Below are 56123 nucleotides of genomic sequence, written 5' to 3' on the forward strand. Positions count from 1 at the left end.
GGCCAGATGCTTACGCTCGGTGTGAGCGTAGGAGGCCGTCAGTTCAAGAACCGGTTCCTCGGTATCATTCTCAACGATGTAGAACACGCCCCGTTGCGCGTTTACCAGTGAGGCGWTTTCCGACAAGATGAGATTGGACACGGTGGCAAGATCACGCTCGCCTTGCAGCATGCGGGTGAACTTCGCGAGGTTCGTCTTCAGCCAATCCTGCTCGGCATTTTTCTGCGTCGTGTCACGCAGGTTGCGGATCATTTCGTTGATGTTGTCCTTCAGGGCCGCAAGTTCGCCGAGCGCCTCGGCGGTGATCGAGCGGGTAAGGTCACCGCGCGTCACCGCAGTTGCCACTTCGGCGATCGCGCGAACCTGGTTAGTGAGGTTGGCCGCAAGCTGGTTTACGTTGTCTGTAAGGTCGCGCCRAAGGCCGGATACACCTTCGACTCGCGCTTGCCCGCCGAGTTGCCCTTCGGTACCGACCTCCTTGGCGACGCGCGTGACTTCGGACGCGAAGGAGTTGAGCTGGTCCACCATCGTGTTGATGGTGTTCTTCAACTCCAGCATCTCGCCCTTCACGTCGACGGTAATCTTTTTGGACAGGTTGCCGTTAGCGACCGCGGTGGTCACGTCAGCGATGTTTCGGACCTGACCGGTGAGGTTGGCTGCCATCATGTTGACGTTGTCAGTGAGGTCCTTCCACGTTCCGCCGACGCCCTGCACCTGAGCCTGACCGCCGAGGCGCCCTTCCGTTCCGACTTCTCGCGCAACGCGCGTCACCTCCGACGCGAATGAGTTGAGCTGATCCACCATGGTGTTGATGGTGTTCTTCAATTCGAGCATTTCACCGCGAACGTCGACGGTGATTTTTTTGGAGAGATTTCCGTTTGCCACTGCGGTTGTGACGTCTGCGATGTTTCGTACCTGGCCAGTCAGGTTGGCGGCCATCATGTTGACGTTGTCGGTCAGGTCCTTCCAGGTACCCGCGACGCCCTTCACCTGTGCCTGGCCTCCGAGCTTTCCTTCCGATCCTACCTCGCGGGCGACGCGCGTGACTTCGGAGGCGAAGGAGTTGAGCTGGTCGACCATCGTGTTGATGGTGGATTTCAGTTCCAGCATCTCGCCTTCCACGACGACGGTGATTTTTTTCGAGAGGTCGCCGGTTGCGACCGCGGTGACGACTTCGGCGATACCGCGGACCTGGCCGGTGAGATTGGCGGCCATCAGGTTGACGTTATCCGTCAAGTCCTTCCATGTGCCGCCGACACCCTTCACCTGAGCCTGCCCGCCTAGCTTGCCCTCGGACCCGACTTCGCGCGCCACGCGCGTCACTTCGGATGCAAACGAGTTGAGCTGGTCCACCATGGTGTTGATGGTGTTCTTCAACTCCAGAAGCTCACCACGGACGTCGACCGTGATCTTCTTGGATAGATCGCCGGTGGCGACCGCGGTCGTGACCTCGGCGATATTTCGAACTTGCCCGGTGAGATTGGCGGCCATCATGTTGACGTTGTCGGTGAGGCCCTTCCAAACCCCGCCGACGCCTTCCACCCGAGCCTGACCGCCCAGCTTGCCCTCTGTTCCTACTTCGCGCGCGACACGGGTCACCTCGGAGGCGAAGGAGTTCAGCTGGTCCACCATGGTGTTGATGGTGGATTTGAGCTCGAGCATCTCGCCTTTGACATCGACGGTGATCTTCTTGGACAGATCGCCGGTTGCGACCGCCGTGGTCACTTCCGCAATGTTGCGGACCTGGCCGGTCAGGTTCGCCGCCATCGAGTTCACGTTGTCGGTCAAATCCTTCCAGGTTCCACCGACGCCCTTCACCTGGGCCTGGCCGCCCAGCTTGCCTTCTGATCCCACTTCCTTGGCGACGCGCGTCACTTCCGACGCGAACGAATTGAGCTGGTCCACCATCGTGTTGATAGTGTTCTTCAACTCCAGCATCTCGCCTTTGACGTCTACGGTGATCTTCTTCGACAGGTCGCCCGTGGCGACGGCGGTGGTTACATCTGCGATATTGCGGACTTGCCCCGTAAGGTTTGCCGCCATCATGTTCACGTTGTCGGTGAGATCACGCCAAAGGCCGGCGGCCCCCGGCACGAGGGCCTGTCCGCCGAGTTTGCCCTCGATGCCCACTTCGCGGGCCACATTGGTGACCTGATCCGCAAAGGTCGCCAGAGTGTCGATCATGCTGTTGATCGTTTCCGCCAATGAGGCGATCTCTCCCTTGGCCTCGACCGTCAGCTTGTGGGTGAGATTTCCGACGGCCACCGCCGTGACGACATCCGCGATGCCGCGCACCTGGCCCGTGAGGTTCGCGGCCATCATGTTCACGTTGTCGGTCAGGTCCTTCCAGACCCCTGCGACGCCTTTCACCTGAGCCTGGCCGCCGAGCTTTCCTTCAGAACCCACCTCCTTTGCGACGCGCGTCACCTCCGATGCGAAGGAGTTGAGCTGGTCTACCATCGTGTTGATCGTATTTTTCAGCTCCAGCATTTCGCCTTTGACATCGACGGTGATTTTCTTCGATAGATCACCCGTCGCTACGGCCGTGGTCACATCGGCGATGTTTCGGACCTGGCCGGTAAGATTGGCGGCCATCATGTTGACGTTGTCGGTGAGATCTTTCCAGGTGCCGGCGACGCCCTGAACCTGCGCCTGGCCGCCTAGCTTTCCTTCCGTTCCCACCTCGCGCGCCACGCGCGTCACCTCCGACGCGAACGAATTGAGCTGGCCCACCATGGTGTTGACCACCTTGCCGATGCGCAGGAATTCGCCCCGTAGTGGACGTCCCTGGATTTCGAGCTGCATCGGCTGGCTGAGATCGCCCTTGGCGACTGCCCCGATCACCCGGGCCACCTCCGTGGTCGGCTGGACGAGGTCCCCGATCATGGAGTTCACGGAATCGATGCAATCGCTCCAGCAGCCGCGGGCCGCGGGCAACTTGCCGCGCTCGCCGATCTGGCCCTCCTTGCCGACGACCTTCGACATCCGGGAGAGTTCGCGGGTGAGACCGTCGTTCAGCTCGACGACGTCATTGAAGGCCTCTGCCAGCTCCCCGTCGACTCCGGTCAGATCCAGCGGAAGGCGTACGGAAAAATCGCCTTTCCGCAAAGATCGCAACGCCTTGAGGATAGCTTTATGGTCAAGCTGCGACGGCGCAATCTGTGTCTGTGGCAAGGGGACCTCGTATGGAACGCTTCGTGAAAAATTTTAAAGCTCAGCTTTCGGACTGCCGCTTTTGTAGAAAGTCTATACCTGCATCATGACGTAGCGGGAAGTCGGCTCGGACACTACAATTCACCAACGTGTAGAAAGTGTTGCGGAGTGCAAGTCTCGAAACTTCGCATTCTCCTGTGTCCTTCGAGCGGAAGCCGAAAGCGTCGATGAGCCACCCGCGACTCCCTGGCGCCTGAAGCGGTGTTCAGTGCAACTGCATAACGTTGATTATCGTTCCGCCATTGCGATTGCGCCTTACGCCCTAGCGTGGCTCGACAGAGAAGGTTCCCGGTGGTGCTGCAGACAAGGTGTTGCGCGTCTCGCCTCAAGGAGGCATATGACCAAGCGCATATGGGCGTTATATAATCGACGTGACCCACGTCATGGCTTCGGGCCCTCATCAAGGCGAAATGATGCCGATAGACGCCAAGAAACTTCACCGCGACGCCATCGTTATCGATGCGGTTTGTCCGCTTCTCGCGACACCGAGCTACCTCGATCTCTATCGTCGTGGGGGGCTGACGATGGTGGCTCCCACGGTCGGTGGATTTTCTGGCGGCGCAGGGCAGACGCTTCGTTCCATCGGACGCTGGTTGAAGCTCGTACGCGAAAACGACGATCTCTTGCTGGTGAAGCGCGCCGCCGATGTAACGCGCGCGAAGGCCGAGGGCAAACTCGGGATATTGCTTCATTTTCAGGGCACAGAACCGGTCGAGAACGACCTCGATCTCGTCGACGCGTACAAGGAACTCGGTGTCGGTATCATCCAGCTCAGCTACAATGTGAAAAACCGCTTTGGCGATGGCTGCGAGGAACGGACCGACGCGGGGATGAGCCGCCTCGGCCTCAAGTTGATAGAACGACTCAACAAGGCGCGTGTCATCGTCGATTGCTCGCACACAGGTTACCGGACCACCATGGATGCCATCGAGGCATCATCGGAGCCCGTCGTCTTTTCCCACGCCAATCCCCGCGCCGTCTATGCGTCTCCTCGCAACATCGCCGATGAGCAGATCAAAGCAGTGGCGGCAACAGGCGGCCTGACGGGCATCGTGGGCTATCCGGCTTTCGTCTCGGCTGCGGCACGGCCAAGCCTGGACCAGTTCATCGGTCATGTTGACTACGTCGTACAGCTTGTCGGCATAGACCACGTGGCGTTGGGTATCGACTACTTCGAGGGCATGCATCCCCTGATGCCGCTGGAGAAAGCCAAGCGGCAATACGATGAGTTCATCGCCTCGGGCATCTGGAGCGCTGCGAGCTATCCGCCGCCACCCTATCATTACCCTGAAGGGATCGAGACGCCCGAAGGATTCCCGAACCTGACGGCTGGTCTGTTGCGCCGGGGCTATGGTGAAGCCGATACTCGCAAAATTCTCGGCGGGAACTGGCTGCGTGTTTACGAAGCCGTCTGGGGCGGTTAGTCGGTCCCCGCATCTCGATCCAATTTAGGCCTCGGCGAGGGGCGCGGCGACGCCTTCGAGGTTACGAATGAGATCCTGACCGTTCTCCGCAGGCGCGAGAGTGACGCGTGAACATACCCAAAGAATTACCGCATCTTTGTCGCCTACTGAGAGGCAGGCATGGCCCATGGTGCTGTCGAAATAACAACTATCGCCCTTTTGCAGACGAAGGGGCTCGTAGATATCGGTATGCAAATCGACCGTGCCCGAGAGAACGTAAATGAACTCTTCGCCCTCGTGGCTGATGTAGTGCGGGAATTCCTGGATCGAATGGGCGGAGAGCGTCGCGAGAAGGGGGATGAACTGCTTGCTCGACAGATCGGCGCAGAGCATTTCGTAATCGTATTGAGATGACTTCAGCTTCGCGCCCTGACCCGCCCGGGTCACGCTTCGCCGGCCGAGCATCATGCGGTTCGGCTTCGGGCTGAACAACTCAGCCACATCCACCTTCAAACCGTCGGCCAATCTGAGAACGTTCTCGTAAGTCGGCGAAATCTGATTCTGTTCGACTTTTGAAATCGTGGAGGCGGCAAGTTCGGACCGTTTGGCCAATTGCTGCAAGGTTAGGCCGCGATCGAGGCGCAACTGCTTGATGCGGCTGCCGAAGCCCGTATCCCGACGCAATCGCTTCGGCTCGGCACTTGCCGGCTTGGTCAAAATTTTCATCAAGCTGCTCAATTTTTCATATACGACAATTTATTGACCAAAGTGTAGTTACTGGCCATAGTCTGGTCAACAACAGCTCGCTGTCCCTTGCCCAGGGCGCGATTGTAACAGGGGAACAGGCAAATGAGAAAGTCCACCATGCAAGCTCCGGCGCTTTTGGCCGCGTTTCTGATCGGCGCTTCCGGTGCGAGCGCGCCGGCCTTCGCAGGGAAGGCCGATGATACGCTGAACGCTGCCTTCAGCGCCGAGATCACGACGCTGGATCCGTACAAGGAATCGGGCCGCGAAGGTCTGGTGATGGCGCGTCTGATCTACGACGCGCTCCTATACAAGGATATGAAGACCGGTGAGTTCAAGCCGGAGCTCGCGGAATCCTATAAGGTGGTCGACGACAAGACGATCGACTTCAAGCTTCGCCAGAACGTCAAGTTCCACAACGGTCAGAAGATGACGGCCGATGACGTTGTCTACACGCTCAATCTTGTCTCCTCTAAAGAATACAACGCCCGCTACCAGATCGCCGTGGAATGGATTGACCGCGCCGAGAAACTGGGCGAGTTCGACGTCCGCCTTCACATGAAAAAGCCCAACCCACTGGCTCTTGAGATGTTGGCAGGCAACCTGCCGATCTATCCCAAAGCCTATTACGAATCGGTCGGCTCACAGGGCATGAGCGTGAAGCCGGTCGGCGCAGGCCCCTACAAACTGGTCGAGCTGACGCCCGGGACACGTTATGTTCTTGAGCGCTTCGACGATTATTATGCTGGAAGCCCGAAGGGCGCGGCGAAAATCAAGCGCATGGTGGCGCGGGTCCTGCCGGAGGCCAACACGCAATATGCGGAACTCGTCAATGGCCAGCTCGACTGGATCTGGCGCGTGCCCCCTGACGATGCACGCAATCTCGCCCGTCAGGCGAAAGTGGCGATCAGCAACGCGCAGATCATGCGGTTCGCATATATCTCCATCAATCCGAACTACCAGGACGGCAAATCCCCGCTTGCTGATGTGCGGGTCCGTCAGGCTATCAACATGGCGGTCGATAAGGGCGGCATCGTCAAGGCACTGATCGGCGGGGCGTCACAGCCCATCGCGTCGGCGTGTAATCCGATCCAGTTCGGTTGCGAGACGGATGTGAAGGCCTATCCCTTCGATACCGCCAAGGCGAAGGCTCTGCTTGCAGAGGCCGGATATCCTGACGGCATCAAGCTCGATCTCGTCTTTACGTCGCTTCCGCGCATCCAGGCTGAGGCGATTGCCAACAATCTTGGTAAAGCGGGAATCCAGGTCACCCTTAACGAACAGCAATATGCGCCGGGGATCAGCGCTTGGCGCGAAGGACGTGCGCCGTTGCTTCTGACCAATTGGGGCTCCTATGGCGTGGGCGACGTGGGATTGAGCGTTGGCCAGTTCTTCAGCGGCACGGGGGACGATCTCGCAAAGGACAAGGATGTCATCCCGTTTCTTCAGTCGGCCAACGCGTCGATGGATCGCGACAAGCGCAAAGGGGATTACGCCAAGGCTCTCAAGATCATTGCCGACAAGGCTTATTGGGTGCCGTTGTGGACCTATAATGTGATCACCGCGCACAGCAAAGACCTCGACGTCACCCAGAATGCCGACGAGTTCGTCGAATTCTACCGCGCTAACTGGAAGTGAACCCAGCGATGGACCGGCAAGGGGAATTCTGATCCGATGTTGCGCTTCATTCTGCGCCGCTCCGGCTCCGCACTCGTCCTCATGGTCGTCGTGTCCTTCGTAGCGTTCATGCTCATCTTCGCGGCCGGGGATCCGGCCGTGAAGTTGGCGGGCGAAGCGGGGACGGTTGCCGATGCTGCGCGCATCCGCGCGCTCTATGGCTTCGACAAGCCCATTCCCGTTCAGTTCTTCCACTGGATTTCTGCAGCTACACGCGGCAATTTCGGGCACAGCTTCTATTTCGATCAGCCCGTGGCGTCGATCCTGTTGGATCGGCTCGGCACCACGATGCTTCTTGGGCTCACGTCCTTCATATTTGCATTGGCGCTCGCCCTGCCGCTCGGGATCGCCGCGGCACGTTGGCAGAATACCTGGATCGACCGTACAGCGCTCGTCATCGCGGTGGTGGGTCAGGCCATGCCGACATTCTGGTTCGCCCTGCTGCTCGTCATCCTCTTCAGCGTTACTTTTCCGATCCTGCCCACGTCGGGTTCCGAAACCTGGCAGCATTTCATCATGCCTTCGGTCGTTCTGGGATATTTCGCGGCACCCGCCATAATGCGGCTTGCCCGTTCAGGCATGGTCACCGCGCTGGAGACCGACTACATTCGAACGGCGCGCGCGATGGGAATTGCGCCGCGAACAGTCCTTCTCAAGTATGCACTGCGCAATGCGCTCATCCCGGTCGTCAGCGTCTCAGCCGCTCAGCTGGGCTACATGCTCGCCGGATCCGTAGTCGTCGAGAGCGTTTTCGCCATCAACGGTGCAGGGCGACTGGCCTGGGAATCGATCCTTCGGAGCGACCTTCCGACGGTCCAGGCGCTCGTCCTGTGCTTTTCTCTCATCTATGTCATTTTAACCTTCGCTGCGGACGTCCTGAATGCTTGGCTCGATCCGCGTATGAGGCTTGCTGATGCGCGCACTGACTGACGCCGGAAGCACCACGCATCCTCCGCGCCAATGGCCGCGTTGGATGCGTCATTCAGGGCTGACGGCCGGGATGGTCATTCTTGCCACCATCGTGCTCATGGGTCTTCTGGCGCCCCTTTTGGCACCGCACGATCCGTATGAGCAGGATCTTCTTGCCCGTATCGTGCCGCCCGTTTGGTACGAAGGCGGTTCGTGGGAACATCCCCTGGGAACTGATCATCTGGGTCGCGACTACCTTTCGCGTTTGCTCTACGGAGCGCGGGTGTCGGTTTTCATCGGCATCACCGTTGCGTTCGTATCCGGCATCATTGGCACGGTTCTTGGCGTGACGGCCGGATATTTCGGCGGCAAGACCGACGTTGTGATTTCCTTTATCATCACCGCAAGGCTCGCTCTGCCGGTCATTCTGGTGGCCCTTGCCATCGTGGCTCTCTTCGGATCGTCCCTGACCGTGGTGGTCAGTGTCCTCGGATTGTTGCTGTGGGACCGATTCGCGCTTGTGATGCGGGCCACCACTCAACAGATACGCGATGCCGACTTCGTTATGGCGGCGAAAGTTCAAGGTGCATCGACGCTTCAAATCATCATGCAGGAAATCCTGCCGAACGTCGCCACCAACCTCACTGTCGTCGCGACGCTAGAAATAGCGCAGGCGATCGTGCTCGAAGCGGCGCTGTCGTTTCTCGGGCTTGGGGTGCCCCCGCCGCTGCCATCTTGGGGACTGATGCTGGCGGAAGGCAAGTCGTTCATCCTATTCGACCCTTGGCTCATCACCATTCCGGGCGTGCTGCTCTTTGCGCTCGTTCTGGCAATCAACCTCGTCGGCGACGGATTGCGTGACGTCACGGCCCCGGATTCGCGGAACTGAGATGGGTGAGGGACACGACGTGCTTCTCGATGTTCAAAGGCTCAGTGTCGACATCCCGACCGCGCAAGGAGTATTGCACGCCGTGCAGGGCATCAGCTTCTCGGTCGATAAGGGCGAGACGTTGTGCATCGTCGGTGAGTCCGGTTGCGGAAAGTCGCTGACCGCGCTGGCATTGATGGATCTTCTGCCGCGTCGCGCGATGCGCTCTGCGGGCAGGCTGGCCTTTGCTGGAACCGATCTTCAGGGGCTTTCGCAGTCTGCCATGAATAAGCTCCGCGGTGAGCACATGGCGATGATCTTCCAGGAACCGATGACCTCCCTGAACCCCGTTTTCACGATCGGTGACCAGATGACCGATGTGTTGCGTCAGCATCGGCGGGTCTCGCTGCGAGAAGCACGTGAACGTGCGATTTATCTCTTGACGCGGGTCGGCATCGGAAATGCAGCCCAGCGACTCTCGCAATATCCCCATCAATTATCGGGAGGCCTGAGGCAGCGCGTCATGATTGCCATGGCGCTGATGTGCGACCCCAGGTTGATCATCGCAGATGAGCCCACGACTGCACTGGACGTAACGGTCCAGGCCGAGCTCCTTCGCCTGCTGATGTCTCTGCAGGATGAGTTCGGCATGGGCCTGGTGCTCATCACCCACGACCTGGGCATCGTTTCCCGGATGGCCGACAAAGTGGCGGTCATGTATGCGGGTCAGATTGTCGAATCCGGGCCGGTCGTTTCGATATTCAGATCGCCTCTTCACCCGTACACGCAGGGCCTCATGGCGTGTCTTCCAACGCCTGAGCGAAAGCGCATGCAACATCTGCGTGCTATCCCCGGCACGGTACCCTCGCTGGTCGGGGATCTGTCAGGATGCCGCTTCCGCGGTCGCTGTCCCTATGCACAATCCATTTGCGAGGATGACGTCGCGTTGCGGCCCCACGCCGATGGTCACGCCTATCGATGCGTGTTGCCGCCGGAGGTGTCTCTCGCGAACGCCGCTGTGGCGCTGGAGACGATTCCATGAACGGTGACGATGCGAAGCCCGTCGTTCTGGAACTGCGTGACGTTTCGCGCCTTTTCCGGTTGTCTCGCGGACCGTTCCGCCGCGAGACGTTGACCGCGGTCGATCACGTTTCGCTTCGTGTCCGCCAGGGCGACGTGCTCGGGATCGTCGGCGAGTCGGGCTCTGGAAAGACCACCTTGTCCAAGATGATGCTGGGCCTTCTGGCACCCTCGTCCGGTGAGGTTTTGCTCGATGGAAAGCCGCTCTCTGACTTTCCGCGCCGGGCGCTCGCGCGGCGCGTGCAATTCGTCTTTCAGGATCCCTATTCGTCCCTCAATCCTCGTCGATCGATCGGCTCGATCATCGCCCAACCGCTCCATATCCATGGAATTGGTACGCGAGCGGAGCGGGAAAAGCGCGCGCGCGAGTTGCTTGACGTCGTCGGACTGCCAGCGCGTGTTTTCGACAATGCGCCAGGACAATTGTCCGGTGGACAGCGACAACGAGTCGTCATTGCCCGGGCGCTTGCGCTCAGACCCAAGATCCTGGTCTGCGATGAGCCGACATCTGCTCTGGACGTTTCGGTGCAGGCACAGATACTCAATCTCCTGCTCGACCTCCGCACGGAATTCGATCTCACCTATGTAATGGTGAGTCACAACCTCAACGTGATCGAGCACATGACAACCGAAGTTGCTGTCATGTATCTCGGCCGCATCGTAGAACTCGCGGAAGCCGGCAACATCTTTCGGGATGCGAGCCACCCTTACACCAAAATCCTGTTGCGGTCGGCCATGACCATCGCCCCCGGAGCGGGCATTCCCGATGTGTACTTCGACCGGAGCGATCCTGCGTACCGACGTCCCATCGCCCTTCCCTGACTCGATTATTTGAGGTTATTGCGTCTTGATTACCGTGAACGCCGCCGAAACCCGCGCCGCCCTCGACCTTTCTTCCACTGTCGAGGCCCTGCGCGTCATGTTTCTCAACGGTTGCGAAGCGCCTCTGCGCCATCATCATGCGATAGGGGGGAAGGGGGGTACGGAAGGGACGATGCTGTTGATGCCAGCTTGGGTGCCGGATCGCTACCTCGGCGTGAAGCTCGTCAACGTCTTTCCGGGCAACGGTGCGCTCAACCTGCCGGCTGTGCAGGGCGTGTATATCCTCTTCTCTGGCAAGACCGGTGAGGTCCTCGCCATGGTCGACGGCAATGAACTCACCGCCCGTCGCACAGTTGCGGCGTCTGCGCTGGCGTCCTCGTATCTGTCTCGCCCGGATGCCCACACCCTTCTGGTCGTGGGCACCGGCCGACTTGCGCGGTTGATGGCCGAGGCGCACGCGGTTGTTCGGCCAATCGAACGAGTGATGGTCTGGGGACGGGAATCGGCTAAAGCCGCCGCTGTCGTCGCCGAATTCGGCGACTGCGGGTTTGACGTGTCGGTGCCCAACGACCTTCGTAGTGCGGTGGAGAACGCGGACATCGTCAGTTGCGTGACGCTCAGCCGGGAACCTTTGATACAGGGCGCCTGGCTTCGGCCCGGTACGCATCTCGATCTCGTCGGTGGGTTTACGCCTCAAATGCGAGAAGCGGACGACGAGGCCGTGAAGCGCGCCAGCATATTCATCGATACGCCTGGCGCGACCTCGGAAGCAGGGGACCTCGTCATACCGATTGCGAGCGGCGTCCTGCGTGAGGCCGATATCAGGGCCGATTTCGCAGCGCTCGTGAGAGGCGCCCATCCTGGACGCACATCGACGGACGAGATCACGTTCTTCAAATCCGTTGGCGCCTCCCAGGAGGATCTCGCCGCGGCGATCCTCGTCTATGAACGTTCGCAGGCTTCCGTCGCAGGCGCCTAGTCAGTTTCGCAAAGCCTTATTTGCCCGGAGTCAACAGAATGTCCTCACTTCACCAGAAGGCCATCATCATCGACGGCCTCGTCATCTCCAATTTTACGCGACAGGTTCTTGAGGACATGCATGCAGGCGGAATCACGGCGGCCAATTGCACCTGCAGCATCTGGGAAGGCTTCGAGCCGACAATGCGCAACGTGGCGAGGTGGCTGCGTTCGTTCGAGGATAACGCAGACATCATCCTTCAGGTGCATGACACATCCGATATCCTTCGAGCAAAAGCCGAGGGCAAAGTCGGCATTATTCTCGGTTGGCAGAACACCAGTGGTTACGGCGACGTTCTCGACTACGTTCCTCTCTTCGCCAAACTCGGCGTTCGGGTTGTCCAGCTCACCTACAACACCGCGAACTCGGTTGGCTCCGGCTGCTATGAATCCTCCGATCGTGGTCTGACCGATTATGGTCGCGATTTGATCGCGGCGATGAATGTCGCTGGCGTTCTTGTGGATCTCAGCCATGTGGCTCGCAATACAGCGCGTGATGCGATCGCCGCCTCGACGAAACCGGTGGCCTACACCCATTGCGCACCCGCTGGTCTGAAGACCCATCCGCGCAACAAGTCCGATGAGGAGCTGAGACTGATTGCCGATAAAGGCGGGTTCGTCGGCGTCACGATGTTCCCCGCGTTCCTCGCACGCGGCAAGGGAGCGACAGTCGACGATTATATCGAGGCGGTCGAATACACCATCAATCTCATCGGTGAGGAACAGGTTGGCTTGGGAACCGACCTGACCCAGGAGCAGCCCCCCGAATTCTTCACCTGGATCAATCGCGACAAGGGCGACGGGCGCAAGCTGGTGGATTTCGGCGAAGCGCTTGAACTCGGCGGCTTCCGCCGATCGTGCGAATTTCCGAACATCACGGCGGCTATGGAGCGGCGAGGTTGGAAATCCGACAGGATCGAGCGGGTTCTCGGACGCAACTGGTTGCGTCTTCTCCGCGATGTCTGGGGCGCGTAAAGCACGTCAGGCATGATGGACGCGAAGCAGCGACTGGCCTGGCCGATGCGGCCAGCCGCTGGGTCTTGGGTCGATCAAACCCGGCGGAGATAGTCCAGTGTGGTGTCGAGTGACTCGACATCGCCGAACTTGGCATTGATGTCGAACAGGTTCCATTCGACGACGCCGGGGACACGATCGCCCACAGCTTCCCGAACGACGATCGTCCGGAATCCCTCCGCACTTGCGTCCTCTGCCGTGTGACGCACGCATCCCGCCATGGTCACTCCAGTGAGGATGACCGTGTCGACCCCATGCGCGCGAAGGAAGCTGCCGAGATGCGTTCCATGGAAGGCGCTGGCTTGCTTCTTGATGATCACCTGCTCGTTGGCGAGAGGCGCGACACGGTCATCGATCGCCACCGCCTCGGTCCCGAGCTTGAGGGCTTCGGCGGGAATCTTGTGGTGCCATAAGCCCATATCGCTGTTCGGACCCTCGGTGACGGCGAATGCCGTGCTGGTGTAAACGATGGGGATCCCCTTCGCGCGCCCGACTTCATTGAGGTTCTGCACCGCCGGGATGATGGTTTCCATGCCGTCGCAGGTGAAGGTATACCCTTCGCGCGTCCAGGCATTTGCGAGATCGATGTGTATCAGCGCAGGCTTCTTGCCGAACCCAATCCGGCGCATGAACCCCCGATTGGCGTAAATTTCGGAATCGGCAGCGAAGATCACCTCCAGTGCGGCTTTCAGTTCGGGCTTCATCGGAAATTCTCCATCGCTTGAGGTTGGTCTAGGGGAAAGGCTGCCGTCGCTCTGGTCAGCAGTAACAAAGCCCGGGCACCAGCCAGTTGCATCGCGTGACTGACGACGGCCCCCAGCAGGCGTGACGGGTATCGCCGCAACGGTCGACGATGACGATATCGCCGGGCCGAATCAAGCGCACGACGGGATTCAGAAGGGTGGAATCGATGTGGGGGATCCGGATTGTCACGGCCGTTCCCGCCACGCGTTTCTCGGGCAGCACGGCGTGGATGGCAGGATCGACAAAACCGGCATGGAGAATATGCCCGGCGTCGCCGTTTCAACCTGTTCGAGGAGCCCCAAAACGTCGGACGGATTTGATGCGGGAGGGGATTGAGCGTAAACATGGGGCGTTCGGAGCGGACGCGGCGGCGAGGTTGCCGGCAACCATAGCGGAGGTCTGTAATGAAATAAATTTCTTATTGGAAAAGCGGCCCGCTGCCGCGATAACATCTTCGCAGATCTCACTTCGGAAGGTCACCGTGGCTCAACCTTATCAGAAGCATGTCGTCGTCATCGGAGCCGGAATTATCGGCGTGAATTGCGCGCTTGCGCTTCAGGCGCGGGGGTTCGACGTCACGATTGTCGATGAGCGTCCCCCAGGAACGGCCACGTCGTTCGGCAATGCTGGATGTTTTGCGATTTCGGCCGTCGCGCCGATTTCGATGCCGGGTCTCATTTGGTCGGTGCCGAGCATGCTGATGGACCCGCTTGGCCCGTTGTCGATCCGGTGGAAGAGCCTTCCTGGGCTGGCGCCATGGCTTTGGCGATTCTGGCGTGCCGGAACGACCAAGCGCGTGGAAGGAATCGCCCGCGATCTCGCGGCGCTGCTCGCGACAGCCTCTCGAGATTATGAGCCTGTCCTCAAGGCTGCCGGTCTCGACCATCTCGTTCGCCGAAATGGTGCGCTTTATGTCTATAAGACCGAAAAGGGTTTCGCCGAGGCGGCCGCGGAGTGGGACTTGAAGTTTCGCAACGGGGTCGTCGCAGAGCGTGTCGACGGTGACGCGATCAGGGCTCTCGAACCCGCATTGGCGCCTGATTTCTCCAACGGATATTTCGTGCCGGGATATTCCCACACGGTCGATCCAGGCCAGCTTGTCTGTGGCCTTGCCGATCACTACCAGAGTCTCGGCGGCAAGATCCGTCGCGCCCGCGTTGTTGGCGTTTTATTCTCCGACTCGGGACCCCGTGCGCTTCACCTGGACGACGGCAGCGAGCTTGCCTTCGATCTGGTGGTGGTCGCCGCCGGGGCATGGTCGAAGCCGATTTGTCGAATGCTCGGTCATGACGTGCCGCTCGACACGGAGCGAGGTTACAACACCACGCTACCGACACCCGGCGTGGATCTGACCCGTCCAGTCTGCATTGCAGAGCGCAGTTTCTTCATGACGCCCATGGCGATGGGCCTTCGCATCGGTGGCGCCGTCGAACTCGCTGGGCTCGACGCCCCGCCAAATTTTGCCAGAGCGAAGGCGCTTCTCGCCAATGGCGCACAGGCTTTGCCCGGCCTCAAGACGGATGGCGGGCGCGAATGGATGGGCTTCCGACCCTCGATGCCGGATTCGAAACCCGTTATTGGGCGGTCGCCCCGCCATGCGAATGCGCTTTTCGCCTTCGGCCATGGCCATCTCGGTCTGACAGAAGGGGCCACCACTGGACGCCTCATCGGTGAACTGGCTTCCGATGAGCGCACGTCCATCGACCTTGCGCCGTTCCGCATCGATCGGTTTTAGCGGCCGAAAAAAGAACAGCGTGTCGTCGAGGTGGGCTCCCCGCGGCCGGCGGCATCATGCAGACCGCCGTTGAGCCGATGAACGGGGAACAGGCCTCGGAAATCCATCGGACGCATACCGGACAATAACGGCTGGGGCTGGTTTGGCAAATCGCACTAATGTTGCGGGTGGATTCGAGGTCCGGCTGCCGAAATTCCGGGTTGGAGAATTGTCTTGTCTCTGTCACGATCAAAAAAATGCGACGCCCTCGAAGGCGTCGTTGTGGGAGGCACCGCACAGTCAGCCTGGCATCCAGTGCTCGCAGCGGAAAAAACGGGAATTCACAATGGGACGGCGCGTACTGGTCGCAGAGTTCATGCACGAGACCAACACATTCAGCGTTCAGTTGACGGATGAAGATGCGTTTCACAACTCCAGTTTCTACCTCGGCCAGGAGATCCGGCCTGCCTTCGAAGGCACAAGGACCTCGTTAGGGGCCGCGTTCGAAGCGGCAGCAAAATTTGACTGGGATGTGGTGCACCCACTCGCGACATCGGCGAACCCTTCTGGCCGCGTGACGGATGCATGTTTCGAGACGATGTCGAGCCGAATTCTCGACATGTGCGACGGGGTCGACGGAATCCTGCTACACCTTCACGGATCGATGTCTACGCAGAGCCATGACGACGGCGAAGGCGAGTTGCTGTTGCGCATTCGCAATCGCGTTGGACCGCATGTGCCTGTGGTCGCCGTCCTCGATCTGCACGCCACCGTCACGCAGGCAATGGCTGATAACGCCAACGCGCTGATTTCATACCGAACCTATCCGCATATCGACCAGTACGAGCGCACATGGCAGGCGGCCGAGCTTCTTGAGAAGGCAATGGCCGGCGAAATAACGCCGCGGGTCGCCCTCGCGCGCCGCCCCATTCTGTATGCGCTCGATGGAGGCCGGACCACGTCGCCGCCTTTCATGGAATTGCTGCGTCGCGGCGATCGAATCGAGAGCGCAGGGCAAGCACTCGTGGTCAGCGTCCAGGCGGGGTTTTCCTCCGCGGACGTTCATGACATCGGTCCCTCGGTGGCGGTGACCGGAAATGATCACGCATCCGCGCAGGCGATCGCCGAGGAGCTCATGGATTATGCGTGGGAGCAGAGGACATTTTCGTCAATCCACTTTACTCCGCTGGAAGAGGCCATTGCGAAGGCTCAAAAGGGAACCGGGCAGGAAAAGCCTCTCGTCATCGCCGATTACTCGGATAATCCCGGCTCAGGCGCCTATGGAGACGCCACCCGTCTGCTGAAAGCGGTCCTTGATGCAAACCTGCAGAACGTGGGTTTTTACGCAATTCGCGACCCGGAGGCAGTTCTCGAAGCGCAGGCGGCCGGCGTGGGAAAAAACGTGACGTTGAGGCTTGGCGGAAAGGTCGATCCCACGATGGGAGGCGGCCCTCTCGAGATCACGGCACATGTGGCGGCGATCACGGATGGAAGCTTCATCGCGTACGGGCCGATGGGCGGAGGGGCGCGGCGCAATTACGGCTTGAGTGCTTTGCTGCGCGTCGGTGGTGTTGAAATTATCGTCATCACACACAACGGACAGGCGACGGATCTCGGACAGTTCACGTCGCTTGGCGTGGATCCGACACGAAAGTCAACCATCGTGGTGAAATCAATGCAGCATTTTCGCGCAGCGTTCGAGCCGATTGCGCGCGAAGTGCTGGAGGTCGATACGGGCGCGCTGTCGACACGCAATTTCAAGGAACGCCCCTATAAGAAAATCCGGCGGCCCATTTGGCCCCTCGATCCTCTTTAAAAACCAATTCAAGGCAGGAGCCGGCATGACCGAGCGTTTTGAAGAATTACGGCCGCAAACCGGAAAGTCGACGGCTTCGGCCGATCTCGTTCTCCGGAACGGCACCATCTGGTGCGGCCGAGAAGACGGTATCGTACAGGCTGTCGCCGTCTGGCAGGGGCGGGTTCTGGCAACAGGGAGCGATGCGGAGATCGGGACCCTGATCGGACCCGCCACGCGCGTGATCGATCTTCAAGGAAAATTCGCGACGCCAGGCCTCAACGATGCGCATCTGCATCTGGTTTCGCTTGGAATGACGATGAGCTGGGTCGATGCCAGCCCGAAGGCGGCGCCAACCCTTGGGGCGTTGACCCAGGCAATCGCCGCACGCGCCAAGCAGCTTCGTCCGGGGGAGTGGGTTCTGGCACGAGGTTACGACCAGACAAAGCTCGACGTGAAACGACACCCGCAACGCTGCGAGCTCGATGAGGTATCGCCGGACAATCCCGTGATGGTCGTGCGAGCCTGCGGCCACATCTCGGTCTGCAATTCTCTCGCCCTCAGGCTTGCGGGGATCGATGAGAATTCGCCGACGCCGGCAGGCGGATTGATCGAGCAGCAGGACGGCAAGCTCACCGGCCTGCTGGCCGAGAACGCTCGGGCGCCCGTCTGGGCAGTGATTCCGCCTCCGACCGAGGAGGACCTGATCGATGGGATCGAGAGGGGCGGGCGACATCTCCTCTCTTATGGGATCACGAGCTGCATGGACGCGGCGGTTGGACAGCGCGGCGGGTTTGGCGAGATCGCAGCCTATCACCGCGCCAAGCGCGAAGGGCGGCTTCCCGTGCGCACCTGGCTTGTGCTCTTGGGCGATCCCGATCGCAGCATTGTTCCGCAATGCTATGATGCCGGTCTGATCTCGGGAACGGGTGACGACATGTTGATGGTCGGCGCCGTAAAGTTCTTTCTGGATGGATCGGCCGGTGGACGCACCGCGTGGATGTCCCATCCCTATCTCGGCGAAGATCGTACCACCGGCGTGCAGATGATGCCGGATGACGAAATCGAATCGCTGGTTATGGACGCGCATGCCAAAGGCTACCAGCTTGCCTGCCATGCGATTGGCGACGCAGCCATCGAGCAACTTGTGACAGCGTATGAGAAGGCTCTCGCGGCTCATCCCGATCCCGATCGTCGTCACCGTGTCGAGCATTCAGGCTTCTCAACACCGGCGCAGCACGAGCGGATGATGAAGGCCGGCATCTATCCGTGCCCGCAGCAGGTGTTCATCTACGATTTCGGTGACGCCTACGTCTCGGTGCTTGGCGAAGAACGAGGGCTCAGCAGCTACCCGCTCAAGACCTGGATCGATCTTGGGCTCAAGCCTGCGACCGGCAGCGACGCGCCTGTCTGTCAACCCAATCCTTTCCCCAATCTCTACTCCATGATCACGCGCAAGACCTGGAAGGGTACGGTGATGGACGAGCGCGAACGGGTCTCGATCGAAGAGGCGCTTCAGGCCTACACGGAATTCGGAGCGTTCTCGCAAAAGATGGAAAACGTCAAAGGGCGCCTTATCCCCGGGCAGCTTGCGGATATCGCGGTCTTCTCACGCAACCTCCTGGAAGCGACGCCGGAAGACATCCTTGACAATACGCAATGCGATCTTACCATTCGCGGCGGTGAGATCGTTCACGATCGTCTTGGCGTTACATAAAAACCATCAGGGGAAACGCTCGGACACCTGACTAAGCTCGACCGAAATGGCCAATTCTCACGGTGGCTTCAAGCCAAATCGTGAAAGCAAAAATCTTGGGAGGAACAATCGTGTTAAAAAAATTTGCTATCGCCTCGGCGCTTGTGCTGACGATGAGTGGCTTTGCTGAAGCGCAGACGCCGCGCAAGGGCGGGACGATCCGGCTCACCGCGCCGTATGGTTCGAGCTTCGCCAATCTCGACATCCATACCTCGAACCGCGCGCAAGACGAGATCTACGCCAAGGCCATTCACCGCACGCTCTACAATTGGGACTCGGCCAACAACAAGCCCGTGCTTGAACTGGCAACGGCAGTCACCGCGTCGGCGGATGGGCTGGTCTATACCTACAAGCTGCGCGACGACGCGATCTTCCACCACGGCCGCAAGATGACCGCCGATGACATCATCTGGACGTTCAATCGCCTCATGGATGRCTCGAAAGCCTATCCCGGCGCGCGCTACGTGCGCATCATCAAGGGTGCGATCGATGTCGAGAAGGGCAACGCAAAGACCATTGCGGGCCTGAAAAAAATCGACGATTCGACTCTGGAAATCACTTTGACCAGCAAGGTCGATCCCGGCTTCTATTTTCACGCTGCCATGACGTCGATCTATCCGGCCGACGAAGCCGTGAAGGAATCCTTCAACACCAAACCCATCGGTCTCGGCCCGTACAAGTTCCTGGAATATGTGCCGGGTTCGCGCCTGGTGGCCGAACGCTGGGACAAGTTCTACAAGCCCGGCAAGCCATATGCGGACAAGGTTTCGATCTCCATCATGGGTGAGGCTGCCGCACGCGACGTGGCATTCCGCAACAAGGAAATCGACGCATCGATCCTGGGCCCGGCGCAGTACGTCGCTTATCAGGCCGACCCCGAGCTCTCCAAGGGACTGCTCGAAGTCGCCGAGGTCTATACCCGCAATATGGGCATGAACCGGAACTTCAAACCGTTTGCCGACAAGCGTGTTCGCCAGGCGATCAACCACGCCATCGACTCGGATTTGATCATCAAGCGCTTGGTCAAGGGCAAGGCCTATCGGGCCACAAGCTGGCTCCCGCTGTCTTCGCCGGCCTACGACCAGAACTTGAAGCCTTACGCCTACGATCCCGAGAAGGCCAAAAAGTTGCTGGCTGAAGCCGGCTATCCAGAGGGTTTCGAGTTCGAGTGGACCGCAACCTCCAACGAAAGCTGGGGCATCCCGATCGTCGAGGCTGTCATTCCGATGCTCGAGAAAGTCGGCATCAAGGTGAAGATCAAGCCGGTCGAGGGCACTGTGTTGTCCGAGGTGGTGAGCAAAGGCGACTATCAGGCCTACATCTGGTCCAATACATCGGGGCCCGATCCGCTCGAGGCTCTGAAATGCTTCCACTCGGCGACGCCGCAATCCGCCTGCAACTACACCGCATTCAAGAACCCGGACCTCGACAAGATCCTGGATGAGGCTGCAGTGAGCGAGGCCGAGAAGCGGATCGAGTTGCTGAAGAAAGCAAACGCGATGGTCCAGGACGAAGCGCCGGTATGGTTCTTCAACTACAACAAGGCCGTCATGGCCTATCAGCCCTGGATCAAGGGTCTTCAGCCGAACGCAACCGAACTCGCAATTCAGTATCCTGAGGATATCTGGGTCGAAGCGTCTTCGCCTGCGGCCAAGTAACCGGAGACTGAGCGACAGCTCACGCTGAGCAGGTAGATCCTGACATCCGGAACGCTATTCCGGATGTCAGGATCGGGAGTGATGAATGCTGTCTTTTATCGTGCGGCGTTTGCTGCAGACCATACCGATCATCCTTGCGGTTGCGCTGTTGATCTTCGTGATGTTCAGCGTCATTCCCGGCACCTTCGCATCGAGTATGGGCGATGATGGCCGAGGCATGCTTGACGCCCAGGTGATGGAGCGCATGAACAAGGAATTCGGCCTTGCCGACCCTGTCTATGTGCGCTTCGGAAAGTATGTCTGGCAGCTCGCCCATTTTGATCTCGGGATGTCTTTCCGGACTCGGCAGCCCGTGTCGAGCGTGCTGGCCGACCGCATGTGGCCGACGCTACAGCTATCGTTCGCCGCCATGCTGTTCTCGATCGTCATCGGTGTTCCGCTGGGGTTTATCGCCGCGCTGAAGCCTGGATCCATTATCGATACGGCGTCCATGGTCGGCGCCGTCTCCGGCCTGTCGTTGCCTAAATTCTGGCTTGGGCTCCTGCTGATGTACTTGTTTGCGCTGAAACTCGGATGGCTCCCGAGTTTTGGATACGGCAGTGGGGGACTGCGCAATTTGACGCTTCCCGCAATTGCGCTGGGGGTTGCGCCCCTTGCACTCCTTGCGCGCACCACAAGGGCTGCTGTCTTAGAGATCATGAACGCAGATTTCGTCCGGACTGCCCGCTCGAAGGGGATGAGCGAAACACGGGTCGTGCAATGGCATCTTGCGCGCAATGCGCTAGTGATCGTATTGACCACGATCGGGCTGCAATTCGGCACGGTCATCGGGCAGGCCGTGGTCGTCGAAAAGCTGTTCGCGTGGCCCGGTTTGGGATCTCTCCTCGTCGATAGCGTGACGCTCCGCGATATTCCTGTCGTCCAGGGCGCGATCCTGCTGATCGTGCTGTTCTTCCTTCTCGTCAATATGCTCGTCGATGTCCTTTGCGCCATCATCGATCCGCGTATCAAGTACACCTGAGGGGCACAATGAAGATCAGGGCCAATCTGCTGATCGGCGGCGTGCTGTTCGCAACCGTTGTGATCGCCGGTCTGCTGGCACCCCTGTTGGCGCATACCGACCCGGTGATGGATGCAAACCTCATGTATGCGGAGGAGCCGCCGGGCGGCGAATTCTGGTTCGGCACCGACGCGCAAGGACGCGACATCTACAGCCGTGTGCTCTATGGAGCGCGCATCTCGTTGACGGTCGGCATTGTGTCGCAACTGATCAATACCGTGATCGGCGTGTGCCTCGGGCTGTCGGCAGGGTATTGGGGTGGATGGTGGGATGATTTCGTCAACGGCCTCACGAACCTCATGCTGGCAATTCCGTCACTGATTTTCGCGCTCGCGATCATGGCTATCCTTACGCCGGGTTTGACGAGCCTGCTCATCGCGCTCGGGCTCACAAATTGGTCATTCACCTGCCGCCTTGCGCGGGCTTCGGCCTTGTCGCTCAAGAGTCAGGGCTATGTGCAGGCCGCCAAGGTTCTGGGTTACGGCGATATCCGGATCATGTTGACACAACTCCTGCCTAACATGCTCGGGCCGATCATCGTCATCGGGACCTTGGGAATGGGCGGCGCTGTCCTTGCAGAAGCTTCGTTGTCCTTTCTGGGGCTCGGTATCCGGCCGCCATTTCCGAGCTGGGGCAGCATGCTGTCGGATGCGCGAGACCAGATCACCACAGCGCCCTGGATATCGATCTTCCCCGGTCTCGCGATCTTCATGACCGTACTGGGATTGAACCTTCTCGGCGACGGCTTGCGTGACATCCTCGACCCGCAATCGCGGAGCCGCCGCGCATGAGCAGCAGGCCGCTTCTGGAGGTCGAGAACCTTCGCATCGATCTTTCGATCGGCGACGCGAAATTCGCCGCCGTGGAAGACGTCTCCTTCACCATCGGACGTGGCGAGACCATGGGGTTGGTCGGCGAATCCGGCTGCGGCAAAAGCATCACGGCGCTCGCACTGATCGGCCTCTTGCGTCACCCACTCAGCGTGGGTGGCGGTGTCATCCGATTTGACGGGCAGGAGATCCAATCCCTCTCGCCCGCGAAGATGCGCGAATTGCGCGGCGATCGCATTTCGATGATCTTTCAGGAGCCGATGACGGCGCTCAACCCCTTATCCCCTGTGGGACGACAGATCGCCGAGATGTTCGTTCTCCACAAGGGCGCGACCTGGAAGGAAGCCGAACGGCAAGCTGTCGACGCGCTCGCAAGCGTCCGGGTCCCGGCGCCCGACCGTCGCGTCAAGGATTATCCCCATCAACTCTCGGGCGGCATGCGCCAGCGTGTGATGATCGCCATTGCGTTGGCATGCAGTCCCGACCTGCTTCTTGCCGACGAACCGACAACTGCGCTCGATGTGACCGTTCAGGCGGAGATCCTGGATTTGATCCGCGATCTGTGTGCGGAACGCGGTACCGCGGTGCTGATGATCAGCCACGATCTCGGCTTGATCGCCAACATGTGCCGAAGGGTCGGAGTGATGTATGCCGGGCGCATCGTGGAAGAACGTGCGGCTGGGGACGTGTTCCGTGCTCCGAGCCATCCGTATACGAGCGGCCTCGTTGCCTCGCTGCCATTGCTCGGTGCGCGGGCGCGTCATGGCCGTCACCGCTTGATGGAGATCGCGGGTGTCGTTCCCCCAGTGGCGGCGTTCCCCGCTGGATGTCGCTTCAACCCTCGCTGCCGGAAAGCGACGGATATTTGCGTGGTCGAGAACCCCCCGGTGACCCTGTTGGCGCATGACGGATCGGTGAGGTGTCATCATCATGAGTGAGATGCACCAAACGATCATGCGGGTTGAGGATCTGGCCGTGCATTTTCCGATGGGCGGTGGGCTCCTGGGCGGACCGCGGCGATGGCTTCACGCGGTCGACGGCGTCGATCTGGAGCTGAAACGCGGGGAATGCCTCGGTCTCGTCGGGGAATCAGGGTGCGGAAAATCGACGCTCGCCCTGTCGCTTCTGGGGCTGCAGGTGCCGACGCGTGGCCGCATCGTGCTCGATGGGCAGGACGTCACTGGCAGCGCCGGGCGCGACCGCAAGGACCGTGCGCGTTTCGCCCAGATGGTATTTCAGGATCCGTATTCCTCGCTGAATCCGCGACAAACCGTTCGCAAGACTCTGGAAGCGCCGCTTCGCCTGCACGGCATTTCCAGTCAGAGCGAGGTGGACGACCGTATCGAGGATGTGCTGAGGCATGTCGGTCTGCGGCCAGATCAGGCAGAGCGCTATCCGCATGAATTCTCGGGCGGGCAGCGGCAACGCATCGGCATTGCGCGCGCTCTCATCTTGCGGCCAAAGATCATCGTACTCGACGAACCCGTCTCGGCTCTTGACGTCTCGATCCGTGCGCAGATCATCAATCTTCTCCTCGAACTCAAGGAGACCCTCGGCCTTTCCTACGTGATGATCAGTCACGATCTAGGGGTGGTGGAACACATGAGTGATCGCGTGGCCGTGATGTATCTCGGCCGCATTGTCGAGACCGGCGGTTGGGAAACGATTTTCACCAATCCACAACACCCCTATACGCGTGCGCTGATCGCCGCGATTCCCGACCCGTTTTCGCGCAACAAAGGCACGAAGATTACCGGTGAGATCCCGAACCCGCTTAATCCTCCCGTCGGATGCGGCTTCCATCCGCGCTGTCCGGAGGCACGCGATATCTGCCGCGTTCCGCCCGTGCCACTGCTCGATGCGGTGGCTGCGGACCATCTCGTTCGCTGCCGCCGCGTCGGTGAATTCGCCTGAAGTGGCCAACGGCATCCGGACCAGAACAGAAAGCTTTCACGATGACGGTGTTTCCAAATAAGGTTGAAGGGCCACTGGAGACAGTGCGTTTCACCGGGCTTGGAAGAGGCCCGAAGCTCATCGTGATGGGAGGGGTTCATGGGAACGAGACTTGCGGCCCGAACGCCATTCTTCGTGCGATTGAGGATTGCCGCTCAGGTCGCATGAGCATTCGTCGCGGTCAGGTGACGTTCGTTCCCGTCGCGAACCTGAAAGCCTATCAGCAGGGCACGCGCGAAGGAGATCGCAATCTCAACCGCGATTTGCGCGAGAAAACGATTCCGGGTGACTATGAGGATAAGATCGGCAATCTGGTTTGTGCCCTCCTGCGCGAGCACGATGTCCTGCTCGATATCCATTCCTTCAGTGGGGAAGGTGTGCCCTTCATCTTCGCTGGACCGCTCGACAATGTGGCCGACGTAGAGCCGTTTCGCTTCGCGACGGCCGAGGGTGACTTTGCCGCAAGGCTTGGCACGGAGATTGTCATCCACGGGTGGCTCGATGTGTATGGACGCTTTCTGGCGGAACGGGAAAGGCTTGGTTTCTCCAATCGGGCGCTTTCGGAAGGGGTCGGTACGACGGAATATATGCGGTTCTCGGGCGGATATGGCGTAACGCTCGAATGTGGCCCGCATGACGATCCAAAGTCGGCCGAGGTTGGGTATTCTGCCATTGGCAATGCTGCCGCCCATCTCGGGCTGACCGATGCGCCAATCCCGCCCGTCGTGCTGAAGACTGCGATCCGGATCGTCGACATGTACGTCTGCGAGAGGGAAGGGGACCGGATCGAAGTCAAATGGAAGACCGGCGATTCCATCAGCGCTGGGCAGATACTGGGCCGTCGCGCGGACGGAACGGCCATTGAGGCGGCGAGCAACGGCTTCATCGTATTTCCGAACCCAAGGGCCAAGCCAGGCGATGGATTATGTTACTTTGGGGTCGCCAGCCCCCGGGTGTTTTGACGAGGGTGGATCGGAGATCGAAGACGCCACGCCCTTGGGACTTTCGGGCTGCGCGGCTCTGCTGGCGCCACTTTGGGATTGATGAGGACCTCCCGACGTCGTACGGCTATCGCCATCAGCGGCCTCTTTAGCCGCCCGCAACCCGACGACAAAGGAACGACGTGAAGAGCCTCAAGAAGGATTTCAACGAGAGATTAACGACAGCCGCAGATGCCAAGAAGGCCCTGTTGGAGAAGTTCAAATCGCGCCCGACCCTGGATGATCCGGCGGTAGCCGACCGAAGAGCTGCGCGCGAAGCCCTGAGTAAGGCTCGTGAGGAGCGCTTGGCCGAGCGAGCCGTTAGCCGTGCGGCCGACACCAAGGCAAGGATCGAGGCTGAAGAGCGCGCCCGCCGCGAGGCGTCCGCTGCGCAAGAGACCGAACTCGCTGAGCGGGAAGCCCGCGAAGCGGCGTTGGAGATTGAGCGCAAGGCCGCCCGGGACGCCCGCTACGCCGCGCGCAAGGCCCGCAAGTAAGAGACAGGGTTCGGACGTGAGGGTGGGAAAAACCCGCGAATGCGTTGGCGGACGCCCGCTTCGGCGGCTTTCTGATGTCTCGAAATCTATCGACGTAACATCTGCTGAACGTGCAGGGCGGTGCTGGGAACTTCAGTGATTGCTTCTACATTCACTCTAGCAGCAAGGAGAGCGCTCGTGGTGAAGGTTCGATACGAGATCGTCGAGCATGACGGTGGATGGGCTTACAAGATGCAGGGCGTCTTTTCAGAGCCGTTTGGGAGCCACGCCGAAGCGTTGAACGCGGCCGAGCGTGCAGCCAGCGAACAGCAGGTTCCTGGCGAGACCTCTCCAATCGAGTACGAGGACGCAAAAGGGAAGTGGCACGAGGAGGTCGCCCGGGGCAGCGATCGTCCCACGACCGAAGTTGAGGACGGTGGGGCTTCATAACCTTCACAAGGAAGTTGCCCCTGCCGTGTTCGGCAGGGGATCTGCATTGGGCGTTGTCGATCAAGCAGCCTTGGTATTGACCCGTGACTGAGCCAATTTGCTCAGCAATACGTCGGTTTCCTTCTCCTCTTGCAGATTTTGATCGAGGAGCTTGGCCGCGTCCGCCATACCAAGTTCAGCAGCCCAGGTCTTGAGCGAGCCGTACCGCGTAATCTCATAGTGTTCCACAGCCTGAGCCGCAGCAACGATTCCGGCGTCGAGGGCCGGGCTGTCGGCAAAGTCTTCCATTATTTCCTTGCCTTCCTCGATGATGCCGTTGATGGCCTCGCAAGCGACACCCCTGGCGGGCTTTCCCAGCATTTTGAAGATCTGTTCAAGCCGATCGATCTGGCCCTCAGTCTGCTCGCGATGCGTTTCGAATGCAGCCTGAAGCTCGGCAGTTCCGGCATTCTTCGCCATCTTCGGGAGAGCTTTGAGAATCTGCTTTTCGGCGTAGTAGATGTCCTTGAGAGTGTGGAGAAAGAGATCGTCCAAGGTTTTTTCTTTGCCAGCCATTCAACATTCCTCCAAATTGCGGTTGCGCCGATTCAACTTCCCTCAAACGCGGCAGTTCCGCGCAACCGCACCTCAGAGGGATGATTCGCCTGACGCTATCGCAGAAGGCCCGCGCTCTTGAGGGCGCGGTTGATGATCGAACCGATGTCCGTACGATGAGCCCGCCCATCTTCGCGGCTCGCAGTCCTGTCCTGGCGACGAGGCGCACGTTCGTTGGCGCCAACCTGCGCCACACCACGTGGGATGATCTCTACCTTGCCATTCACTGTCGCGTCTGACGAGGCGTGACCGTGAGAGGGCCTGAACGCTGCCGGAGCCTCAGCGATTCCCCAAAAATCCGCGATACGATGACTGGACGAGAGTCCGGCCTCGAGAAGATAGGGCGCGGTCGCGCCAAAATGCTCGTCCCCGGGACCGGTTGCCAATGGTGTACCGTGCCCCATCTCCAACACGACAAACTCTTCGACCGCTGGCGTGCCGTCCTTGCCATTCCACACTCGCCGAATGTGGTTGGCGTGTTTTTCCTCCAGGTCGGGTCTCCGGCTGGTCTCATGAAGGGTCGACCATTGCTTGACAGTCTCAGTGGCGTTCCGGGGATGCACGGTCTGATCCGCACTGCCATGCCAGATTGAGACTTTGGGCCAAGGCCCCGCATGTGCGGAAGCGGCCTTCACATGGTTGCCCCAGTCAATCGCCTCCATGGTGCGGCCTTCCGCCATCACTCGAAAAGCGCCAGGAATATCGCTTGCGCTCTGAAAGGGCAGGCCCGCGATGATGGCGCCTCCCGCAAAAGCTTCCGGATAGGTTGCCAGCATCGCCGAAGTCATCGCGCCCCCGGCCGAAAGTCCAGTGACGAAGATTCGGGCTTCATCGATGCCCCAATCCGTGACCGTACGGTCGATCATCTGGCGAATGGAGTGAACCTCCCCAGAGCCCCGCGTCGTGTCGGTCGGAACAAACCAGTTGAAGCACAGATTGGGGTTGTTGGAACGCCGCTGCTCGGGCAAGAGCAGGCAAAATCCAAAGCGGTCCGCGAGCTCGATCCATCCTGCCCCATCGGCATAGGCAGCTGCCCGTTGGGTACAGCCGTGCAGCACCACCACCAAAGCAGGGTTTTCCGAGATTTCATGCGGGGTGTAGCGAAACGCTCGCAAGTTACCGGGATTTGCCCCGCTATCGGAGAATTCTTCCAGCCGCCCCTTGCCCCTAATCTGCGGTAATGCGGTCGAATCGAGACCTTCGGGCAGTTTATGATGCCAATTGGCCTGTTGCCGGAAAAGCCGTGAAACTGTTGTGCCTAATCGGGCCATTCTATCCATCCTCAATTAGGCATAACACGGGTCGGATGGAAGAGTTGCTGCACTGCACAATTTTTTCGGAGAGGAAGGTCCTTACGCATCAAACGCTTCGGGAACGGGACCCTCCGATGCCGTCTTCACCGGCTAACCCCATCAGTTCGGCCAAACGGTTCCGCGCCCGGTTGACGCGGCTTTTGACGGTACCGACTGCACAGCCGAGCGCTTCAGCCGCCTCGTCGTAGGACATGCCCTCCGCGCCGACCAAGATGATGACATCCCGCTGATCCGGGGAAAGGCGGGCCAACGCCGCTTGAAGGTCCTGATGCACGAGTTTGTCATGCTGGTCGGGAATGGACACCATGGTCGCCGCGTGGGCTCCGTCGGCGTCTTCGACCTCTCGACCCTTCTTACGGTGGGTGGAAAAGAAATTATTGCGCAGAATGGTGAACAGCCACGCCCGCAGGTTGGTCCCTTCTTGAAAACTGTCGCGCTTGCTGAGGGCCTTGAGCACGGTATCCTGCACCAGGTCCTCGGCGCGATCGACGTTCTTGGTCAGCGAGATGGCAAATCCCCGCAGATTGGGAATGCTGCTCATAATTCCATTGATGAAATCCTGGTCGACCGGTTCCTGATGCGCGCGGATGACCTGGGAGACCCTCGCAAGCAATTGTGTCAGGTCCCGTGGAATTTTCTGCAGGGCAGGATCCCCATAGAGCGCCCGAAGCTGCTCTCCTAAATGGGTCTGGATCGCATTATCAAGATTGGCGGGCATCGTGGTACTGTCTTGGATATCGGGTTTGCGGGTCATATCCCGAACATGGGGCGAGCTTGGCAGATAACAACCTCTCGTGCCTCCGGATCAGACTGACACTTCGTCTCTATCGCTTCTGGATGCTGCCGACGACTTCGGGCTCGCTGATGGGAGAAGCCGAGTCCAAAAACTCGACGACGACACCCGGCTGGACGAGCTTGACCAATTCCCGCACGTCCCAGTTCGTCAGCCGGATGCAGCCGTGGCTGTTCGTCTTGTCGATCTTATTGGGCGCTGGAGTGCCGTGGATACCGTAGGTCGGTTTGTCGAGACCAATCCAGGCGCTGCCGACAGGATTGTTGGGGCCGGGGGCAAGTCGCAAGGCCTGCGTGTTGTTGCCCTGCTGAAAATTGACCTTTGGGCGATACCAATATTCCGGGTCTGTCGCGATGGTCTTGATGGCGTGGGTGCCGGTCGGCGACGGCAGGTCGTTGCTTCCGATCGTTGCAGGATACGATACGATGAGCGTACCGCCTGAATCGTATCCCAACAACCGCTTCTTATCCTTGTCCGCGACAAGCCGGGCGATTTTGGCTGTTGCCGGCGCCGCGACATTCGTGACGACAATGGTGGTTCCCGCTTGGGCAAAGTCCACGCCACCGTTCAGTTGCCGAAGAAGATTTTCGTCCATGTGAAACTTTTCAGCGAGCAGCTCCACCGGGTCCCGATAGGCAAGGCGGTCGAGCTTCGCCATTTCGGCGTAGTCTTTCGGCATGTCCGGTACGAAGGGCCCGGCAACATCTTTCTCGTCGATGACGTATTCGATGAGCGGCGGCGCGGAATGCGTCAATTCCAGACTATTCCAAATCTCCTTATCGACGATCCCGTCAACAGGCAGCCCTAACATTGCTTCCACGGCTGCGACGGCCTTTGCAACGTTGTCTCCGTGATAGCCGTCGATCACACCGGGTGAGGCATGGGCACGATCGAGCAGGACCTGCAGCTTCAGGATCATTGGGCTCTGCTCGCCCGGCGCGACCGTCGGCTGAAAGACGTCCCATGCATTCGACCGCGCGATCAGTTCCGACGCGGCGAGCTTTGGCTTGGGTGGCGTCTGCTGTTCGATAAGCGCTCCGATGGGATCCGGCTTCGGCCCGATCGCAGCAGCGGATGTTACCAAAGCATCCGGCGTGGCAACGGCGGGTTGCGTTTGCGCATGGCCCCCACCCGAAGCGAACAGCAACGCTGCAACAGAAAGGCACGGGATCAGTCGTGGTTGCATCGGGAGCGCTCATCTGTGCAGAAGGAAAAATCAACCCTAACGGGGCGCGTTTAAGACGCCCTTAACGTTGAAGCATCAATCGCTCGCCGGGCCGCGGAAATTGGCAGCGGCGCGCGAAGTTGCCCGGACCCGCCGTGAGTCACTATTAACCTTGAATGGCGATGCGAAGCGCCGATTGCCGACACCCTTCGCCACAATCACAAAAATTCCGCAATGATGCCGCTGTTTGCGACGTTTGGAGAACTGGATGCAGCGATCGCCATGGCGCAAAGCGCTCTCAATTTTAGCTTGTATCGTTGCATATGCTGCTGTTTTTGAGAAAAGCGAAGCTCAGGCCTTCGATCTCTTTGGGCTGTTTGGTTCGAAGGAAGCGCCTCCCGCTCCTTCCCTCCAAGCGCTCCCTTATGATTTGACGTTCACGTTCGACGGCGCCAAAAAAGATGTTGAACAGACACTTCGCGACACATCCACGTTGTATCGCTTGCGCGCCGACGCTCCCTCCGACGGGGATTCGCTCGCCCGGCGGGCACAAGCTGATTTTGGTCCGTTGCTCGACGCCCTCTGGGGTCTTGGATATTATAACGCGACACTTTCGTTCGACGTCGCGGGCGTCTCGTTAAAGCTGGGCGAGGATCCGTCCAGGGCCGGGGCGGCTGCCGAGACCTACCGCGCGCGTGCAGCGGTTCCGATCAAAGTGCGCGTGGAACCGGGCCCCTTATTCGCTCTCCGCAAGGTGGAGGTCGACAACGCGAAGACGCAGCGCTCCTTCTCTGAGTTCGAACTCCCCTCCAAGGTTATCGGTCTGTCACCTGGCGATCCAGCGCGGGCTGCGGATTTGCGGGCGGCGCAAGCTCGCATGGTCGATCACTTTCGCGCCCAATCGCGGCCTTTGGCAAAGGCGGTTTCGATCGACCCGGTCGTGTTTCATCCCGCCCGCCTGATGGACGTGGCCTTCGCACTCGACCCGGGTCCCATCGCCCCCATCGGCACGATCTCGATCAGCGGCGCAGAGAATGTGGACCCGGCGGTCATCCGTTCTTTCGTGTATGTCGAGCCCGGCGACGCCTATTCGCCCAAGGCGATGGCGGATATGCGCAAGTCCATCAGCCGCATCCAGGCATTGGGTTCGGTGCGGATCCGTGAATCCGAAACGCTTGATGCCGAAGGGCGATTGCCGGTCTTTGTGGAGGTGACGGAAAGAAAGCCGCGTGTCATCGGCTTTTCGGCTCGCTACTCCACCATCGATGGTCCTGCGCTTCATGGTTACTGGGAACATCGCAACCTGTTCGGCGGCGCCGAGCGCCTGCGGGTCGAGTCCGACATTTTTCTGGCCCCGCGTAATGACGGAACGCGCATCAAGTCGGTCGAGGATCTGGAGCCGTCGGATATAGGCGGCCGCTTCCGCGTGAGCTTTCTCAAACCCGCGCTTTATGGAACGCGGAACGACCTGCTGATCGACGGCCTCCTCGAACGGGACCGCACCGGAGGTGATCGCTTCGGCGGTTACACCAGCCGCCTTGCCGACCTCACAGGCGCTATCCGGCATCGATTCAGCGACACGTTCTCCGTGCAGGCCGGATTGCAGGTGCAGAAAGGTCAGACAAGTGACGTGCTCGGGCCGATTGACTATCTCGTCGTAGGCACGCCGCTTTCGCTCACCTACGACTCGACCGACAGACCGCTTGATCCGACGCAAGGTGTGCGCGTAATCGCCTCCATCGTTCCCTACCCGAGTTTTCTCGGTTCAACGGTCGGCATGACGGTCACGAGGGCGTCTGCGTCCGCGTATTACGCCCTGGATGAAGATGCCCGCTACATCCTCGCCGGCCGCGTCGGTTTCGGTTCGATTATTGGCGCACCCCTCGACGAAATCCCTGCGAATTTCCGCTTTTTTGCCGGCGGAGGTGGATCGGTGCGCGGTTATCGTTACCAAAGCATCGGGCCGGAGGGCCCATTCGGATACGTGGTTGGCGGGCGCAGTCTGCTCGAAGGGTCACTTGAGGCACGCATCAAGGTCACCGACACGATCGGGATCGTTCCATTCGTGGATGCAGGGGGTGCTTTTGAATCCAGCTTTCCGGACTTCGACGACAAAGTTCGCTTCTCGGCCGGCTTGGGCCTGCGCTATTACACGGCAATCGGCCCCATTCGGCTCGACGTGGCGGCGCCATTGGACCGTCGGCCGGGCGACAAACCCGTTTCCATCTATGTCAGCATAGGGCAGGCCTTTTGATGACGATGATGCGCCGTTTTCTCATCCCGGCGATCCTCTTGATCGCTGCCGCGATCTTTTTGCCGTTGACGCTCGGTACGAAGAGCGCCGAGGCCGATAAGGGATTTCTTTCGGATCTTATTTCGCGGGCGCTCTCAACCCCGTCGACGCAGGTCTCAATCGGCGACGTCGAAGGTGCGCTCTCGTCCGACGCGACCATCCGCAACATTACGATTTCCGACAAGGATGGCGTCTGGTTTCGCCTGGACCGGGTTCGCCTTGTCTGGCGACGCCTTGCGCTGTTGTCGCGACGCCTTGAGATCGACAAGCTGGAGATCGGCAAACTCGAAGTGCTGCGGCGGCCCATACCGACAGCGGCGACCGTTGCCGGGGCAGACCAGCCGTTGCTTCCGGAACTGCCGGTCAAAGTGCAAATAGCAGATTTCCTGCTTCGGGAATTGTCTCTCGGCGCGCCGGTAATCGGCGTCGCGGCGCGATTGACCGCATCGGGCGCCGCATCGCTGGGCGATCCGAAAGAGGGATTGAACCTGCGCTTTGACGCACGCCGGCTCGATGCTCCGGGCACGCTTGTCGCCCGGTTGAACTACGTCGCCGAGAAACTTGATCTGAATTTGGCCTTGGACGAGCCGGCTGGGGGAATCCTGGCGCGATCCGCGAACATACCTGGCCTGCCGCCGGTTAAGCTCAACGTCGCGGGTACGGGTACACTCGACGCATTCGGAGCGAGGCTGACCTTCACCGCCGGCGATACAATCGGCGCGGCGGGCCAGGCCAGTTTGCAGCGCCAAGGGGGCGTGCGCCGGCTCGTGCTCGATCTTAATGCGCAGCTCGAGGGACTCTTGCCGGCGCTCGCAGCACCCGTCTTTGCGGGAACGACGGAGCTCGATAGCGAGACGATCTTTGCGGATGACGGAACCATCATCATCCCTCAATTATCCGTGGTGTCGCGAACGGCCCGGCTCGACRCATCCGGCCGCATGGAGGCGAACCGGGCCGTCGATTTCAAGCTCTCTGCACGTGCGGTTCCCACCGATCAGCAAAAAACGATCGCGGGTGGCGCGGAAATCAAGACCCTTGCATTTACGGGAACAGTGAAAGGGCAGCTTTCGGCCCCCGAAATCGCGGGACAACTCTCAGCGGAAGACGTCAATCTCCCGGCGGGCCGTCTCGGAAATCTCGAGGCGTCATTCACCGCAATGCCGAGTGGCGCACTCTCTGACAACGCGACGCGGATCGCCATCATGGCAGACGCGAAGGCAACGGGCGTCGCGCTTGCGGATCAAGCGCTCGCCCGTGCTGTCGGCGATCGGATGTCACTCGTCATTCGCGCGACCGCCTCTCCGGATGGCTTGACAGAAGTGGAGACGGCGCATCTCTCGAGCCCATCTTTGGATGCCCGTTATACAGGTYAGCTAGGGGCTGAAACCTCCACGGGATTGCTCGTCGCGAAAGCGCCCGACCTGTCTCGCTTCGGTGACGTCGCGTCTCTCCGGTTGAGGGGAACTCTGGATCTCGAGGCCCGCCTTCGCGGCCTCATGTCAAACGCCGCGGTGACGGCCAGCATCGACGCGAAGGCAATGCAGTTTGGGACGGGCATCGCCACTCTCGATGGACTGATTGGCGACCGGTTTGCGATGAATGGCACTGTCCGCACGTTTCCCAAAGGCGGATTTGGTTTCGAGACCTTTCGGGTTCTCGGGGAGCACGTCACGATCCGCATAGACGGTAATGCCGGCCCCGAGAGTGTCGCGGTGGATGCGAGAATCGAGATCCCAGATCTGCGTCGCGCCGACAGGCGATTGACGGGGCAGGGGAGAGTTGAATCCCGCCTCTCCGGAACGCTCGATCAACCCAATGCGACGTTCCATGCCGAGGTAAAGGGCGCAACGGCGCTGAACCGCCCTATTCCAGAACTTTTGCTGGACGCAACAGCGACCGATATTCTCGGGGCAGCGGAAATTGCGGCGAAGATTGCCGGCATGGTGGACGGGAAGGCCGCCGCGGGAACGCTGCGCTTGCTCAAGCGCCAGCAAGGAGGTTGGGTTCTTGATCCCCTGGATTTCGTCGTCGGATCCGCCAAGATCCGTGGGAATCTAACTCTCGACTCGGCCGATCTTGCTACTGGTCACGTGAGCCTCGAWGCCCGAAATCTCGGCGATCTCGCGCCGATCGTCCTCATGTCACTTTCCGGCGACGTGAAAGCGGATGTCATTTTCGACGCGACAACCGGCCAGCAGAATGTGCGGCTTGACGCGCAGGGCGAGAGATTGAAGGTGGGAGACGCGACCGTGGAGAGGTTGAGCGCCCGGGTATCGATCGCGGACCTTTACGCCAAGCCTGTGATTAATGCAGCTATTGCGGCGGATCGGGCCGTGCTAGCCGGCGAGACGTTCTCACAAATCCGGCTTGATTCCGCGGGATCTCCGAGCGCCAGCGAAATCTCCCTGAGTGCAAAGGCCCGCGAATTCGATCTCGCTGCGCGCGGACGTCTGGTGCCGGAAACTCCCGTGCGGTTCGACTTGACGGCGTTCACCGCAACACGTGACCGGCACGGGATTTCCCTTGCACGACCGGCATCGATCGCATTCGGGGAGGGAGGCGTGGCGCTCCGTGGCCTCGAGGTGTCCGTCGGTGGCGGGACCATCAGTGCGGAGGGCCGGGTGGGTTCCACATTGGATTTGCGGGTTGCCGCGAAGGCCGTGCCGTTGTCCGCCGCCGATATCTTAAGGCCTGGCACCGGTTTGTCCGGCACACTGGAAGGGACTGCACAGATCAGCGGGCCGGCCGCGGCTCCGACAGGCGATTGGCGTGTTCGCGTGTCGCGACTGGTCGCCGCGCAGGCGCGCGCCTTCGGCGCGCCGCCTATCGACATTACGGCGCAAGGACGCCTTGCCGATGGAAACACCACCGTGAATGGCGTTGTCGATGCGGGGCGTGCCGGGACGTTTCGCATCGACGGCCGGGTCCCGCTTGACGCCGCGCGAGACCTCGACCTGTCGGCTCGAGGCCGTCTCGATCTTTCGGTCGCCAACAGCTTTCTGTCGGCAGAGGGTCGTCAGATGACGGGAGTCGCCGCAATCGACATGCGGGTAACGGGGCGGCCCGCCGAGCCGACCGTAAACGGGACGCTGACTCTTAGCGGCGGGAGCTTCCGTGATGCGCTGCAAGGCGTGCGTCTCGACAACATTCAGGCGCGTATCGCTGCTCGCGGAACCGACGTGATGATCGAACGCTTTTCGGCTGTGACGCGAAACAACGGGACTCTATCGGCGAACGGCCGCGTGCGGCTCGATGCGTCCGCGGGCTTCCCCGGAGATATCCGCATCACTGGGCAGCGAGCGGAATTGGTTTCCAACGATCTCGTGACGGCTGTTGCCGATCTTGCGGTCGCGATCTCCGGGCCGTTGGCTCAGAACCCCCGCATCGGCGGTCAGGTTCGGTTCGTTACCATGGACGTGACGGTGCCGGAGCGACTGCCCGCCACTGTGCGTCCCATCCCCGGAACCCGGCATGTCAAACCGCCGCCGATCGTTGCCAAGCGTCTCGCTATGGAAGTGCTCGCGCGGGAACGCGCCGGCCGGGCGCCTGCCTTCAACGCCGTGCTCGATCTCGTGCTGAGCGCCCCCAGCCGGGTCTATGTCCGCGGTCGTGGCATCGATGCCGAAGTGGGCGGCGATCTGCGGTTGACCGGGACATTGCAGGCCCCGGTCGCAATGGGAGCGTTCGAGATGCGGCGAGGCCGACTCTCCGTTATTGGAACGCGGCTCGATTTTACCCGGGGCCGCCTGACCTTCACGGGCGACCTGACGCCCGATCTCGACTTCGTGGCTGAAACGAATGCCGGAGAGGTGACGGCGCGCGTCTCTGTCATGGGTTCGGCCCGCGAACCGCAATTTGTGTTCTCGTCTGATCCTGACCTGCCACAAGATGAAGTGCTGTCGCGGATATTGTTCTCCAAGGCATCCGGCGGCCTCTCGGTCACGCAGGCTCTCACGTTGGCACAGGCAGCGGCGCAATTCTCCGGCGGCGGCGGCGATGACGTGTTCGAGAATCTTCGAAAATCGCTAGGCCTGCAGGGGCTGGATATCTCGGTCGGCGCAAGCGGTGGTCCGTCCGTGGGCGTTTCGCGGGCGATCAGCGACCGCGTCAGCATCGGCGTGAAAGCCGGAGCGTCGACCGAAGAGACCGGAGTATCGGTTGATATCGACGTCACCCGGAGGATCAGGGTTCAGGGAGAAGTCGGGGCCGATGGCAATACGTCTCTGGGGGTTGGGGCGGAGTGGGAATACTAGTGTCCTGGCGCGCCCCAGAGATCGGGAAGCCGGCCGTAGAAATTATGGTCAGGCCAGTCATTTTGCCGCAACCTTAACCGCACTTGCGCGTTGCCAGATGGGCCAGTCAAAGAGGGGATCCCATCGTGAGCATCATCTGGACTATCATTATCGGGTTTGTCGCGGGCATTATCGCGAAGCTGATCATGCCCGGCTCGAACGAGCCATCGGGCTTCATCCTAACCACAATTCTCGGCATCGTCGGTGCCTTCGTGGCGACCTATCTCGGGCAAGCTTTGGGGTGGTATCGGGCAGACGAAGGCGCTGGCTTGATCGGTGCGATCGTGGGCGCAATCGTTGTCCTGTTCATCTGGGGCGTCATCGCAGGTCGTCGCTCGTCCTCGACCTACTGAGAATGGCGATGGGGCCGCGGAATATGCGGCCCCATCACTTTTTAGGGTCTCTCAGCGATCTGTCCCATCGACGTCTTGGTGCCGAGGAGCGCGGCCTTGACCGGGCAGGTCCCCACATAGCCGCGCCACGCTAGGTACGAACCGCCGGCAAGGGCCAAAACATTCAACAAGGGGTTGGGACGGGGTTTTACGCCGGCCGCCGCCAAGCCGAGTCCGGCGATGATATACGCAGCCCGCTCCGCCACGGTGAGCTCCGCGCCTTGTTCGTCCGATATTCCGCTCGTCACATCAGTCTCCATGTCGTGTCGCAAGCGAACGCCATCGAATGACGGGTTGTTCCCACACCCAGTAGAGAGCTGCTAGTGCCTGTTGGCTTCGGATGGCTGGCGCGCGATCAGCGTCAGCCGCAGATCGCCCGATGCGGCGAAATTCAGCTCCGCCGATAGGGTCTTGGGCTCGTCGACGAAATGGAGAAAAGCCAGCAGCCGGAGCCGCGTGACGGAGGGCAACGACGCAATGGAATTCAGCATCTTGTCGCTCGCCGACAGCGCCATCTCCTCCTGAAGGAAAGTTTTGAGGGGCAGAATCTGATCACGCCGCGACATGGGGCACCCGATCATAGGTGAGAGCTTCACCATCGTGACAAAGGTTGGGGCCGCGCAAGCCAGCGATTTCCCGCACTTTGTCGAGACTTTCGCGCGATACGTCGATGAGTGCGGCCATGCAAGGCTCGTTCTCGATAAGAGTGGGAAGCCCAAGGGGCCGGACCTTGAAGCCGACCTGATGCCAACGCGGCAGCCACCACATTTCCACCACGGCCGTGACGGCGGTGATGCCTTCCTCCAGGCAATATTCCTGCATGGCGGCAAGTAAGCGGCAGTCTGTGCGCCCTGTCCGGCGTTCCTTGACGACGAAGTAACGGGTGCATTCGAGAATCGATGCCGCTCTCGGGACTCCCCGTCCGGCGAGGCTTGAAAAAGTCTCACTCATCATGTGGGGCAGTAGTGTCGGATATAATCTCTGGCCGCCGACGCACCGTCCGCCATCCAGCGCGAGGAGATAGACAGCGTTGTGATTATCGTATTGGTCGACCTCAATTCCGTCAGGTCGTCGAAGTTCTTGCCATCCCCGCTCGCCGACGAAGACCTGGTGACGGAGGCGGTGATATTCCAATAATTGATTTTTGTAGTGTGACCGATTGTGTGCCGTTACGACATGAACACGCGTCATGTGATTGATCCTCTTGTTCTTAAGAACAAGAGATATTCGGGCGATGCTTCGCCGAAAGATATTGTAAGAACCTACAGGGTCAGATGGCGATCAACCGGTATTGGAGTGCCCGCGCGACCGCCTGTGTTTTATTCGCAGCCTCAAGCTTTTGGCACGCGCTGACGATGTRTGCCGTCACGGTTCTCTCAGTGATTCCGAGGATTTCGCCAGTATCGGCGGCCGATTTGCCCGCGGCGGCCCACACCAGCATCTCACGTTCGCGACCCGTCAAGCGCATCACTTTTTGCTCTGGGACTGGTTTAAGATGAGCACGGATGCGTTCGAAGGCGTACATGCTCATGAGGTGGAGTGCTGGCTTGGTTCGCGTCGATAGATCGAGGTCGGTCCCGCTCATGGAGATGCAAGCCTCATAGCCTTTGATACCGTGAATGGGCAGGCAGAACCCTTGCCTCATACCAAAGTCGGCAGCCCTGTGCATGACCTCCAGCGCACGGGGCTCGCCGTCGGGGTCGAAGGGGGCCTCCGACCACTCGAAGGGCTGGACGCTGTTGCGGCAATGGCGGATCACGGGGTCATGCCGTACGTAATGGCGGCCAGTGTAAATTTCGAACCAGCCAGGCGGCCATTTCTTCAACAGGACGACCCGCTCCACGGTTTCTCCCGGGGCGGGGAGGCCCGTCACGATAAAGCTATCGAAGCCGAAGCGCGACAGCGAGGCCTCCATGGCATCGAGAATGGCTCCTGGCGTTGCCAGGCCATCCAATTCCTCGACGAAGCGAAATGCCTCATCGGCGTAACTGAACATGCCCCCGCTCACCGCGCCGCCCCCCCTGTCATTTATTGCAATTTAAAAGTGAAACTTGCAATAAATCTACTTTTAGTTTTTGTATCGGCCGATTAGGACTAAGTTTCGTGTGTCGCGAGGGGATTTTCGTGGAAAAAAAGTCGCCGAATGCGGTGGATCATCATATTGGCCTGCGGGTTCGCCGGCGTCGTACCGCCCTCGGCATGAGTCAGGAGGCGCTGGGTGATGCCCTCGGGCTGACCTTCCAGCAGGTCCAGAAGTACGAAAAGGGCGCCAACCGGATCGGGGCGAGCCGGCTCCTGCAGATCGCCGGCATCCTGGGGGTTGGCATCGAGTTCTTTTTTGAAGGGTTGGAGCAAGCTGGCGCTCAGTTTGCCCCGGAACAACGGAGCATGGCCGAATTCCTCGCGATTACCGAGAGCGACCGGCTCGTGCGCAGCTTCAAAAGTCTCAAGGATGGGGAGGTCAGACGCAAGGTCGCCGATCTGGTGGAATGGCTGGCGACCAATTCGGACGGCTCTACGCCTTCGCCTGACCCACATCGTCAGCCATAAAGGCGCCGCGGCTGCCCATGGGCTTGTCGGGTCCGATGGTGGTATCCTGCGCCGTCTGGTGTTCGATCTCGGCATTGAACTCGGCTCCCACCAAAACCACCCACAGCGACAGATACATCCACATCATGACGCCGATGATGGCACCCAAGGAGCCGTAGGTCGCGGAATAGTCCGTCCAATGTGACAGATACCAAGAGAACAAGACCGAGAATATCAACCACACCACGGTTGCGAAAATAGAGCCGGGGGTAATCCAGCGCCATTTTGCGGTGACACGGCTAGGGCCGAATCGATAGAGCATCGCCAAGCCGGAGATCGCCATCGTGAAAAGTACGATCGCGGGCAATACGGTGACGAGCAGGTCGCCCAAGGGCCCAAGGTTGAGGAACCGAATGACCAAAGGTACACCGACCACCACGTTGAGCAGCACAACGGCAAAAACGATAGCGCCCACCGTAAATGAGAGTGACGTGAGCAAAAGCTTGAAGAAGCCCCGTTTCTCCTTTTCGTCGTAAGCGACATTGAGAGCGTCGAACAAGGCCCGGATGCCGTTATTGGCACTCCACAGCGCGACCGCGATCCCCGAAACAAATCCAAAACCCAGCGCCGTTCCACGGTTGTCGGTCAAGCGCTTCAATTCATCCCCCAACATATCGATGACCGCCGAAGGGACGTAGCCTTTCACGTCGGCGACGTGTTCCGAAATGGTGACGGGGTCCGCGACCAGGCCATAGAGGGAAACAAGCGCTGCGAGAGCCGGGAAGATCGCCAGGAGAAGAAAAAACGTCGTGCCGGCGGCCACGGTCCCGACCCGGTCGTCAGAAACCTCGTTCCAGACCCGATACAAAATATCCTTCCAGCCGAGCCAGGGTATGTGATGAGGCTGAACCGCCTCCCGCCCGCGGTTTTTCTCTCCCGCGCGATGCTCGTTTACCCGCGCTGAAATTGCGTCGCTCATCTCGGCCCCTGCTGTCCGTCGGCTTGTTCCACTGAACGTTTTACGCCCGCAATCGGTTCACGGCCCAAATGCGATGAGTTCCGAGGGGTTTAGCTACGCGCCAAGGAACCACCCGTGTGCCCGCTAGTTACTGTCTGGCGATTGATGAGGTAAGCGATGAGTGTAGGACAACAAGGTAACGAGCAATCCAAGCGAGCCGGAACCGGCACGGATGACTGGGGTGCGCTCCGGGAGGACGTTGGCGGCATCGCCGAGGCGGCCGTTTCGCAAGGCCGTCACTTTATCGATTCCGCCAAGGATCATGCCACCGATTATGCGGTCAAACGCAAGGCTGACGTAGCCCAGTCGGTTGCCGATCTGGCGACCTCTTTGCGGGATTCGACCAGAACATTCGAAGAGAGGCCGAACATTCAGGCTGTGGTCGACAGTGCGGCGGAGGGCCTTGAACATCTGGCCGGAACAATCCGCGATCGCAGTTTCACTGAGATCTTCAGCGATGTCGAAGATGTCGTTCGGCGGCGTCCCGCCACTTTCGGCGTCGCTGCCCTGGCGATCGGCTTCGTGGCCGCTCGGTTCATCAAGAGCACGTCGGAGGATTTGCGCGACAACCAATATTCCGCGACTCCTCCCGCCACTCGCCGCGCAGGTCCGGCGCGCTCCGGCGTTTGACGGAGATTGAGATGTCTGCACACGGAAATCCGACCATCAAGACTCTGTTGGGTGAAGCCCTTCGCGAAAGTGGCGATCTTGCTCAAAAGGAATTCACGCTCTTCCGGACGGAGATGACTCAGAACGTCCGCATGCTGTTCGTCGGGCTGGGCATGATGGTGGTGGCGGCCGTATTCGCGGTCGCTGCACTCATGCTGTTCACCGAAGCGCTCGTGGACTGGCTCGCGACGATCCTGGATTCGCGCGCTCTTTCTGCACTGATCGTCGGCGGCGTCATGGCGCTCATCGCCATAGGCCTTATCCTCTATGGGCGACACGCCTTGTCCACCGCTTCTCTGGTACCCGACAAGACTGTTCGCTCCGTCAAACGTGACGCTGAAGTTTTCTCCGAAAGGGTCGCGGGATGACAAACCAGATTGAAGACTTGCAGCGGGAGGTGGAGCAGAGCCGAGCAAAACTCGACCTCACGCTCGACCGGCTTGAGGAAAAGCTGACGGTGTCGGGGGTCGTGGACGATCTGTTGGGTACGGCTCGTCGAAGCCAGTTCGCTCCATTGTACGATCACGCGCTCTCCACCTTGCGCAGCAATCCCGTCCCGGTCTTGCTGGTGGCCGCGGGAGCGGCGCTCTTGCTTTACCGCCTTCGTCCCACTTCTGCTCCCGCGCCGGCCCGCTCGCCGCGCGTCGCGGTCGACGAAGACCTGCCGCCAGCGCCGCTGGAGCCCCGCCTTTATCAGACCGGAGCCACCACGCTCCAATCGCGCGAAGACCTCGAGGGTCGTCGTCGCGCAGCCAACGTCCGTATTTGAAAGAACAGGAGTCTTCGATGGCCGAACAGAAAAATGAATCTGCAACTTCCCAGGATAAGTCCTCTTCAAACGAAGCGACGAAGTCTGTCCAAAGCGGAACCTTGGCGTCACACACCTCGCGGCCCCTCGGCGGCCAAGTGACGGACCGGAATCGGGGAGGCGCCGAATCTGAAGGTCAGAAGCTCTCCGCGATCTCCGAGGCCGCAAAGGAGAAGGCCAGCGGAATGGCCGAGAACGTCCGCGAAACGGTCGGCAATGTGAAGGAAAAGGCTACTGAGGCGTACGAGGGCGCATCGGAATGGGCTGAGGACACCTACGGCCGTGTTACCGATTGGGCATCCGAGGCCTATGACGCTCGCAGCGAACGGCTCGATCGGATGCGCCGGCAGTCCTCGCAATCAGTTCGACGCGTGAGGGGCGGTATCCAGGATTATGTTTCCGAGAACCCCATGGTTGTCGGCCTGGTGGGCCTGGCGGCCGGGATGCTGATTGGTGCACTTTTGCCGCGCACGCGACGGGAAAACGAGGCGTTTGGCGAGTGGGCCGACGAGTTGCGTCACCAGGGCGTGCGATATGCGCGAGAGGCGACGCAGAGAGGACGAGAACTCGTCGAAGAGACGTTCGAGGGCGAGGATCCTCGTTTCAGCAAGCATGACAGCGAGTTCAAGCCGACCCGGCAGGGTGCCAATCGCCACTGAGTTTCCCGCTTCCTGAGAACACGAGAAAGCGCCCTTGGGGCGCTTTTTCTTTTACCAATCCATCTTCACCCTCCATTTACCGCGATGGTCAAAACACACGGTTCCTACAGGCTCCGAGCGGAACGCCTTGCGCATCTTGCCGTTCACCAGTTGTTCACGCAGCGGACTTTGCGAAAAATCCATCAGTTCGGGGCGTCTATCGGGAGTATAGTGTAGTGCGCGTACTGATCTTGGAAGACGATCCGTTCATCGCCATGGACCTTCAATGTATTTTGGAAGGCGACGGCCACGATGTCGTAGGGGCCGTACCGTCAGTGGACGCCGCAAGGGCCCATCTTTCTGATGGGCTGGATTACGCGTTGCTGGACGTGGACGTTGCTGACGGTAAGAGTTTCGCTATCGCGCAGGAATTGCAGGAGCGGTGTATCCCGTTCTGCTTCGTCTCGGCGTCCTTGCATTCCGACATCCCACAGCTCCTGCAGGACGTCCAATTCATCGCGAAACCCTATGACGAGGCTGCCATCCGCAGGTCGGTCGGCGATTGCCACATGTTCCGCTTGAGGCATTAGGCGCGCCCAGGGACCCGAAGCCTCCGAATCGGCCTACCCACAGGTTTTTGCCGGTGAGTCGGGAACGATGCCCGCAGGGTCGCGTTCGAGAAGCGTCGCCCACATGGTTGGAATGAATGTCGAAAGACCAGTCCACAGTTCTTTTAGTCGAAGACGAGCCTCACATCAGACTGTTCGTGTCGGAGCTTCTCGACGAAGCGGGCTTTAGGGTGATCGAAGCGGACAATGCCTCGGAGGCCCTGGCGATCATCCGCGGGGGACGTACCGTCAATGTGCTCCTCGCTGACGTGGATCTGGCCTCTGGCAACAATGGGCTCGAACTCGCTCAAACAGTGTGCAAGTCCTTTTCACATATTGAAATTCTCATTTTGACCGGGCGGCAATGGCCCAGCTCTAGAGATCTTCCTGCCCAAGTCATCTTGCTCTGCAAACCTTGTACGAACGAGACCATCTTGAGCGAAGTTCGATCCGCGTCGCTGAGATCGAAACGACAAATGCGAGGAAGTCTCCCGTTTGCGGATTATGCGTCCGCGACCGTGGGTCCGCGCAACCAAAACGGCTTGGGCGCCTGAAATCGATCTTGCTGCTACCTCTGAGCGACCATAAGCTCCGGCGGTATCGACCACCCAGTCGATGAGTCAGGCTCTTTACGAGAGCCGTATCGTCGGCCATAGGGCAAACCAATTGCCGTCTCGAAGCCGTCACGGCAACGCGACGTAATTCCATTCACTTTCGGAGGACTCCATGGCGACCAAGACCACAGACGGAAAAGCAGCTGCGAAGAAGCCTGCGGCGGCCAAAGCGGCCGGGTCAAAGCCCAACGCTCTTCAGCAACCCCTTCAGCCGTCCAAGGAGTTGGCCGCTGTTGTTGGTTCCGCCGCCCTCTCGCGCGGTGAGGTCGTCAGCAAGATGTGGGAATACATCAAGAAGAACAACCTTCAGAATCCCGCCAACAAGCGCGAAATCCTGGCCGACGAGAAGCTCAAGCCAATCTTCGGCAAAGACAAGGTGACGATGTTCGAGATGAACAAGCACCTCGCCCAGCACCTCAAGAAGTAAACAGCCTCAGGAATCCTGCCGCCATTTTGCGAGCGGCAGGATATCCGGCGTTTTTCCCGGCGCATATCGCCACGGGTCCACCGCCCACGCGCCGCCGCTTTTCTTCTCCGCAATGACCGCCGTGAAATGTGGGTAACGGCCGTCCAGGAAAAAGCCTCTCGATTGCGGAGACTCGACACGGTGGTGCCGCAATAGACCCTGGCTGTCGAGTTCGACCAACAGGCTTGTCGTGTTGGCGGTCTCGTCGAGACAATCCATCTGGCCGTGTTGCCCCGACATTTCATAAGGCGATCCCGGTCGATCGGGGGCGCCGCCAAGTTCCCGTGCGAGTTGGGCTGTGTAGATCCGCACCACCTCGCCGATGGCCCGCCTCTCCGCCTCCGCCGACTCAGTCGAACCGAGAAGCGCAGCCGCCCGCGGAATAATGTTCCCATCCAACATCACCGGCAGGCGGCGCGAGCAGCCATAGCCGTGGCATGCGAACACGCGCCCGCCACTCGGAGGCGCATATCCCTGCTCGGTAAACCAGCGCCGCGCAGACTCGCCCGCAGCAACGCTCGGCGAAGCGAATGCCGCTCCGGCGGTGATGATGGCCACCGATATCGTGCACAATCTGCGAGTGATCATCTGGGCGATTCCATTCAAGTTAGGGCGCGCGCGGATTTACACCCCGCACGGCGAGGCTTAGATGGTGAAAGCTTTTGCGAGGTCCGAGGTTTCCATGTCCCGTGTGGTTTTTCTGAATGGTGCGTTCCTGCCGGCCGAGGAGGCGAAAGTCTCCGTGATGGACAGAGGGTTTCTGTTCTCGGACGGTGTCTATGAGGGCGTCGGTGTGCTTGACGGGCATCTCGTAGACAACGAGGCGCATCTCGAACGCTTCGAGCGATCGATGCGGGAGATTCAGATTGCCAATCCGCATTCCCGCGCCGAGTGGACACGCTTCGAGCACGAGCTCGTGCGCCGGAACGATATGTCGGAAGGGTTTCTCTATATTCAGATCACGCGCGGCGTGGCGGAGCGGGATTTCATGTTCCCGAAGAGCGCCTCGCCGACCGTTATGATGTTCACCCAGGCAAAATCCATCGCCGATGCTCCGGCAGCCGAAACCGGTATCGCGGTCATCACGGTCGCGGATCAGCGTTGGAAACGTCGCGACATCAAGTCGATCTCACTGCTGGCTCAGGTTCTCGCAAAGCAGACTGCGAACGAAGCCGGGGCGCAGGAGGCCTGGATGGTGGAAGACGGACACGTGACCGAAGGAGGGTCCTCGAGCGCGTTCATCGTCACGCAAGCGGGCAGTATCGTCGTGCGTCCGCTGTCGAACGCGATCCTGCCGGGCATTACGCGAAAATCGCTGCTTCGACTCTCGCAAGAGGCCGGAATCAGGCTTGAGGAGCGGATGTTCACCGTCGAGGAGGCTTACGGCGCTGCCGAGGCATTTCTCACGAGCGCGTCGAACTTCGTCCTGCCTGTCGTTTCCATCGATGCACGCCCCGTCGGCAATGGAAGACCCGGCGCCATCACACAAAGACTGCGGCACCTCTATCTGGACATGGCGCGGGAGTCAGCCAGGGATCATCATTAGGCCGGAACCGAGCCAGAAGGGGCCCGTTCTCCTTTCTTGAGGAGTGGCCCCATGAAGTTTTTGAAGATCGCCGTCGGTGTTCTCGCGCTTAGCGGCTCTGGTGCCTTGGCACAGATCCCGACTTTGCCGCAGCAGGCACCCAACATGCCCGCGCCGAAGGACGTACCCGCGGAGAAGATCGAGCCGTCGGAGACGGGGTCGACCCTGAGCGACAAGCTGCAGCGCAGCGACGGCATCATCCGCCCGCCGGTCGATGCGACCCCGGACATGAATGTGCCGGCTCCGGTACCGGAGCCGGGCACCACGCCGATCATTCCGCCCCCGGGGAGCCCCGGTTCGCGCAATCCGACTCTCGATCCGAGATAAAGTTACGCCGGGCGCTTGCGCTTGCCCGAATTCCTTTGGCCGGATCGGCCGGATTTCGCCATGTCCTGCGCCTGCTTGCTTCCCGCGGTCAGGATCTGATCGGCCAGTTGCCTGATGCGTAACCGCAGCTCCTCATTTTCGGCGGATGCCGATTGCGCGGCCCAAGCCGTATGCTCGGCAGCCTCGGCCCGGGCTGTTTCCAGCAGCACCGACAGTCTTGCGATTTCGGCAACCTTTGCATCCCGTTCAGCCTCGATCTCCCGAACATGTTGTTCGAGAATGAGGCCCCGTTCCTGCTCGGCGGTGAGACTTTTTGTCAAAACGGCAAGGCGCTTGCGCTCGTCCGACAACTCGCTGTGCCGCTCGCCGAGGGCCCTCTCGAAATCGTTCCCTCGCGCGCTCTGGGTCATCAGACGCGTCTCTAGGTCGGAGATGACGATCCGTTTGGCATCGATTTCGCTCAATGCCGCTGTCAGCGCTGCGTCAATCCCCGCGTAGGCATCCTCCAGCTCGACGAGAGTGTGCGACGTGCGGGTCAGCTCCGAGGTCGTGACAGACAGAGAGGCCTGCAACTGGTCGCGATCCCGTCGCATCGACCCGAGTTCATCGACTGTTGCCCGATGCGTATTCTCGAGCGCGGTCAGAGTCTCCCGTCGATCGCTCAGTGCGGCAGCCGTTTCCGCGAGTGAACCTTCCGATACGGCAAGCGCGCGGCGCACGTCGTCGAGTTCGGCCTCCAGACGGGCCACGGTAGCGTTGCGCTCGGCGAGGGTGCTGTCCAGGCTCTCGATCCGCATGGCCCGGCGCCCGAGTTCCTCCATGCTTTGATGTTTGACAGCGAGCGCCTCCTCGGCTTTCCGCTCGATCCGCCGCTGATGAACGGCGAATTCCGCGCGCAGATGATCCTTTTCGGCAGTCAGTTCGGCGATCGACATGGGAAACAGGGCTTCGGCCCGTCGCCGCGCAAGGCGATCCGCACGCTGGTTGATCGCCGGAATGATAAGCAAGGCAATGAGGGTTGCGGCCAGGAACCCCAGCGCAAAGAACATGACGGTTTCGACCACGCGGAATCAACTCCAGGCTGCTGCTCGATTGCAGGCTCAAGCACTTGCCTTGCGCCTGCGCGGCCACTCCAGCGCAAGGTTCAAGAATGCTCTTTGTAGCGCATCCGGGAGGGCTTTCCAGCGGGAGCTAGCCGTTTGGTCGGAAAGAAGTTGGGGCCGTTTGGCGGTTCGGGGGCCAAAACCCGCGGCTAGAAGGGATTCCAGGTCGGCTCAGGGGTGAATTTCAGGTATCCCAGATTGACGCCAAGCCGCGCGCCCACCCCTGTCCTGATGGGGACGACGATCATCTCGTCCGCGGCCGCCGCGGTCATGCCGAACCCGCCGATGAGATAGGCCGAGCCGTCGATCCCGACGAAGCGCTTATAGAGCGCGTCGGTAAAGGGCATGTTGTAGACGAGCATCATGGTGCGGGAACCCTCGCCGCCGAGATCGAACCCCAAGGAGGGACCTTGCCAGAAAATCGGGCGCTCGCCGGCGTTTCGGGTGAAGAGCTTGCCTTCGCCATACCTTAGGCCGCCAAAAAACGCCCCGGCGGCTTCCTGACCCAGAATATAGCCGTTCGGTTCGCCCCAGCGACGGACTGCTTCCTGGACGGTGAGAGCCAGGCCCCGCGATGCGGACCCGAAGAATGAATGCCCTGACTGGACGAGATCCTCCGAGCGATAGGAGGAGGGGTCGCCGGGGTTGGAGTAATTGGCGCGCGCCGCCTTTACAGGCTGGGCCGATACGCCCGACGAAAGAGCACCGAGAAGCGCCACCGCGGTGGCCGCGGCAATGACTGTGTTTCGCGAGAGCATAGGCAATCTCCTCGCTGAAGCTGCCATCGGGCAGCCCCGCATGAAATTGGGACGGATGCGGGCAATGTGTTCGAGATCCGTCCAGGGACTTCCGGTCGATATGTGGCCGGTCGCGCTAATTTATGGCCATCAACCCTAACAATCGGTTCACGAGCCGAATGAGCTTACGTTGCGGCAAGTACCGTCAGCAGGCGATGGGAAGCGAAAGGCGGGGCGCAAGGGCCGCATCGCCAAGCGCGGCGAAGGGGCCATTCAGGTATCCGCGAGCCGCATGCCCGTAGGTGAGGGGGGTGCCGCCGGGGCCGATGACCGTTCCTCCGGATCGGGTGAGGATGTGATCGCCCGCAGCGGTGTCCCATTCCATGGTCGCGCCGCAGCGGACATAGATGTCGGCTTCCCCCGAAGCGATGAGGCAGAACTTGAGCGCCGACGAGGTCATGCGCCGGGTACCAATGGAAAGGCTCGACAAACAGGCCTCAGTGGCCACGTCGCCATGGCGACGACTGACCAAAGCGACTAGATCGTTGTCGGGAGCCTTGCGTGCGCTGACGGGGCGCCAGGCGAGGCCGGAGTGGCCCACCGACGGAATCTCCGCCGTTTCGGCCGTCTCGCCGGCAATCCAGACACGGCCCAGGGCCGGGGCCGCGACCACCGCCGCGCAGGGGCGCTTGCCATTGATCAACGCGATATTGACGCTGTATTCGCCGCTGCCGTGGATGAAATCGCGGGTCCCGTCGAGGGGGTCCACGAGGAAGAAATAGGAGTCGGGCAGCACGCGATTAGCCGTTTCCTCGGCGACCACCGGCACGTCGGGCCAAATCTCGTTCAATTGCCGGATAATGAGTTCCTCGGCCGCGAGATCCGCCATCGTGGTCGGAGAGCCGTCGTCCTTGATGCGCTTCTCGATGAAGGCGCATTCCATCCGCCGCAATACGCGCCCCGCATCGATGGCGATCTCCGCCAGCTTCTGGGCAATCGAATTGGCATCTTGGTCGTCAGGACGCATGATGACTTTGTGCCCGTTCGCGAGGGGCCTGTCGATCCTTTTGCCCGCTTTTCAAAGAACGCATTGCCGGGTATCCGGGTTCACGCTCGCTTTTCTTCCCGGCGCTTCACGACGGCTCGGATCTCCGATGGTCGTGAGTTTTCGCCCAATCACGGTCTTTCTGGAGCCCCCATGGCAACCATCTCGCTCGAATCGCTCGATCTCGCTGCTCTTCTGTGCTCCCGCGTCTGCCACGATGTGATCTCGCCGGTCGGCGCCATCGTCAATGGATTGGAGGTTCTCGAGGACGACAACGACCAGTCGATGCGAGAATTCGCCCTGGAACTGATCGGCAAGAGCGCAAGGCAGGCCTCGGCCCGCCTGCAATTCGCCCGCCTTGCATTCGGTGCCGCAGGGTCGGCCGGCGCATCGATCGATCTCGGTGACGCCGAGCAGGTCGCCCGGGGGATGTTTCAGGACGACAAGATCTCGTTCGCCTGGTCCGCTCCCCGCCTTCTTTTCCCGAAAAATCGGGTGAAGCTTCTGCTCAACCTGATCATGATCGCGATTACGGCCATACCTCGCGGCGGCTCGATTTCGGCCAATGTGTCGGGAGATGCGGAGAAATGCGAATTCATCCTCCGCGCAAAGGGCATCAACGCCCGCATTCCCGCCCATGCCGAAGATCTTCTCGCCGGGCATTCCGAGAGCGGCACGGTCGATGCTCATGGCATCCAGGTCTATTACGCAGGTGAGGTTGCACGCGCCGCCGGTATGAGCATCACGTTCAGCATCGAGGGCGACGAGGTGACCATCCGCTCGGCCACGGTGTGAAGCCTTAATTGCCGATAGCCACGAGAACCGCGCCCGCGGCGATCAATCCGACGCCCGTCCAGCCGAGCCCTGTCAATCTTTCGCCGAGGAATAAGGCGCCGAACAGCGCGACCAGGACGACGCTCATCTTGTCGATGGGGGCGACGCGGGAGGCTTCTCCGAGTTTGAGCGCACGGAAGTAGCAGAGCCATGAGGCTCCGGTCGCGATCCCCGAGAGAACGAGGAACGTGTAGGTGCGTCCCCGCGACGACCACCAGGATGACGATCGTACGGATGAAGGTGGCAAAGTCGGAACCGACGTTTTCGACTCCGACTTTGGCGAAGATCGCTGTCAGCGCCGCGAAACCGGCCGACAAGAGAGCCCAGAACTGCCACGACTCGAGCATCGCTTTCATCGGCCGTTTCCTGCATCGCGAACGATCCTAACAAAAAAGCCCGGCGTCATGCCGGGCTTTTTTGAGTGGGGTCGTGATGGATCAAACGGCGATGCGTTGCTCGACCTCGGTGGGCTCGCGAAGCACATAGCCCCGGCCCCATACCGTTTCGATGTAATTCTTGCCCTGAGAGGCATTGGCGAGCTTTTTGCGGAGCTTGCAGATGAAGACGTCGATGATCTTCAGTTCCGGCTCGTCCATGCCCCCATAGAGATGGTTGAGGAACATTTCCTTCGTCAGGGTCGTGCCCTTGCGAAGCGAGAGAAGCTCCAGCATCTGGTATTCCTTGCCGGTCAGATGCACCCGGGCGCTGCCGACTTCTACCGTCTTGGTGTCGAGATTGACCACCAGATCGGCGGTCGTGATGACGGATTGGGCGTGGCCCTTCGAGCGTCGGACGATGGCGTGGATTCGAGCGACCAACTCATCCTTGTGGAACGGTTTGGTGAGGTAGTCGTCAGCGCCGAAGCCTAGACCCTTCACCTTGTCCTCGATGCCGGCCATGCCGGAGAGGATCAGGATCGGCGTCTTGACCTTCGCGACCCGCAGCGTGCGCAGAACTTCATATCCCGACATGTCGGGGAGGTTCAGGTCGAGAAGGATGATGTCGTAGTCGTAGAGCTTGCCGAGGTCGATGCCCTCTTCGCCGAGATCCGTCGCATAGACGTTAAAGTTCTCGGACTTCAGCATCAGCTCGATGCTCTGCGCAGTTGCGCTGTCGTCTTCGATAAGAAGTACGCGCATGTTAATTCCCCAGCCCTTGCCCATGGACCACCGAACAGCCTGAAGCTGCCCATCCGCGACAGGGCGTGTCGCAGATGCCCTCTGAACTGATTCGCAACGCTAGTACGGAATGGTTAACAAACCCTGATTCGCACATGCAAGCGATTAACGACCCGATCTCCTGGATCAGCTGTTCGCAATGTACGTGGCGATTGTACTGGTCTGCCATTCGTAAGCCCGTCATGCCTGTGAAATGCCCCGGCCATGGGCAGGAAAACGTCCCGCAGATCCGGTCCCGGCTGCGGAGTCTCCCTCCCGGGCAGTGTTAACGAAAGGGGTAAACGAAACGTTGACGCTCCGCCGATCCGGGTCGCGAAAAAGGGCCCGCGCGAGAGGGTGGGGCCGTGAACCGTGGCCATTCGGTCGATCCGGTAAGGAACGGTCAACCTCCATGCGGGATGGTAGCGCATGACCGGCGGATAACTGAGCGATCAGCCGGACACGTGAAACAGCGCCGTGTGGAGTTCAACCAAAATGAAGTCGCGGGATACGCTCATCCGCCTCAAGCGCTTTCAAGTCGACGAGAAACGTCGCCGGGTCGCGCAAATCGACATGATGATCGCCGAGTTCGACCGCATGGCGGCTGATCTCGACCGGGAGATCGCCATGGAGGAGCAGAAGGCCGGGATCTCCGACCCGAACCATTTCGCTTATCCCACCTATGCCCGCGCAGCGGCGCAGCGACGGGATAATTTGCGCCAATCCGGCATTAATCTGCACGTTCAGCTCGATGATGCGAAGGCGGAGCTTGGCGTGGCATTCGAGGAATTGAAGAAGGCCGAGAGCCTCGACGACCGGGAACGCGGGCTCGACGCCGTCCGCGAGCAGGCTGTCATCAGCCATATCGGGCAGCGCCGCCCCATGCGCGCCACTGCCTGACCGTCCCATCAGCCGTGAGTTGCCGGGGTGCGCACGGGCGGCGCACCCCTTTTTTATGGTGAGCCCGAGTCCGGCGGATCGATAATCGGGACCTGGGGCGCGGACGTTAAAGGCAGAAAACCCTTGAGGCGCGGATCATCGGCGATCTCGACTGCACGCTTGTAGGCGCGAAAGCCGGATCTCACATAGAAGCTCACCGCTCCCGGGTGATCGAGCGAGCAGGTGTGGACGAAAAACCGCCCTATGGGACGCCCGAACGCGCGGCGAATGGCTTCGTCCATGAGAGACCGCCCGATCCCCTGGCCGGTGGTGCCCGGCACGAGACCGAAATACGCCAGTTCCGCTTCACCCTCGACCCGGAAATCGATTTCCAGGAGGCCGATATCGGTGCCGTTCTCGACCAGAGCATAGGCCTCGACGTCCGGATGGCTGAGGATTCCCGCGACGCTTGTGTCGTCCATGACGGCCCGGCCAAACCACAGCCATGGGTCGCCGATGCGCGCGTAAAGGGTTCGGTAGCGCCCTAGATCGTCGCTCAGGCGATCGAGCCCGTAAGCGTCCAGCCGGGTCTGCCCGCTCCCCGCTGGCGGCTCGTGCATCTGCAGGTAAGTGACCACGGACACGACTTTGCCAGCCGGAATATCGGTGTAACCATCCAAATTGAGGGAGATCGAGGCGGGAGCCGGCATGAAAATGACCTTCTGGGAACGGTCTGGACGAGATGATTTCCCACAGGGCGGGACGAAGAGCAATCACATCTCCCTACGATCAGGTCAGACGGGGCCAGAGCCGGTCAAGACCTTGAAAAACTCAAGGTTCTCGCGAGATGCCACCCATGTCCCACTGGTCCGACGGGTCGAATTCGCCGCTCTTATCCCCCTTGCGAAACAACGGATTTCTGGCACACAGGGAGCGCCCGCCGAGGAGACCGACGACGTCGATGAAAAATGTGCGTGAGTTTATCTGGCCCATCGTCGGGCTTGTCGCAGTCGTCGTATCCTGTTGGCTTCTGTATCGTGAGCTCCGCGGCCTCTCGCTAGATGACGTATGGGAGAGTTTGACGGCCGTGCCGGGGCGGCGCTATGCCCTCGCGGGATTGTCGACGCTCGTGGCCTACATGGCCCTGGCCTGGTATGATCGCATCGCCCTTCTACATCTCGGCGTTCGCCACATTTCCTGGTTTTTCGTCTCCGTCACCTCGTTCACCACCTATGCGCTCTCGCACAATATCGGCGCCTCGGTGTTTTCGGGTGCCGTCGTGCGGTATCGGGCCTATACGTCGAAGGGCCTGAGTGCGCCTCAGATCGCCGTGCTCGTCGCCCTTTGTTCTTTTACTTTCGGCCTCGGCACGATCCTGCTGGGTGGTGTGGTGCTCACCGTCGACCCCACGCTGCTCCACCGGCTGGAGGACTTCCTCCCCACCGCCATCACCAATCCGGCCACGGCCAGGATTGTCGGGATGATCCTCCTCGCGTTGGTGGCGCTCTATGTCGTCGGATCCATCCTCCACCTTCCGCCGGTGGTCATTCGTAAAGCCAAGCTGGAATATCCTCGTCCGGCGATCATGGCGCGTCAGCTTCTTGCGGCCCCGCTCGAGCTGCTTGGAGCTGCCGGCATCATCTATTTCGTCCTGCCGGCTCATCTCGAGCCCAGTTTCGTGGTCGTGCTGGCGGTGTTTCTGGCTTCTTTTTCAGCGGCGCTCGTCAGCCATGCGCCCGGTGGCCTCGGAGTTTTCGAACTTGTGTTCCTCACGGCGATGCCCGACATCCCGAAGGCGGACGTGCTGGCCGCCCTGATTGTGTTCCGGCTTTTCTACCTTTTAATCCCGTTCGCCTTGTCGCTCATCGTCGTGGTGCTCTTCGAACGGGCAAGGCTTGCAAAGGCATGGCGGGGACGACTTGCGCCGGGCGATGGGCCGTTGCCTCCTTCGCCTCTGATCTGATTTACGAATGAAGACGTTCTGGCGGCGGTTGCGCTTTGGTTTGTCGACCCTGCTCGGATTGAAGACGCGCGGGTTTTTCATTCCTTACCGCTATGCGGACACCGTGGCGGCACTGGGCTATCCGGCGCTGCTGCCGCTCTTTCAGGCCGCGCGACCCCGGTTCGAGGCCCTCCTTTCGGATATCGAGGCGCTTTCCGACAATCTCAGTGCGATCGGAAAAGACGGACACCCCGCCCGTTTCGATCAGGATTGGTTTCCTCGGCTCGACGCCGCTGCTGCCTACGCGATCGTGCGGACACTTCAGCCCCGGCTGATCGTCGAAATCGGATCCGGCCACTCGACCCGGTTCATGGCCCGCGCGGTGCAAGATGGTGCGCTGCCGACCAAAATTATCTGCATCGATCCGGCCCCACGGGCCGACTTGACCCGTCTGGCGGTCACTCACCTGCCTGTGCTTCTGCAGAATGCGGACCCCGCAATCTTCGCGGGCATCCAAAGCGGTGACGTGCTGTTTATCGATTCAAGCCACATCGCCATGCCGGGGACGGACGTCGATCGGCTTTTTCTGGACATTTTGCCTCGTCTCGCGGCGGGCACGCTGGTCCATATCCACGACATCACCCTGCCTTATGCCTATCCGGCGGCCTGGAACTGGCGTGGCTATAACGAGCAGTTGGTCGTCGGCGCCCTCCTTCAGGGGGGCGGCTACGAACTCGTCTTTGCGAGCCATTATGTGGCGAGGCATCTGCTGGGTCGGGAAAAACCGGAAATCCTGTCCCGGCTACCGCTTGATTCCGCGGCCCACGAAACCAGTCTTTGGCTTCGAAAACGCTAGCCGTTTTCAGAGACAAGGAAGCGTGCGTGTCTGTCCGGGTTCCGGCACGGGAATTCCAGCTTCCACATAGTCGTTCAGCTTGTTGCGAAGCGTGCGGATAGAGATGCCGAGAATTCTCGCCGAATGCGTCCTGTTGCCCTGACAATGATCGAGCGTGTCGAGGATCAGGTGGCGCTCCACGTCCGCCACGGTCCTTCCGACGAGCGAAATGTTGAAGATGCCTTGGTGGTCCGGAGGATGCGCGGTGTCGAAGGCGAGAGGCAATGGCTGACCCTGTCGAATGCGGAAGAACGCATCCGATTAGAAGGTCAGCATGGTTAGGAATAGCTTAACGGGAGTAAAAAGCTTCGCTGTATCGGGCTTGAAAAGCAAAAAAGGCACCGCCGGCTGGGGCGATGCCTTTCCTGGAAGTAAATGGCGTTATTGTCTGTATTGCTGGATGCGTGTCGTTCGCAGTCCTGCAAGCCCGTGCTGATCGATGGAGAGCTGCCAGCTGAGGAATTCCTCAGTCGTCAACGTATAGCGCTGGCAGGCCTCATCGAGACTGAGAAGACCGCCCCGCACAGCGGCCACGACCTCTGCTTTGCGACGGATGACCCAGCGTCGAGTACTGGAAGGCGGTAGGTCAGCAATCGTTAGCGGACTGCCGTCGGGCCCAATGACATACTTGACCCTCGGGCGGTGGGGTTCGGTCATGATACGCTCACACAAAAATTCAACGACCTCGTAGAACCTCAAATTACATGGACCGGCTTAATGTTTTCCTAAGCGCAGAACGCAAATTACGCATCTGCCGCGATTTGGCCATAATGGTTAAGAAGGCATTGCTTGGCGTTGTTTGCGGCTCTGGAAATTGGCCCTCGCAACGCGTATAGAAATTTCTTTGTTTCCCGTGCGCCGCCTTGAACGGCGCCTCTGGAATGGTGTGATGCTCAATTCTCTCGGTCTTCCTCGAGACCCCTCCGAAACTCGGGTCGTTGTTGCCATGTCGGGCGGCGTCGATTCCTCCGTCGTTGCTGCTCTCTTGAAACGGGAGGGATACGATGTGCTTGGAATTACCCTGCAGCTTTACGATCACGGCGCCGCTGCCCATCGTAAAGGTGCCTGCTGTGCGGGCCAGGATATTCACGATGCCCGCCGGGTCGCCGAGGCAATTGGCATCCCGCATTACGTGCTCGATTACGAGGCGCGCTTTCGCGAGGCCGTCATCGACCGCTTCACGCAGAGCTATCTCGACGGCGAGACGCCCATTCCCTGCGTCGAGTGCAACCGCTCAATCAAATTCCGGGATCTGCTCGAAACC

The 56123-nt window shown here is 60.2% G+C and carries 57 protein-coding genes and 2 pseudogenes (1 of these 59 running past the window's edge); 37 read left to right on the forward strand and 22 right to left on the reverse strand.

Annotated elements, in window-relative coordinates; translation table 11 throughout:
• The coding region (locus tag AC1DVM_RS02960) for a HAMP domain-containing protein (protein WP_477251909.1) at positions 1-3174 on the reverse strand (3174 nt) is incomplete at its 3' end.
• 452 nt (positions 3175-3626) lie between these two features.
• Here AC1DVM_RS02960 and AC1DVM_RS02965 point away from each other — a divergent pair.
• Positions 3627-4637, forward strand: coding sequence for a dipeptidase (locus AC1DVM_RS02965; RefSeq protein WP_477251910.1), 1011 nt, complete (start codon positions 3627-3629; stop codon positions 4635-4637).
• A 24-nt stretch (positions 4638-4661) separates the two neighbouring features.
• Here AC1DVM_RS02965 and AC1DVM_RS02970 read toward each other — a convergent pair whose 3' ends face one another.
• On the reverse strand, positions 4662-5342 hold the full coding sequence (locus tag AC1DVM_RS02970; RefSeq protein WP_477251912.1) for a helix-turn-helix domain-containing protein: 681 nt from the start codon (positions 5340-5342) through the stop codon (positions 4662-4664).
• Between the two features lie 123 nt (positions 5343-5465).
• Between AC1DVM_RS02970 and AC1DVM_RS02975 the strand changes: the two genes are divergently transcribed.
• From AC1DVM_RS02975 to AC1DVM_RS03005, 7 genes are read left to right on the forward strand one after another with little or no spacing between them, the layout of a single operon-like run.
• Positions 5466-6998: an ABC transporter substrate-binding protein gene (locus tag AC1DVM_RS02975; RefSeq protein ID WP_477251914.1), complete on the forward strand. Its 1533-nt coding sequence runs from the start codon at positions 5466-5468 to the stop codon at positions 6996-6998.
• A 36-nt stretch (positions 6999-7034) separates the two neighbouring features.
• Positions 7035-7967 carry an ABC transporter permease gene (locus AC1DVM_RS02980; protein ID WP_477251916.1) on the forward strand — a complete coding sequence of 311 codons (933 nt, stop codon included), beginning with the start codon at positions 7035-7037 and terminating at the stop codon, positions 7965-7967.
• Complete coding sequence (locus AC1DVM_RS02985) at positions 7951-8835, forward strand: ABC transporter permease (protein ID WP_477251918.1); 885 nt, start codon at positions 7951-7953, stop codon at positions 8833-8835. The genes AC1DVM_RS02980 and AC1DVM_RS02985 overlap by 17 nt, the downstream gene beginning before the upstream one ends.
• Position 8836: 1 nt before the next feature.
• On the forward strand, positions 8837-9856 hold the full coding sequence (locus tag AC1DVM_RS02990) for an ABC transporter ATP-binding protein (RefSeq protein WP_477251919.1): 1020 nt from the start codon (positions 8837-8839) through the stop codon (positions 9854-9856).
• Complete coding sequence (locus AC1DVM_RS02995) at positions 9853-10716, forward strand: ATP-binding cassette domain-containing protein (protein ID WP_477251921.1); 864 nt, start codon at positions 9853-9855, stop codon at positions 10714-10716. Before AC1DVM_RS02990 ends, AC1DVM_RS02995 begins: the two co-directional genes overlap by 4 nt.
• A 25-nt stretch (positions 10717-10741) precedes the next feature.
• The gene (gene lhpI, locus AC1DVM_RS03000) at positions 10742-11695 is read left to right on the forward strand and encodes a bifunctional Delta(1)-pyrroline-2-carboxylate/Delta(1)-piperideine-2-carboxylate reductase (protein ID WP_477251923.1); all 954 of its coding nucleotides are present in this window, start codon (positions 10742-10744) and stop codon (positions 11693-11695) included.
• Between the two features lie 38 nt (positions 11696-11733).
• Positions 11734-12708 (forward strand): membrane dipeptidase, encoded by a 975-nt coding sequence (locus AC1DVM_RS03005; protein WP_477251925.1) that lies wholly within the window; start codon positions 11734-11736, stop codon positions 12706-12708.
• A gap of 74 nt (positions 12709-12782) precedes the next feature.
• Here AC1DVM_RS03005 and AC1DVM_RS03010 read toward each other — a convergent pair whose 3' ends face one another.
• Positions 12783-13451: an isochorismatase family protein gene (locus AC1DVM_RS03010; RefSeq protein WP_477251927.1), complete on the reverse strand. Its 669-nt coding sequence runs from the start codon at positions 13449-13451 to the stop codon at positions 12783-12785.
• A gap of 55 nt (positions 13452-13506) precedes the next feature.
• On the reverse strand, positions 13507-13713 hold the full coding sequence (locus AC1DVM_RS03015) for an RraA family protein (RefSeq protein WP_477251929.1): 207 nt from the start codon (positions 13711-13713) through the stop codon (positions 13507-13509).
• Between the two features lie 259 nt (positions 13714-13972).
• Between AC1DVM_RS03015 and AC1DVM_RS03020 the strand changes: the two genes are divergently transcribed.
• The 11 genes from AC1DVM_RS03020 to AC1DVM_RS03070 all read left to right on the forward strand — a co-directional run bounded on the left by AC1DVM_RS03020 (position 13973) and on the right by AC1DVM_RS03070 (position 26163).
• Positions 13973-15226: an NAD(P)/FAD-dependent oxidoreductase gene (locus AC1DVM_RS03020; protein ID WP_477251931.1), complete on the forward strand. Its 1254-nt coding sequence runs from the start codon at positions 13973-13975 to the stop codon at positions 15224-15226.
• A 325-nt stretch (positions 15227-15551) separates the two neighbouring features.
• Entirely contained in the window at positions 15552-17021 is a 1470-nt protein-coding gene (locus tag AC1DVM_RS03025; RefSeq protein ID WP_477251933.1) for a M81 family metallopeptidase, read from the forward strand.
• 25 nt (positions 17022-17046) lie between these two features.
• Positions 17047-18717: an amidohydrolase gene (locus AC1DVM_RS03030; protein WP_477251935.1), complete on the forward strand. Its 1671-nt coding sequence runs from the start codon at positions 17047-17049 to the stop codon at positions 18715-18717.
• 152 nt (positions 18718-18869) lie between these two features.
• On the forward strand, positions 18870-20414 hold the full coding sequence (locus AC1DVM_RS03035; RefSeq protein WP_477252062.1) for an ABC transporter substrate-binding protein: 1545 nt from the start codon (positions 18870-18872) through the stop codon (positions 20412-20414).
• A gap of 85 nt (positions 20415-20499) precedes the next feature.
• The gene (locus tag AC1DVM_RS03040; protein ID WP_477251937.1) at positions 20500-21435 is read left to right on the forward strand and encodes an ABC transporter permease; all 936 of its coding nucleotides are present in this window, start codon (positions 20500-20502) and stop codon (positions 21433-21435) included.
• Between the two features lie 8 nt (positions 21436-21443).
• The gene (locus AC1DVM_RS03045) at positions 21444-22265 is read left to right on the forward strand and encodes an ABC transporter permease (RefSeq protein ID WP_477251938.1); all 822 of its coding nucleotides are present in this window, start codon (positions 21444-21446) and stop codon (positions 22263-22265) included.
• Positions 22262-23242 carry an ABC transporter ATP-binding protein gene (locus AC1DVM_RS03050; protein ID WP_477251940.1) on the forward strand — a complete coding sequence of 327 codons (981 nt, stop codon included), beginning with the start codon at positions 22262-22264 and terminating at the stop codon, positions 23240-23242. The genes AC1DVM_RS03045 and AC1DVM_RS03050 overlap by 4 nt, the downstream gene beginning before the upstream one ends.
• Positions 23235-24218, forward strand: a complete 984-nt coding sequence (locus AC1DVM_RS03055) for an ABC transporter ATP-binding protein (protein ID WP_477251942.1) — start codon at positions 23235-23237, stop codon at positions 24216-24218. The genes AC1DVM_RS03050 and AC1DVM_RS03055 overlap by 8 nt, the downstream gene beginning before the upstream one ends.
• 41 nt (positions 24219-24259) lie before the next feature.
• Entirely contained in the window at positions 24260-25219 is a 960-nt protein-coding gene (locus AC1DVM_RS03060) for a succinylglutamate desuccinylase/aspartoacylase family protein (RefSeq protein ID WP_477251944.1), read from the forward strand.
• A gap of 161 nt (positions 25220-25380) precedes the next feature.
• Complete coding sequence (locus AC1DVM_RS03065) at positions 25381-25734, forward strand: DUF6481 family protein (RefSeq protein ID WP_477251946.1); 354 nt, start codon at positions 25381-25383, stop codon at positions 25732-25734.
• Between the two features lie 177 nt (positions 25735-25911).
• Entirely contained in the window at positions 25912-26163 is a 252-nt protein-coding gene (locus AC1DVM_RS03070; protein WP_477251948.1) for a DUF2188 domain-containing protein, read from the forward strand.
• Positions 26164-26223: 60 nt separating this feature from the next.
• Here the strand turns inward: AC1DVM_RS03070 and AC1DVM_RS03075 are convergent, their stop codons facing one another.
• The 4 genes from AC1DVM_RS03075 to AC1DVM_RS03090 all read right to left on the reverse strand — a co-directional run bounded on the left by AC1DVM_RS03075 (position 26224) and on the right by AC1DVM_RS03090 (position 30049).
• Positions 26224-26718 carry a YciE/YciF ferroxidase family protein gene (locus tag AC1DVM_RS03075; RefSeq protein ID WP_477251950.1) on the reverse strand — a complete coding sequence of 165 codons (495 nt, stop codon included), beginning with the start codon at positions 26716-26718 and terminating at the stop codon, positions 26224-26226.
• Positions 26719-26813: 95 nt separating this feature from the next.
• Positions 26814-28028, reverse strand: a complete 1215-nt coding sequence (locus tag AC1DVM_RS03080; protein ID WP_477251952.1) for an extracellular catalytic domain type 1 short-chain-length polyhydroxyalkanoate depolymerase — start codon at positions 28026-28028, stop codon at positions 26814-26816.
• An 88-nt stretch (positions 28029-28116) separates the two neighbouring features.
• Positions 28117-28824, reverse strand: a complete 708-nt coding sequence (locus AC1DVM_RS03085; RefSeq protein WP_477251954.1) for a sigma-70 family RNA polymerase sigma factor — start codon at positions 28822-28824, stop codon at positions 28117-28119.
• A gap of 70 nt (positions 28825-28894) precedes the next feature.
• Entirely contained in the window at positions 28895-30049 is a 1155-nt protein-coding gene (locus AC1DVM_RS03090) for a L,D-transpeptidase family protein (protein WP_477251956.1), read from the reverse strand.
• A 547-nt stretch (positions 30050-30596) separates the two neighbouring features.
• Here AC1DVM_RS03090 and AC1DVM_RS03095 point away from each other — a divergent pair.
• The 3 genes from AC1DVM_RS03095 to AC1DVM_RS03105 all read left to right on the forward strand — a co-directional run bounded on the left by AC1DVM_RS03095 (position 30597) and on the right by AC1DVM_RS03105 (position 36966).
• Positions 30597-32282, forward strand: coding sequence for an autotransporter assembly complex protein TamA (locus tag AC1DVM_RS03095; protein WP_477251958.1), 1686 nt, complete (start codon positions 30597-30599; stop codon positions 32280-32282).
• Positions 32282-36574 (forward strand): translocation/assembly module TamB domain-containing protein, encoded by a 4293-nt coding sequence (locus tag AC1DVM_RS03100; RefSeq protein WP_477251960.1) that lies wholly within the window; start codon positions 32282-32284, stop codon positions 36572-36574. Before AC1DVM_RS03095 ends, AC1DVM_RS03100 begins: the two co-directional genes overlap by 1 nt.
• 125 nt (positions 36575-36699) lie before the next feature.
• Entirely contained in the window at positions 36700-36966 is a 267-nt protein-coding gene (locus AC1DVM_RS03105; protein ID WP_477251962.1) for a GlsB/YeaQ/YmgE family stress response membrane protein, read from the forward strand.
• Between the two features lie 41 nt (positions 36967-37007).
• Here AC1DVM_RS03105 and AC1DVM_RS03110 read toward each other — a convergent pair whose 3' ends face one another.
• From AC1DVM_RS03110 to AC1DVM_RS03125, 4 genes are all read right to left on the reverse strand, one after another.
• Positions 37008-37253, reverse strand: coding sequence for a YgaP-like transmembrane domain (locus AC1DVM_RS03110; RefSeq protein WP_477251964.1), 246 nt, complete (start codon positions 37251-37253; stop codon positions 37008-37010).
• A 72-nt stretch (positions 37254-37325) separates the two neighbouring features.
• The gene (locus tag AC1DVM_RS03115; RefSeq protein WP_477251966.1) at positions 37326-37571 is read right to left on the reverse strand and encodes a hypothetical protein; all 246 of its coding nucleotides are present in this window, start codon (positions 37569-37571) and stop codon (positions 37326-37328) included.
• Positions 37558-38196, reverse strand: coding sequence for an acyl-homoserine-lactone synthase (locus AC1DVM_RS03120; protein WP_477251967.1), 639 nt, complete (start codon positions 38194-38196; stop codon positions 37558-37560). The genes AC1DVM_RS03115 and AC1DVM_RS03120 overlap by 14 nt, the downstream gene beginning before the upstream one ends.
• Positions 38197-38275: 79 nt before the next feature.
• Positions 38276-39001, reverse strand: coding sequence for a LuxR family transcriptional regulator (locus tag AC1DVM_RS03125; RefSeq protein ID WP_477251969.1), 726 nt, complete (start codon positions 38999-39001; stop codon positions 38276-38278).
• Between the two features lie 128 nt (positions 39002-39129).
• Between AC1DVM_RS03125 and AC1DVM_RS03130 the strand changes: the two genes are divergently transcribed.
• The gene (locus tag AC1DVM_RS03130) at positions 39130-39555 is read left to right on the forward strand and encodes a helix-turn-helix domain-containing protein (protein ID WP_477251971.1); all 426 of its coding nucleotides are present in this window, start codon (positions 39130-39132) and stop codon (positions 39553-39555) included.
• On the opposite strand, the gene AC1DVM_RS03135 is transcribed toward AC1DVM_RS03130, so the two are convergent.
• Entirely contained in the window at positions 39521-40513 is a 993-nt protein-coding gene (locus tag AC1DVM_RS03135) for a YihY/virulence factor BrkB family protein (protein ID WP_477251973.1), read from the reverse strand. The two genes, AC1DVM_RS03130 and AC1DVM_RS03135, sit on opposite strands and share 35 nt — an antisense overlap.
• 156 nt (positions 40514-40669) lie before the next feature.
• On the opposite strand from AC1DVM_RS03135, the gene AC1DVM_RS03140 reads away from it, so the two are divergent.
• From AC1DVM_RS03140 to AC1DVM_RS03170, 7 genes are all read left to right on the forward strand, one after another.
• Entirely contained in the window at positions 40670-41182 is a 513-nt protein-coding gene (locus AC1DVM_RS03140) for a hypothetical protein (protein ID WP_477251974.1), read from the forward strand.
• A gap of 11 nt (positions 41183-41193) precedes the next feature.
• A complete protein-coding gene (locus AC1DVM_RS03145; protein WP_477251975.1) occupies positions 41194-41589 on the forward strand; it encodes a phage holin family protein in 396 nt (131 codons plus the stop codon).
• Entirely contained in the window at positions 41586-41990 is a 405-nt protein-coding gene (locus AC1DVM_RS03150) for a DUF3618 domain-containing protein (RefSeq protein WP_477251977.1), read from the forward strand. The genes AC1DVM_RS03145 and AC1DVM_RS03150 overlap by 4 nt, the downstream gene beginning before the upstream one ends.
• A 17-nt stretch (positions 41991-42007) precedes the next feature.
• On the forward strand, positions 42008-42688 hold the full coding sequence (locus AC1DVM_RS03155; protein WP_477251978.1) for a hypothetical protein: 681 nt from the start codon (positions 42008-42010) through the stop codon (positions 42686-42688).
• A gap of 215 nt (positions 42689-42903) precedes the next feature.
• Complete coding sequence (locus AC1DVM_RS03160) at positions 42904-43257, forward strand: response regulator (protein ID WP_477251980.1); 354 nt, start codon at positions 42904-42906, stop codon at positions 43255-43257.
• A 116-nt stretch (positions 43258-43373) separates the two neighbouring features.
• The gene (locus AC1DVM_RS03165; RefSeq protein WP_477251982.1) at positions 43374-43829 is read left to right on the forward strand and encodes a response regulator; all 456 of its coding nucleotides are present in this window, start codon (positions 43374-43376) and stop codon (positions 43827-43829) included.
• A 172-nt stretch (positions 43830-44001) separates the two neighbouring features.
• Positions 44002-44316, forward strand: a complete 315-nt coding sequence (locus AC1DVM_RS03170) for an SWIB/MDM2 domain-containing protein (RefSeq protein WP_477251984.1) — start codon at positions 44002-44004, stop codon at positions 44314-44316.
• 6 nt (positions 44317-44322) lie between these two features.
• Here AC1DVM_RS03170 and AC1DVM_RS03175 read toward each other — a convergent pair whose 3' ends face one another.
• Positions 44323-44943, reverse strand: coding sequence for a hypothetical protein (locus AC1DVM_RS03175; protein ID WP_477251985.1), 621 nt, complete (start codon positions 44941-44943; stop codon positions 44323-44325).
• Between the two features lie 94 nt (positions 44944-45037).
• On the opposite strand from AC1DVM_RS03175, the gene AC1DVM_RS03180 reads away from it, so the two are divergent.
• Both AC1DVM_RS03180 and AC1DVM_RS03185 read left to right on the forward strand, forming a co-directional pair.
• On the forward strand, positions 45038-45901 hold the full coding sequence (locus tag AC1DVM_RS03180) for a D-amino-acid transaminase (protein WP_477251987.1): 864 nt from the start codon (positions 45038-45040) through the stop codon (positions 45899-45901).
• A gap of 51 nt (positions 45902-45952) precedes the next feature.
• Positions 45953-46267, forward strand: coding sequence for a hypothetical protein (locus AC1DVM_RS03185; protein ID WP_477251989.1), 315 nt, complete (start codon positions 45953-45955; stop codon positions 46265-46267).
• Between the two features lie 2 nt (positions 46268-46269).
• Here AC1DVM_RS03185 and AC1DVM_RS03190 read toward each other — a convergent pair whose 3' ends face one another.
• From AC1DVM_RS03190 to AC1DVM_RS03200, 3 genes are all read right to left on the reverse strand, one after another.
• Positions 46270-47331 carry a hypothetical protein gene (locus tag AC1DVM_RS03190; RefSeq protein WP_477251991.1) on the reverse strand — a complete coding sequence of 354 codons (1062 nt, stop codon included), beginning with the start codon at positions 47329-47331 and terminating at the stop codon, positions 46270-46272.
• Between the two features lie 188 nt (positions 47332-47519).
• On the reverse strand, positions 47520-48128 hold the full coding sequence (locus AC1DVM_RS03195) for a DUF1134 domain-containing protein (RefSeq protein WP_477251992.1): 609 nt from the start codon (positions 48126-48128) through the stop codon (positions 47520-47522).
• Between the two features lie 184 nt (positions 48129-48312).
• A complete protein-coding gene (locus tag AC1DVM_RS03200) occupies positions 48313-49134 on the reverse strand; it encodes a 3'(2'),5'-bisphosphate nucleotidase CysQ family protein (protein ID WP_477251993.1) in 822 nt (273 codons plus the stop codon).
• Positions 49135-49305: 171 nt separating this feature from the next.
• Here AC1DVM_RS03200 and chpT point away from each other — a divergent pair, with 171 nt between their 5' ends.
• Positions 49306-49947 (forward strand): histidine phosphotransferase ChpT, encoded by a 642-nt coding sequence (gene chpT / locus AC1DVM_RS03205; protein WP_477251995.1) that lies wholly within the window; start codon positions 49306-49308, stop codon positions 49945-49947.
• A 4-nt stretch (positions 49948-49951) separates the two neighbouring features.
• Here the strand turns inward: chpT and AC1DVM_RS03210 are convergent.
• Together AC1DVM_RS03210 and ctrA are read right to left on the reverse strand one after the other, a co-directional pair.
• Positions 49952-50342 (reverse strand): annotated as a pseudogene (locus AC1DVM_RS03210) (EamA family transporter).
• Positions 50343-50423: 81 nt separating this feature from the next.
• On the reverse strand, positions 50424-51125 hold the full coding sequence (gene ctrA / locus AC1DVM_RS03215; protein WP_477251996.1) for a response regulator transcription factor CtrA: 702 nt from the start codon (positions 51123-51125) through the stop codon (positions 50424-50426).
• Positions 51126-51638: 513 nt separating this feature from the next.
• Between ctrA and AC1DVM_RS03220 the strand changes: the two genes are divergently transcribed.
• On the forward strand, positions 51639-52043 hold the full coding sequence (locus AC1DVM_RS03220; RefSeq protein WP_477251998.1) for a flagellar export protein FliJ: 405 nt from the start codon (positions 51639-51641) through the stop codon (positions 52041-52043).
• Positions 52044-52096: 53 nt separating this feature from the next.
• Here the strand turns inward: AC1DVM_RS03220 and AC1DVM_RS03225 are convergent, their stop codons facing one another.
• Positions 52097-52732, reverse strand: coding sequence for a GNAT family N-acetyltransferase (locus AC1DVM_RS03225; RefSeq protein ID WP_477251999.1), 636 nt, complete (start codon positions 52730-52732; stop codon positions 52097-52099).
• A 251-nt stretch (positions 52733-52983) separates the two neighbouring features.
• Here AC1DVM_RS03225 and AC1DVM_RS03230 point away from each other — a divergent pair, with 251 nt between their 5' ends.
• Together AC1DVM_RS03230 and AC1DVM_RS03235 are read left to right on the forward strand one after the other, a co-directional pair.
• Entirely contained in the window at positions 52984-53985 is a 1002-nt protein-coding gene (locus AC1DVM_RS03230) for a lysylphosphatidylglycerol synthase domain-containing protein (protein WP_477252001.1), read from the forward strand.
• A gap of 7 nt (positions 53986-53992) precedes the next feature.
• Entirely contained in the window at positions 53993-54820 is an 828-nt protein-coding gene (locus tag AC1DVM_RS03235) for a class I SAM-dependent methyltransferase (protein ID WP_477252002.1), read from the forward strand.
• 6 nt (positions 54821-54826) lie between these two features.
• Here AC1DVM_RS03235 and AC1DVM_RS03240 read toward each other — a convergent pair.
• Together AC1DVM_RS03240 and sciP are read right to left on the reverse strand one after the other, a co-directional pair.
• Positions 54827-55024 (reverse strand): annotated as a pseudogene (locus tag AC1DVM_RS03240) (helix-turn-helix domain-containing protein); the annotation flags it as partial.
• A 216-nt stretch (positions 55025-55240) separates the two neighbouring features.
• Positions 55241-55516 (reverse strand): CtrA inhibitor SciP, encoded by a 276-nt coding sequence (gene sciP / locus AC1DVM_RS03245; protein ID WP_150943946.1) that lies wholly within the window; start codon positions 55514-55516, stop codon positions 55241-55243.
• A gap of 232 nt (positions 55517-55748) precedes the next feature.
• Here sciP and mnmA point away from each other — a divergent pair, with 232 nt between their 5' ends.
• Positions 55749-56123 carry the 5' portion of a tRNA 2-thiouridine(34) synthase MnmA gene (gene mnmA / locus AC1DVM_RS03250; RefSeq protein ID WP_477252004.1) on the forward strand. Its footprint extends 780 nt past the window's final position, so 375 of the gene's 1155 nt are visible here — the first part of the coding sequence; its start codon is at positions 55749-55751; its stop codon lies off the right edge, out of view.

It is taken from the genome of Microvirga sp. P4_A5 (assembly GCF_056402495.1).

What these genes read in the sequence shown, in the direction of transcription:
- AC1DVM_RS02965 (WP_477251910.1), top strand. Translation starts at nt 3,627, where the DNA reads ATGCCGATAGACGCCAAGAAACTTCACCGCGACGCCATCGTTATCGAT.
- AC1DVM_RS02970 (WP_477251912.1), bottom strand. Translation starts at nt 5,342, where the DNA reads ATGAAAATTTTGACCAAGCCGGCAAGTGCCGAGCCGAAGCGATTGCGT.
- AC1DVM_RS02975 (WP_477251914.1), top strand. Translation starts at nt 5,466, where the DNA reads ATGAGAAAGTCCACCATGCAAGCTCCGGCGCTTTTGGCCGCGTTTCTG.
- AC1DVM_RS02980 (WP_477251916.1), top strand. Translation starts at nt 7,035, where the DNA reads ATGTTGCGCTTCATTCTGCGCCGCTCCGGCTCCGCACTCGTCCTCATG.
- AC1DVM_RS02985 (WP_477251918.1), top strand. Translation starts at nt 7,951, where the DNA reads ATGCGCGCACTGACTGACGCCGGAAGCACCACGCATCCTCCGCGCCAA.
- AC1DVM_RS02990 (WP_477251919.1), top strand. Translation starts at nt 8,837, where the DNA reads ATGGGTGAGGGACACGACGTGCTTCTCGATGTTCAAAGGCTCAGTGTC.
- AC1DVM_RS02995 (WP_477251921.1), top strand. Translation starts at nt 9,853, where the DNA reads ATGAACGGTGACGATGCGAAGCCCGTCGTTCTGGAACTGCGTGACGTT.
- AC1DVM_RS03005 (WP_477251925.1), top strand. Translation starts at nt 11,734, where the DNA reads ATGTCCTCACTTCACCAGAAGGCCATCATCATCGACGGCCTCGTCATC.
- AC1DVM_RS03010 (WP_477251927.1), bottom strand. Translation starts at nt 13,451, where the DNA reads ATGAAGCCCGAACTGAAAGCCGCACTGGAGGTGATCTTCGCTGCCGAT.
- AC1DVM_RS03025 (WP_477251933.1), top strand. Translation starts at nt 15,552, where the DNA reads ATGGGACGGCGCGTACTGGTCGCAGAGTTCATGCACGAGACCAACACA.
- AC1DVM_RS03030 (WP_477251935.1), top strand. Translation starts at nt 17,047, where the DNA reads ATGACCGAGCGTTTTGAAGAATTACGGCCGCAAACCGGAAAGTCGACG.
- AC1DVM_RS03040 (WP_477251937.1), top strand. Translation starts at nt 20,500, where the DNA reads ATGCTGTCTTTTATCGTGCGGCGTTTGCTGCAGACCATACCGATCATC.
- AC1DVM_RS03045 (WP_477251938.1), top strand. Translation starts at nt 21,444, where the DNA reads ATGAAGATCAGGGCCAATCTGCTGATCGGCGGCGTGCTGTTCGCAACC.
- AC1DVM_RS03050 (WP_477251940.1), top strand. Translation starts at nt 22,262, where the DNA reads ATGAGCAGCAGGCCGCTTCTGGAGGTCGAGAACCTTCGCATCGATCTT.
- AC1DVM_RS03055 (WP_477251942.1), top strand. Translation starts at nt 23,235, where the DNA reads ATGAGTGAGATGCACCAAACGATCATGCGGGTTGAGGATCTGGCCGTG.
- AC1DVM_RS03060 (WP_477251944.1), top strand. Translation starts at nt 24,260, where the DNA reads ATGACGGTGTTTCCAAATAAGGTTGAAGGGCCACTGGAGACAGTGCGT.
- AC1DVM_RS03075 (WP_477251950.1), bottom strand. Translation starts at nt 26,718, where the DNA reads ATGGCTGGCAAAGAAAAAACCTTGGACGATCTCTTTCTCCACACTCTC.
- AC1DVM_RS03080 (WP_477251952.1), bottom strand. Translation starts at nt 28,028, where the DNA reads ATGGCCCGATTAGGCACAACAGTTTCACGGCTTTTCCGGCAACAGGCC.
- AC1DVM_RS03085 (WP_477251954.1), bottom strand. Translation starts at nt 28,824, where the DNA reads ATGACCCGCAAACCCGATATCCAAGACAGTACCACGATGCCCGCCAAT.
- AC1DVM_RS03090 (WP_477251956.1), bottom strand. Translation starts at nt 30,049, where the DNA reads ATGCAACCACGACTGATCCCGTGCCTTTCTGTTGCAGCGTTGCTGTTC.
- AC1DVM_RS03115 (WP_477251966.1), bottom strand. Translation starts at nt 37,571, where the DNA reads ATGTCGCGGCGTGATCAGATTCTGCCCCTCAAAACTTTCCTTCAGGAG.
- AC1DVM_RS03120 (WP_477251967.1), bottom strand. Translation starts at nt 38,196, where the DNA reads ATGACGCGTGTTCATGTCGTAACGGCACACAATCGGTCACACTACAAA.
- AC1DVM_RS03135 (WP_477251973.1), bottom strand. Translation starts at nt 40,513, where the DNA reads ATGAGCGACGCAATTTCAGCGCGGGTAAACGAGCATCGCGCGGGAGAG.
- AC1DVM_RS03140 (WP_477251974.1), top strand. Translation starts at nt 40,670, where the DNA reads ATGAGTGTAGGACAACAAGGTAACGAGCAATCCAAGCGAGCCGGAACC.
- AC1DVM_RS03145 (WP_477251975.1), top strand. Translation starts at nt 41,194, where the DNA reads ATGTCTGCACACGGAAATCCGACCATCAAGACTCTGTTGGGTGAAGCC.
- AC1DVM_RS03150 (WP_477251977.1), top strand. Translation starts at nt 41,586, where the DNA reads ATGACAAACCAGATTGAAGACTTGCAGCGGGAGGTGGAGCAGAGCCGA.
- AC1DVM_RS03155 (WP_477251978.1), top strand. Translation starts at nt 42,008, where the DNA reads ATGGCCGAACAGAAAAATGAATCTGCAACTTCCCAGGATAAGTCCTCT.
- AC1DVM_RS03165 (WP_477251982.1), top strand. Translation starts at nt 43,374, where the DNA reads ATGTCGAAAGACCAGTCCACAGTTCTTTTAGTCGAAGACGAGCCTCAC.
- AC1DVM_RS03170 (WP_477251984.1), top strand. Translation starts at nt 44,002, where the DNA reads ATGGCGACCAAGACCACAGACGGAAAAGCAGCTGCGAAGAAGCCTGCG.
- AC1DVM_RS03175 (WP_477251985.1), bottom strand. Translation starts at nt 44,943, where the DNA reads ATGATCACTCGCAGATTGTGCACGATATCGGTGGCCATCATCACCGCC.
- AC1DVM_RS03180 (WP_477251987.1), top strand. Translation starts at nt 45,038, where the DNA reads ATGTCCCGTGTGGTTTTTCTGAATGGTGCGTTCCTGCCGGCCGAGGAG.
- AC1DVM_RS03185 (WP_477251989.1), top strand. Translation starts at nt 45,953, where the DNA reads ATGAAGTTTTTGAAGATCGCCGTCGGTGTTCTCGCGCTTAGCGGCTCT.
- AC1DVM_RS03195 (WP_477251992.1), bottom strand. Translation starts at nt 48,128, where the DNA reads ATGCTCTCGCGAAACACAGTCATTGCCGCGGCCACCGCGGTGGCGCTT.
- AC1DVM_RS03200 (WP_477251993.1), bottom strand. Translation starts at nt 49,134, where the DNA reads ATGCGTCCTGACGACCAAGATGCCAATTCGATTGCCCAGAAGCTGGCG.
- chpT (WP_477251995.1), top strand. Translation starts at nt 49,306, where the DNA reads ATGGCAACCATCTCGCTCGAATCGCTCGATCTCGCTGCTCTTCTGTGC.
- ctrA (WP_477251996.1), bottom strand. Translation starts at nt 51,125, where the DNA reads ATGCGCGTACTTCTTATCGAAGACGACAGCGCAACTGCGCAGAGCATC.
- AC1DVM_RS03220 (WP_477251998.1), top strand. Translation starts at nt 51,639, where the DNA reads ATGAAGTCGCGGGATACGCTCATCCGCCTCAAGCGCTTTCAAGTCGAC.
- AC1DVM_RS03225 (WP_477251999.1), bottom strand. Translation starts at nt 52,732, where the DNA reads ATGCCGGCTCCCGCCTCGATCTCCCTCAATTTGGATGGTTACACCGAT.
- AC1DVM_RS03230 (WP_477252001.1), top strand. Translation starts at nt 52,984, where the DNA reads ATGAAAAATGTGCGTGAGTTTATCTGGCCCATCGTCGGGCTTGTCGCA.
- AC1DVM_RS03235 (WP_477252002.1), top strand. Translation starts at nt 53,993, where the DNA reads ATGAAGACGTTCTGGCGGCGGTTGCGCTTTGGTTTGTCGACCCTGCTC.
- sciP (WP_150943946.1), bottom strand. Translation starts at nt 55,516, where the DNA reads ATGACCGAACCCCACCGCCCGAGGGTCAAGTATGTCATTGGGCCCGAC.